This window comes from Tamaricihabitans halophyticus, from assembly GCF_004340875.1.
In the GTDB taxonomy this organism is placed as follows: domain Bacteria; phylum Actinomycetota; class Actinomycetes; order Mycobacteriales; family Pseudonocardiaceae; genus Tamaricihabitans; species Tamaricihabitans halophyticus.
Window position 1 is genome coordinate 1 of record NZ_SLXQ01000018.1, and the last position, 57671, is coordinate 57671.

Sequence of the window (57671 nt, forward strand, 5' to 3'; positions counted from 1 at the left end):
GGGCTAGTTGAGGTGGTGTGGGGTTCGGATGAGGATGTTTTAGCTGAGACTGGGTGGGCGCAGCTGGCGTTGTTTGCGTTGGAAGTGGCGTTGTTTCGGCTGGTGGAGTGGTTGGGTGTTCGGCCGAGTGTGTTGGTGGGTCATTCGGTTGGGGAGATCGCGGCTGCGCATGTGGCTGGTGTGGTGTCTCTCGATGATGCGTGCAGGTTGGTGGGTGCTCGTGCGCGGTTGATGCAGGCGTTGCCTGAGGGCGGTGCGATGGTCGCCGTACGCGCCGCTGAAGGCGAGTTGATGCTTTCGGAGGGTGTGTCGGTTGCTGCGGTGAACGGCCCGGACAGCCTTGTGCTGTCGGGTGTGGAGGAGGAAGTGTTTGCGGCGGTGGGGGAGCGCAAGTACACGCGACTCAAGGTGTCGCATGCGTTTCATTCGCCACTAATGGATCCGATGCTCGACGAGTTCCGGGAAGCCATCGCTGGCATCGAGTTCGGTGAGCCGACGATTCCGTTGGTGAAGGATGTTGGTTCGGTTGACTATTGGGTGAATCATGTGCGGGATACGGTGCGGTTCGCCGACGATATTGCTGCCACCGGGGCCGATAGGTTCCTCGAGATCGGACCAGACGGCACCCTCTCCGCACTGGTAGACGGAATCCCGACACTGCGCAAAGACCAAGACGAAGAAACCGCGTTCCTCACCGCCTTGGCCCGGCTGCATGTCACCGGCACCACAGTCGACTGGCAGCCACTGTTCGCAGGCACCGGAGCACAACGGGCCGACATCCCGACCTACGCCTTCGACCAGCAACGCTACTGGTTGTCACCCGGGCGCCGAACCGGTTCCGCCAGCGCATACGGACTGACCGACGCCGAACACCCCTTCCTAAGCGCGGCAGCGTCAATCGGTGACAACGACCAACTCCTGCTCACCGGACAACTGTCCACATCAGAACACGAATGGCTTGCCGAGCACCAGGTAGGGGGACAACAGCTGCTGCCCGGAGCCATATTCGTCGAGCTCGCCATACGAGCAGGCGACCAGGTAGGCGCCGGCAGCATCGAGGAACTTACCTTGCTGGCTCCGCTGCCAACCACGGAGGAAACAGACCTACAGGTAGTGGTGGCAGCGCGAGACGACTCGGGACGCCGCGAGTTCGGCGTGTTCGCGGGACCGCCCGAGCAGCGAACCCGCCATGCCGAAGGGCTGCTGGCTGCCGGCATTGGCCAGCCACCGGCGCACAACTGGCAAACCGGCGCGGCGCCCGTCGACCTGACCGGTTGGTACGCCGACCGCGCCGAACACGGCTACGAGTACGGACCGCCTTTCCAAGGGCTACGGGCCGCCTGGCGAGACGGGGACGACGTACTCACCGAAGTGGAACTACCAGACGGCCTTGCCGCCGACGGCTATGGGATCCATCCCGCGCTACTTGACGCCGTCCTGCACGGAATGCATCTGCGCACCAGTGACCACGAGGACGATGCCCCACGGTTGCCGTTCACTTTGCGTGGAGTCTCCTTGCTGGCATCCGGGGCCACCAGGCTACGAGTACGGACCACACCCTGCGACGACGAAGCAGTACGGATCGTCGCGCACGATCCAACCGGTGCTCCGGTGCTGTGCATCGACGCGGTCGTCACCCGCCCGGTGCCCGCCGCCGCGCTTGCACGACAAGAGAACCTGTACCGACTGCGATGGGTGCACACCTCAGCAGCTGCCAGCACGACCAGCACAGACAGCTGGGCAGTAGTCGGCACGGACGGGCTCGGCCTACCCGAACAACGCCGCCACGCCGACCTGGTCAGCCTGCCCGGGAGCAGCCTCGCCGGGACGGTCTTCGCTTCGGTGACCAATGTGGAGTCCGCCCTCGAGCTGGTGCGCGACTGGCTGGGCTCTCCCGGAGCCCGACTGGTCATCGTCACCCGCGGCGGTGTCGCGGTAACGGAAAACGAGGTTCCGGACTTGGCGGTCGCGCCCGTATGGGGTTTGCTGCGGGCTGCGCTACTCGAGCATCCAGACCGGTTCGCGCTACTGGACCTCGGCACAGGTGAGGACCTTCCGGTATCGGCGGTACTCGAAGCCGTGGCCGCGGGCGAGACACAGCTGGCGGCCAGGGGCGAGCTGGTTGTCCCTCGGCTGATGCCTGCCGGTCCCGCCGCGCCATCCGCGCGCAGGCGAAAGCTCGACCCCGACGGCATCGTGCTGATCACCGGGGGAACGGGTGGGCTAGGCGCCCAGGTCGCCCGCCACCTGGTCACCAGCCATGGCATGCGACACCTCGTGCTCACCTCGCGTCGGGGGCCCGACGCCCCAGGCGCGGCAGAACTCGCCGCGGAACTCACCGAGGCAGGCGCTGCGGTTGAGGTGATCAGCTGCGATGTCGCCGACCGTGCGGCGTTGACAGACCTGCTTGCTGGGCTCGCTCGACCCTTGACCGCGGTGATTCACACTGCCGGAACCCTTGACGACGGCACCGTTTCCGGGTTGACACCGGAACGTATCCGCACCGTATGGCAGCCGAAGGCCGAAGCGGCCCGGCATCTGCACGAACTGACCGCCGAGCACGAGCTCGCCGCATTCGTGCTGTTCTCCTCAGTTGCCGGGACGATTGGCGGTGCGGGGCAAGGCAACTACGCCGCAGCGAACGCCTACCTCGATGCGTTGGCAATCCATCGTCGCGGCCAAGGGCTGCCAGCACATTCCCTGGCCTGGGGGCTCTGGGCGGACACGGGCATGATCGGGCACCTCGGCGACGACGATGTTTCCCGGCTTGGCCGTGACGGCATCGCCGGACTGTCCACCGAGGACGGTTTGGCGCTCTTGGACAGTGCACTCGCTCGCGACGAGGCGATACTGGTACCAGCCCGAATCGATCGCGCTCGACTGTCCGCGCGCCTCGCGCCAACCGTGTTGCGAAACCTCGTCAGAACCTCGGCCCGACGCGAGTCCGCCGCAACCGCCGAAGATTCCTGGCGTCACCGGCTCACCGGGTTGTCCGACGGTGAGCGGGAACAGGTGCTGCTCGCTCTGGTCCAACAGCACGTCGCGGCGGTGCTTGGTGATCCCGAGAAAGCGCACGACGGCCAACGTCGCACCCCGTTCGAGGAGCTCGGCTTCGATTCACTGACCGCGATCGAGCTGCGCAATCGGTTGGCAAGTGACGTCGGGCTGCGGCTACCTACCACCATCGTGTTTGACCAGCCCAACCCGGAACTACTCGCGCGGTTCCTGGACGCTGAGCTGATCGGCGGCCACGAAGCGATTACCGTGCGGGCCACGAAGGCAGAGGCCGACGATCCGATCGTCATCATCGGCATGAGCTGCCGCTTTCCCGGCGGGGTTAGCTCGCCAGACGAGCTATGGCAACTGGTGATCGATGGCAGAGACGCCACCTCGTCCTTCCCGGATGACCGTGGCTGGGATCTCGCTGCCCTTACCGGGGACGTCGAATCCGATGTGGCGGGAACCACCTACGTCACCCGTGGCGGTTTCCTGACCGATGCGGGCGATTTCGACCCGCAGCTGTTCGGCATGTCGCCCGGCGAGGCCTTGGTAACTGATCCGCAGCAACGGCTGCTCCTTGAGTCCAGCTGGGAAGCCCTCGAATCAGCGGGTATCCCACCCACCTCACTGCGCGGCAGTAATACCGGTGTGTTCGCCGGAATCATGTACCACGACTACGCCAGTGGCGACGCGGAAGTGCCCGACGAACTGGCCGGGTATCTCAGCACCGGCTCGGCCAGCAGTATCGCCTCGGGTCGAGTTGCCTACGTACTGGGCCTGGAGGGTCCGGCGGTCACCGTGGACACGGCCTGCTCGTCGTCCCTGGTGGCCATGCACTGGGCTATGCAGTCGCTGCGGGCGGGGGAATGCGACCTCGCACTAGCCGGCGGCGCCACCGTGATGTCCACGCCGAACGCATTCGTTGAGTTTTCGCGGCAGCGTGGTCTTGCGCCTGATGGTCGGTGTAAGCCGTTCGCGGATACCGCGGACGGCGTGGCTTGGGCCGAAGGCGTCGGTAGCGTGCTGCTCACCCGCCGTTCGGTGGCAGAACGGCAAGGCTATCCAGTACTGGCCACCGTCCGCGGTTCGGCGGTGAATTCGGATGGCGCATCCAACGGATTGACCGCACCAAATGGGCCGTCGCAGCAGCGCGTCATCCGGCAGGCACTGGCCAATGCTGGACTGGCCGGACGCGACGTGGATGTGGTGGAAGCACATGGCACCGGAACCAAACTCGGTGATCCGATTGAGGCGCAAGCATTGCTTGCCACTTACGGGCAGGACCGAGAAACGCCCCTGCTACTTGGATCCCTGAAATCCAATATCGGGCACACCCAGACCGCCGCCGGCGTCGGTGGCGTGATCAAGATGATTATGGCTATGCGTCACGGGATGGTGCCAGCGAGTCTGCATGCGGATTGTCCTTCGTCGCATGTGGATTGGTCGGGTGGTTTGGTTCGGTTGGTTGGTGAGGTTGTTGAGTGGCCGGATTGTGGTCGGGTGCGTCGTGCTGGGGTGTCGTCGTTTGGGTTGAGTGGGACGAATGCGCATGTGGTGTTGGAGGGTGCGCCGTCGGTTGTTGAGTCGGGTGTGTCTGGTGTGGATTCGTCTGGTTCTGGTGTGGGGGGTTGTCCGTGGGTGTTGTCGGGTCGGTCGTGGGGTGCGGTGGTTGGTCAGGCTGGTCGGTTGTTGGGGTTGTCGGGTGTGTCGGTGGGTGATGTTGGTTTTTCGTTGGGGGTGAGTCGGGCTGCGTTGGAGCATCGTGCGGTGGTGTTGGGGGATCATCGTGCGGGGTTGTCGGCGTTGGTTGAGGGTCGTGAGTCTGCTGGTGTGGTTCGTGGGGTGGCTGCTGGTGGGCGGACGGTGTTTGTGTTTCCTGGTCAGGGTTCGCAGTGGGTGGGGATGGCGGAGCGGTTGTTGGTGGAGTCGCCGGTTTTTGCTGGGCGGTTTGCTGAGTGTGCTGTTGCGCTTGAGCCGTTTGTTGATTGGGATCTTTATGGTCCGTGGGATTTTGATCGGGTGGATGTGGTGCAGCCGCTGTTGTGGGCGGTGATGGTGTCGCTTGCTGAGGTGTGGCGGCATTTTGGGGTTGTTCCGGATGCGGTGGTGGGGCATTCGCAGGGGGAGATTGCTGCGGCGTGTGTTGCTGGTGCGTTGAGTTTGGCTGATGGGGCGCGGGTTGTTGCGGTTCGGTCGGCGGTGATTCGGCGTGAGCTTGCTGGTCGTGGTGGTATGGCGTCGGTGGGGTTGTCGGTTGGTGAGGTTCGGTCGCTGATTGCGGATCGGTTTGTTGGTCGGTTGTCGGTGGCTGTGGTTAATGGTCCTGGGTCTGTTGTGGTCTCGGGTGATGTTGGTGCGTTGGGTGAGTTGCTTGAGGAGTGTGGTGCTGCGGGGGTTCGTGGTAAGTGGGTGGCGGTGGATTATGCGTCGCATAGTGTTCAGGTGGATGGGATTGCTGGGGAGCTTGTGGATGCGTTGGCTGGGGTTGAGCCGCGTGTTGGTGATGTTCCGTTGTATTCCACTGTGTATGCGGGGCGGATTGATACGTCGGTGATGGGTGCTGAGTATTGGGTGGCGAATTTGCGGGAGACCGTTCGGTTTGAGGAGACCGTTCGGGTGCTTGCGGATGATGGGCATCGGGTTTTTGTTGAGTCGAGTCCGCATCCGGTGTTGGTGAGTGGGTTGGCGGAGACCGTGGATGTTCCGGTTGTTGGCACGCTTCGCCATGGTGAGGGTGGTTTGGATCGGTTTGTTGCTTCGGTGGCTGAGGCGTGGACGGTGGGTGTCGACGTGGATTGGCGCGCCGTGTTCCCGGATGGGAAGCGTGTTTCGTTGCCGACTTATGCTTTCCAGCATCAACGGTACTGGCTACCAGCCACCACCGGCAGTAACACCACGAACGTGCACACCGCCGGTCTCACACCCACCAACCACCCCCTACTCAGCGCATCCGTACGACTCGGCGGTGGCGACCAAGTGGTACTCACCGGCAGGATCTCGCCGAGCGTTCACCGATGGCTGGATGATCACCTGGTATCGGATCAGGTGCTGCTACCCGGGGCGGCATTTGTGGAGCTTGCCGTACGTGCCGGTGACGAAGTCGGCGCCGCCACCATCGAAGAACTCACGTTACTCGCACCGTTGCCTATTACTGGGGAGACGGCGGTACAGGTCGTTGTCGCGGAACCGGACGAGGCTGGTCGCAGGGAGTTCGGTGTCTTCGCGGGCAAACCCGAAACTGGTCAGGATTGGGAACAGCATGCCGAGGGTGTGCTGGCCCAGCACGCGCCGCCGGCGCCGGAACCAATGTGGCCGGATACGGCGGAGGAGGTCGACCTCGACGGTTGGTACGGCAGCCGGGCCGCATATGGCTACGAATACGGACCTGCCTTCCAGGGACTGCATGCGGCTTGGCGCGCGGACGGCGAGTTGTATGCGGAGGTCCGGCTTCCCGAGGAGCTGTCCACCGATGGGTTCGGGATCCATCCCGCCCTGCTCGACGCCGTGCTACACGGGGCACAGCTACTCGCCGACCCGGATGGTTCAGCCGAAGGTGGAGCTCGACTTCCCTTCACCTGGCGAGGCGTATGGTTGGCTGCCGCCGGGGCAACCGTGGTGCGAGCGCGGATAACTCCGGGTGCCGACGGGTCCATACGGATCATGGCACACGATCCGAGTGGTTCGCCGGTTCTGGCGATCGATGCACTTGTTACCCGCCAGATGCCGGTCAGCGTATCCGGCGTGCACGAGCACCTGTACAGGCTACAATGGATGGTCGCGCCAGCGGTGGAGGCAACCGGTGGCTGGGCGGTTACCGGGGCCGATCCGCTCGGTGTGAGCCCATCCCATTATCGCGCGGATCTGACAGACTTGATCGACGAAGGTGTGCCGGATACCGTGTTCGCCACGGTGTCCGATCTGGACTCCGCGCTCGATCTGGTGCAGAGTTGGCTCGCCCTGGCCGACGCGCGATTGGTCGTGGTGACCCGCGGCGCGGTCCAGGCTTCCGGAGATGACCCACCAGACCTGGCTGTCGCGCCGGTATGGGGTCTGATTCGTGCCGCTCAGCTGGAACACCCCGGCCGGTTCGGGATCCTTGATCTGGCGCCGGAGGACGAACTGCCGGTATCGGCGGTACTGGACGCACTCGCCGCTGGCGAGACACAGCTGGCGGTACGTGATGGGGTGCATGCGCCACGCGTCGTGCCCGCAGGGCAACAGGTAGGCGGTTCGCGAGAATCGGCACGTTCCCTCGATCCGGAAGGCACCGTACTGATTACCGGTGGCACCGGTGCGCTCGGCGCGGCAGTGGCGCGACACCTCGTCCGTGCACACGGTATGCGGCATCTGGTGCTCACCTCCCGCCGTGGTATTTCCGCCCCCGGGGCTGAAGCACTGCGTACCGAACTCGTGGAGGGCGGTGCCTCAGTAGAGATAGTCGCCTGCGATGTCACCGCGCGAGATGCGGTGGCAGGACTAGTGGCAGGGCTCAGCCGCCCGCTGACGGCCGTCGTGCATACCGCGGGTGTGCTCGATGACGGCGTGCTAACCGCATTGACCAGTGAGCGGATGCAACGTGTGTTCGCGGCAAAGGCCGAAGCCGCCCGGCATCTACACGAGCTGACGATAGACGTCGACCTCGCCGCATTCGTGCTGTTCTCCTCCGTAGCGGGTGTTCTCGGCAGCGCTGGGCAGGGCAACTACGCCGCGGCAAATGCCTATCTGGACGCGCTCGCCGTTCACCGCAGGTCGATGGGCCTACCTGGCGTATCGCTCGCCTGGGGACTGTGGGCTGAACGCGGTGAGATGACCGGTCATCTCGGCGGCGGCGACATATCCCGGCTCGGCAAGGACGGCACCATCGCGATGGCCACCGAGGAGGGACTGGCCCTGTTCGATACCGCGCTGACGAGAGAAGAGGCACTGCTGGTGCCAGCGCGGATCGACCGAGCTGGCCTGTCCGCCGAGACCGCGCCAACCGTGCTGCGGCGGCTGGTACGCAGCCCGGCCAGGCGCGACGCGAAGTCGGGCACGCAGGCTTCCTGGCGCGACCGGCTCGGCGCGATGTCCGATCAGGAACGGGACCGGCAACTCGTGGCACTGATCAGGGACCATGTCGCTGCCGTGCTGGGGCGCGATGAGCTGCCTGGTGAAGACATGGTGGCCGCCGCTGCGACCCCGTTCAAGGAATTGGGCTTCGATTCACTGACCGCGATCGAGCTGCGTAACCGGCTGGCCACCGCGCTTGACCTGCGCCTGCCAGCCACGATCATCTTCGACTATCCGGCTCCGGATGCGCTCGCGAGCCACCTCAAGTCCGAACTGGGCGCTGGTTCGACGACGCTAGCGCGGCGAGGTGAGCGGATTCGCGACGATGATCCGGTGGTGATCGTGGGGATGAGCTGTCGCTATCCCGGCGGAGTGGACTCCCCAGAAGCGCTATGGCAGCTCGTGATGGAGAACCGCGAGGTGCTTGGCGACTTTCCGACCGACCGTGGCTGGGATCTCGGCGCCCTGTTTGCCGACCGCGAGTCTGATCGAAGCGGTACATCTTATGTGACCAAGGGCGGCTTCCTCGCCGAGGTAGGTGACTTTGACCCAGCGTTGTTCGGTATCTCGCCGGGCGAGGCGCTGGTGATGGACCCGCAGCAGCGGCTGCTACTGGAAACCTCGTGGGAAGCGCTCGAATCAGCCGGCGTCGATCCAACGTCCCTGCGCGGCAGTAGGACGGGTGTATTCGCCGGGGTGATGTACAACGATTACGGCAACCAGCGGGAGAGCGTGCCCCCTGAACTGGAGGCATACCTCAGTACGGCATGGGCGGGCAGTGTCGCCTCTGGCCGGATCAACTACGTGTTCGGGCTGGAGGGTCCGGCGGTCACCGTGGACACGGCCTGCTCGTCGTCCCTGGTGTCGCTACATCTGGCGGCCCAGTCGCTGCGGGCGGGGGAGTGTGACCTCGCGCTGGCCGGCGGTGTGGCGATCATGTCCACCCCGCAGGTGTTCGTTGAGTTTTCGCGGCAGCGTGGTCTTGCGCCTGATGGTCGGTGTAAGCCATTCGCGGATACCGCCGATGGCGTGGGTTGGTCCGAGGGGGTTGGCATGCTTGCCCTTGAACGACTCTCCGACGCCCAGCGCAATGGGCACCAGGTTCTCGCGGTGGTGCGTGGTTCGGCGGTGAATTCGGATGGCGCATCCAACGGATTGACCGCACCAAATGGGCCGTCGCAGCAGCGCGTCATCCGGCAGGCACTGGCCAATGCTGGACTGGCCGGACGCGACGTGGATGTGGTGGAAGCACATGGCACCGGAACCAAACTCGGTGATCCGATTGAGGCGCAAGCATTGCTTGCCACTTACGGGCAGGACCGAGAAACGCCCCTGCTACTTGGATCCCTGAAATCCAATATCGGGCACACCCAGACCGCCGCCGGCGTCGGTGGCGTGATCAAGATGATTATGGCTATGCGTCACGGGATGGTGCCAGCGAGTCTGCATGCGGATTGTCCTTCGTCGCATGTGGATTGGTCGGGTGGTTTGGTTCGGTTGGTTGGTGAGGTTGTTGAGTGGCCGGATTGTGGTCGGGTGCGTCGTGCTGGGGTGTCGTCGTTTGGGTTGAGTGGGACGAATGCGCATGTGGTGTTGGAGGGTGCGCCGTCGGTTGTTGAGTCGGGTGTGTCTGGTGTGGATTCGTCTGGTTCTGGTGTGGGGGGTTGTCCGTGGGTGTTGTCGGGTCGGTCGTGGGGTGCGGTGGTTGGTCAGGCTGGTCGGTTGTTGGGGTTGTCGGGTGTGTCGGTGGGTGATGTTGGTTTTTCGTTGGGGGTGAGTCGGGCTGCGTTGGAGCATCGTGCGGTGGTGTTGGGGGATCATCGTGCGGGGTTGTCGGCGTTGGTTGAGGGTCGTGAGTCTGCTGGTGTGGTTCGTGGGGTGGCTGCTGGTGGGCGGACGGTGTTTGTGTTTCCTGGTCAGGGTTCGCAGTGGGTGGGGATGGCGGAGCGGTTGTTGGTGGAGTCGCCGGTTTTTGCTGGGCGGTTTGCTGAGTGTGCTGTTGCGCTTGAGCCGTTTGTTGATTGGGATCTTTATGGTCCGTGGGATTTTGATCGGGTGGATGTGGTGCAGCCGCTGTTGTGGGCGGTGATGGTGTCGCTTGCTGAGGTGTGGCGGCATTTTGGGGTTGTTCCGGATGCGGTGGTGGGGCATTCGCAGGGGGAGATTGCTGCGGCGTGTGTTGCTGGTGCGTTGAGTTTGGCTGATGGGGCGCGGGTTGTTGCGGTTCGGTCGGCGGTGATTCGGCGTGAGCTTGCTGGTCGTGGTGGTATGGCGTCGGTGGGGTTGTCGGTTGGTGAGGTTCGGTCGCTGATTGCGGATCGGTTTGTTGGTCGGTTGTCGGTGGCTGTGGTTAATGGTCCTGGGTCTGTTGTGGTCTCGGGTGATGTTGGTGCGTTGGGTGAGTTGCTTGAGGAGTGTGGTGCTGCGGGGGTTCGTGGTAAGTGGGTGGCGGTGGATTATGCGTCGCATAGTGTTCAGGTGGATGGGATTGCTGGGGAGCTTGTGGATGCGTTGGCTGGGGTTGAGCCGCGTGTTGGTGATGTTCCGTTGTATTCCACTGTGTATGCGGGGCGGATTGATACGTCGGTGATGGGTGCTGAGTATTGGGTGGCGAATTTGCGGGAGACCGTTCGGTTTGAGGAGACCGTTCGGGTGCTTGCGGATGATGGGCATCGGGTTTTTGTTGAGTCGAGTCCGCATCCGGTGTTGGTGAGTGGGTTGGCGGAGACCGTGGATGTTCCGGTTGTTGGCACGCTTCGCCATGGTGAGGGTGGTTTGGATCGGTTTGTTGCTTCGGTGGCTGAGGCGTGGACGGTGGGTGTCGACGTGGATTGGCGCGCCGTGTTCCCGGATGGGAAGCGTGTTTCGTTGCCGACTTATGCTTTCCAGCATCAACGGTACTGGCTACCAGCCACCACCGGCAGTAACACCACGAACGTGCACACCGCCGGTCTCACACCCACCAACCACCCCCTACTCAGCGCGGCAGTCCCGGTAGCAGGCAGTGAGCAGCTGGTGATGACCGGACGCTTGTCTGTCCATAGCCATCCATGGCTAGCCGACCATGTGGTCGATGGTGACGTTCTGGTACCGGGTGCGGTGCTCGCCGATCTGGTGATACGTGCCGGCGATGAGGTCGGCGCCGCCACCATCGAAGAACTCACTCTACTGGTTCCGCTGGTGCTGGAGGCCGACATGGCCGTGCAGGTCGTCGTTGAGCCGCCAGCCGACGCGGGCCGTCGGGAGTTCAGCGTGCATGCCAGGCGAGTGGCAGAGCAGACCGAATGGGTACGACATGCCCAGGGTGTTCTTGGTGCCGAGGCTGTGGTCGAGCCCGAGATCGCATGGCTGGCTGATAGCGAGCTGGCCGAGGCGGCCCCGGTCGATCTGACCGGCTGGTACGAGGACTTGGCTGAGCGTGGCTACAACTATGGTCCGTCATTCCAGGGACTGCGAGCCGCCTGGCGTGCGGGTGACGAGGTATTTACCGAAGTCGAGTTGCCGGAAGTGCTGTCCTCGGACGGATTCGGTATCCATCCAGCCTTGCTCGACGCCGTGTTACATGGCTTGCTGCTCACCGGATCTGGTGAGGAGATACGGCTGGCGTTCTCCTGGACAGATTTCGCCTTGCTCGCTTCGGGCGCGCGCCAGGTCAGGGTTCGGATCACCCCAGAAGGCGAAGGCTCCGCCCGCGTCGTCGCGCAGGATCCGAGCGGTGCACCGGTATTGATCCTCGGTGGACTCGTCACCCAACCGGTTTCGGCGGCACCGCGGAAATCTGGACCGGACGGGCTGCACAGGGTGAGCTGGTCGCCGGCCGCCACCGGAGCGCCGACCGGAACCTGGGGCGTACTCGGCCCGGACACGCTCGGTACCGACCCGGCCTGCCACCACCATGACCTGGCGGCTCTGGTCGCCAACGGTGTGCCGGACACGGTATTCACCGTTGTGGACGACGCCTGGGCGGCCCTGGCCATAGTCCGGGACTGGCTCGCCGCCACCGAGACCAGGCTTGTCGCGGTTACCCGAGGCGCGGTGGCCGCCGCTGAGATCGACGAGCCGGATCTGGCCACGGCACCGGTATGGGGCCTGGTGCGGTCGGCGCAGACCGAGCACCCGGACCGATTCGCGCTCGTCGACCTCGACCGCGACGCGGATCTTCCGGTAGCCGCGGTCCTCGGTGCACTCGCCGCGGGTGAGTCCCAGCTGGCGGTGCGGGACGCGGTACTCGCGCCGAAACTCGCGCCGCTCGGTCCGCTGCCGGACTCCTCGACGGAGTCGCCCCGTCCGCTCGACCCGGACGGCACCGTGCTGATCACCGGTGGCACCGGTGCACTCGGCGCGGCGGTGGCCCGGCATCTGGTGAGCGCGCACGGTATGCGGAACCTCATGCTGATCAGTCGTCGTGGCCCCGATGCACCAGAGGCGAGTGGCCTGCGTACGGAGCTGATCGAGCTCGGCGCATCAGTCGAGGTACGAGCCTGCGACGGCGCTGACCGCAACGCATTGGCCGAGGTACTGGACGCGATCCCGCACACCCGACCGCTGACCGGAGTCGTGCACACCGCGGGCACGGTGGACGATGGCGTCGTCGAATCGCTGACCTCCGAGCGGTTGGACACGGTGTTTGCCGCGAAAGCCGAGATGGCCAGGCATCTGCACGAGCTGACCGCGGAACTGGATCTGGCCGCCTTTGTACTGTTCTCCTCGGTCGCCGGTACGTTCGGCGGCGCAGGACGGGCGAACTATGCCGCGGCTAACGCGTATCTGGACGCGCTCGCGGTACGCCGCCGGGCAGCGGGACTACCGGCGCAGGCACTCGCCTGGGGCCTGTGGACCGAGCCCGGTGGCATGGTTCGACATCTGGCGACCGGAGATGAGGACCGGATGGCCCGTGAGGGCATGGCAGGAATGTCCACGGAAGACGGACTGGCGCTGTTCGATGCCGCGCTCGGGCGTCCCGAACCGGCCATCGTGACGATACGGATCGACAAGTCCCGGCTGTCTCCGGCCAGCGTGCCCGCGCTCCTACGGCACCTGGTAAGGAACCCGGTGCGGCGGACGGCGGCCGGCTCGGCTCCAGAGGCCGGCTACCGGGAACGCCTTGCCCGGCTGTCCCGGGCGGACCAGGACCGGTCACTGATCTCGCTCGTGGAGGAACATGTCGCGGCCGTACTCGGGCACGGCGAGCCAGCTACCGTTGGCGGGGCACCGTTCAAGGCACTTGGGTTCGATTCGCTCACCGCGATCGAACTGCGTAACCGGATCTCCTCGGTAATCGGACTCAGACTGCCCACAACGGTGATCTTCGATTACCCGACACCGGCCGAACTAGCCGAATACCTGCGTACCCGGTTGGTGCCGGAAGTGGACCCGATGGACGAGCTGTTGGCGCAGCTCGACGGACTGGAAGCCGCGCTCGCGGCAATTCCGGACGACGCCGAACGGGCAACGGATGCGGTGAGTGCCCGGTTGCGCTCGCTTGCCGGCCGGGTCCAGGAACGGGCTGGCGCGCACGGTGACAGCACGGTTGCGGACCAGCTGCGGGATGCTTCCGATGACGATCTTTTCGAGTTCATGGACACCAACTTTGGCCACTAGGGGATCCGAACGGCGGTAGTGACGGCAGATGGCACCGGTCGAACGCGAAGAGCAGCTCGCGGAGTTTCGCGAACTGCTCGCGGATGGCATGGCGGGTCGGGGCCGGATCATGCTCGTCTCTGGTGGCATCGGTTCCGGTAAGACCGAGCTGTTGACCAGATGTACCGAACTGGCGCAGCAGCAGGGCGCCCGAGTGCTCAGTGCCACCGGCGGTTGGGCTGAGCAGAGCCTCGACATGGCTCTTGTGGAGCAACTGTTCCACAGTACGGACCTGCCGGCCGCACTGGCCGACCGAGCGCGGGGATCGGCGTACGGGGAGCAAGCGGGCGGTGGTCATGAACTGACCATTCAGCAGGCTGATGCGAAACTGATCCAGGAGACCTGTGCGGTCCTGCTCGCCCTGGCGAGGGAGCGGCCGCTGGTCGTGCTGATCGACGATCTGCAGTTTGCCGATCCGGCATCGCTACAGACGCTGCTGTACTTACATCGTCGACTCCGATCGGTGCGGATGGTGCTCGTTTTCGCGGAGGTCCTGCCAGCCAGGCCGGGGCATGCGGTGTTGCACGACGAATTGAATCGGCAGCCGGGTTTCCGGCATATCCGGCTGGCTTCGTTGACGAAGGCTGGGGTTGGCGAACTGCTTGCCGCGCGCCTGGGACGCACGGTCGCGCACCGGCTGACCGAACCATGTTACGCGCTCAGTGGCGGTAACCCGATGTTGGCGCATGCGATTGCCGACGATCACGGCAACGCCCGTGTTGGGCAGGATGCGGACCTTGTCGTGGGAAGCGGTTACGGACTCGCGGTACTGCGCTGCCTGCGTCGGGACGACGGTCGTACGTTGCTTCTGGCACGGGCAATCGCCGTACTTGACGAGCTGGCGAGCCCGGTGAGACTCGCCCGGCTGCTCGATACGGACCATGCGGAGGTGACGGGTCTGATCGCGGCCATGACCACGACCGGTCTGCTAGCAGACGGTCGGCTCCGGCATCACGCGGCGGTCGACGCGGTGCTGTCCACTCTGGATCCCGATGGGCTTACCGCGCTGCGCGGTCGGGCGGCACGGTTACTGCACGAGGAAGGCATCGGTGCGGCGGCCGTGGCCAGGTACCTGACCGGCGCGGTGACGGCGCCGGAGCCGTGGGCGATCCCGGTACTACGCGCCGCCGCGGATGAGGCATTGTCCCGGCATGACGGGCGGCACGCGGTGCAGTGTCTGGAACTTGCCGGTGCTGGACAGCTGGATGCTCGGGAGAGCGCGGCGGTGACCGCACAATTGGTGACGGCTCAGCGATTGGTTGATCCGGCGGCGGCCGCTCGGCACCTGCGGGCACTGCATCGCGCCTTCGAATCCGGGCTGCTTTCGCCCACCGAATCCGATGTGTTGCTGCGAGCGTTGGTGTGGCAGGGCAGGATGGACGAGGCGGCAAAGGTGTTCAGTGCGCTGCCGGATGGCCCGCGCCCGGCTATCCGCGACTGGTTGTTCTATGCCGCACCCCAGTTGCTGAGCGATAGGCCCGGCGGCCGCGCAGGGGTGCTTGAATCCGTGGCTACCAGCGAGCAGCCTGCCGTGACCGCGATCGACAGTGCCGAGCAAGTGCTGCAAAGCTGCCGGATCGGTGCGACTCCGCTGGAGGACGTACTCACCGCGGTGCACGCGCTCAAGCACGCCGATCGGGGTGATCGTGCCAGCTACTGGTGTGCCGAACTGCGTGCCGAGGCGGCGGCGGCCGGAGCGACGGTCTGGCAGGCCGTGTTATCGGATGCCGCGGCGAGTGTGGCGCTACGACGCGGTGACCTGTCCGAGGCGCGTCAGCTCGCCCATGCCGCACTTGACCTGATGCCGCGAGGTGGTTGGGGTGAAGGGGTTCTTGGTTCACCGCTGGCGCATGTGCTCACCGCGACCACTCGGCTCGGCAACCTTGACGAAGCTGCCGAACTGGTGCGCGATGGACCTTCGCCCGCGGTCCTGCGAACCGCACTCGGCGTGCGGTTCCAGCTGGCACGCGGTGAACTGCGGCTGGTCACCGGCCAGCTGCGCGCGGCTCTCGGTGATTTTCTTGCGGTGGGGGAGCAGGCGAGCACGTGGGCGGTGGATCTTCCGGTGTTGTTGCCGTGGCGCCAGGCCGCCGCGCAGGTCTATGTCCGGTTGCGGCGCGGCTCCCAAGCAACGGAACTCATCGCGGCGCAACTACGGCTCCCAGGTGGAGCGCGGACCCGTGGCGTCGCGCTCCGGGTACTCGCCTCGGTGCGCACGAAACAGGAAAAGCTTCCCCTGCTACTCGAAGCGGTTGATCTGCTGCGGGAACGCGGCGACTGGTTTGAGCTGGCATTGGCCTTCACCGAGTTGAGCCGCACCTACCGGATACTAGGCAGATCAGATCAGGCGAACATGGCCGCGCGCCGCGCCGAGCAACTGGCCTCGGCCTGCGAGGCGCGGATAGTCCATTGTGGATCCTCTATGGACGGTGCAAAGCCGATCGAGTCGAGCGAGGAGCCGGCCATGGCCGAAGCTGCCTCGCTGAGCGCGGCGGAACGGCGAGTGGCGAACCTTGCCGCGCTCGGGCACACCAACCGGGAAATTAGCCGGATGCTGCATGTCACGGTCAGCACCGTAGAACAGCATCTCACCCGCACCTACCGGAAGCTGAACATCAGCAAGCGTGCCGAATTGCCCATGCTGGGTGCCGTGTCCGGGCAGGTCTCGACCTCGGAGCTGGCATAGGCGTTACGGGCAAGACAATACTGCCTAGGTAAGGCCGTCGAGGTACGCGGAGAGTACGTCGAGTACCGCCTGCTGGTGATCCTGGAGATAGAAGTGCCCACCGGGAAACATCTTGAGCTCGAAGGTGTCAGTGGTGTGCGCGGCCCAGTCACGCGCTTCGTCGAGCGTGACTTTGGGATCATCCGCGCCGACGAGCGCGGTAATCGGGCAGCGGAGTTTCTCGCCGGGAACGTGGCGATAGGTCTCCGCCGCCCGATAGTCGGCGCGTAGCGCGGGCAGGATCATTCGTACGAGCTCATGGTCGCCGAGTACGGCGCCGTCTGTACCGGACAGTTGCCGCAGCTCCGTGAGTAGTCCGTCATCGGTGCGTTCATGTACACGTTCATCCCGCTCGGTGGTGGGACCGCGCCGGCCCGAAGCGAACAACCCGGCGACATCCAGGCCGTCGGCCTGCAACCGGCGGGCGGTTTCGAACGCGATCGTCGCGCCGAGGCTGTGTCCGAACAGCACCAGCGGCAGCTCGGTCCACTGCCGTAGCGCCGCGCTCGCGCCGTCCGCGAAACCAGCCACCGTCTCCAGACAGGGTTCGGACCTACGGTCCTGCCGGCCCGGATACTGGAGACAGATCACCTCGACCGAAGGTGCGAGCGCCCGGGACACCGGGAAGAAGTAGCTGGCGGAGCCACCCGCGTGCGGAAAGCAGACCAACCGTGTTCGCGGGTGTTCGGCCGGATGGAACCGACGTACCCATTCCGCGCTGTCCCTGGCGACCGTCATCGCGTTCTCCTTGACTCGTAACTCCGCGGCTATGTCCAGCGGAAGATCTTGGCGGTGATCGGGCCGAGAACCAACACGATCCCGGCCATCGTCACCAGATGCCACGGGTTCGCGCCATTACCCGTCCACGAGTCCTGCAGGGCCTGCACGCTTGGCGGGAAGTACCCGCCGAAGTTGACTACGAAGTCGGGCAGGAATGGCCGCGGGGCGTACACACCGGCGAAGAACAGTGTCGGAATGAACAACACGAAACCAGCCGCGGTAGCCGAACGACCGTTGGGCACAACCGCCGCCAACAGTAGCCCCATGGTGAACAGGGCGGAAAGTCCCAGAACGAAAGCAAGTATGAAGTCCACCGGATGGTTGGGCAGCGGGACGTCAAATCCGAACCTGCCGACCAGCATCAGCAGTACCACGGCGCCAACGGAAGCGGCGAGCTGAGTGAGCAACTGTGCGCCGATCAGCATGATCGGCGATACCGGTGTGGTGGACAGTCGTTTGAGTACACCCTTCTCGCGATAGGTCGCGATATAGGAAGGCATCGACTGCAGCGCAAGTACCGCGACGGTGATGACCACAAGCGACGGTCCGAAGTAGTCAATGAACCGGAGTCCGCCCCATTGCACGTCCGGGGTAACCATGCCTTCGATATTGCCGAAGACAATCATGAGCGCGGTCGGTAGCCCGAGCGCCATCGCCGAGTTGATGGGTTCCCGCAGGAACTGCTTGATCTCGATAAAAGTCATGCTACGCAGCGCGTTCACTGTGTTCTCCCAACTCGATCGAGCGGCCGGTGAGCGCGACGAAGGCGTCTTCGAGACTGGCCTGTTCAACTCGGAGGTCGTTCGCGACAATGTCGTGACTGGCCAGGCGAGCGCTGACCGACTGGAGCAGGTTGCCGGTGCCGGAAACCACGATCTGCGAACCCTGCTCGCTGACGTCAACGACATCGTCGAGATCAGTGAGCAACCGATGATCGAACGGGCCCGAAGGTCGGAACCGCAGTCGCTTGCCAGTGTCCACCTGCTCGATCAGGCCAGCAGGGCTGTCAACGGCGACAACCTTGCCCTGGTCGATGAGGGCGAGCCGGTCGCAGAGCCGCTCCGCTTCTTCCATGAAGTGGGTGACGAGCACGATGGTGACACCGGTGGAGCGAATGTCCTCGACGAGTTTCCACGTGTTGCGCCGAGCGCTCGGGTCGAGACCCGTGGTGAGCTCGTCCAGGATGGCGACCTTCGGCTGACCGATCAGTGCCAGCGCGATGGACAGTCGCTGCTGTTGGCCACCGGAGAGCTTGCTGAAGGGGGACTTGCGCTTCTCCAGCAGGCCGAGCCGTTCGAGCAGTGTGTCGCTGTCGGTTGGGTTTGGGTAGAACGAGGAGAACATCTTCATCGCCTCGTACACCCGCATCTTTTCCGGCAACTCGCTGTGCTGCAGCTGCATGCCGAGGAGTTTGCGCACCTCGCGGGTCTCGCGCTGAGGGTCGAGACCCATGATCGACACGCTACCGGCGTCAGGTTTGCGTAGTCCGGCAATGCATTCGACGGTGGTCGTCTTACCCGCGCCGTTCGGCCCGAGGATGCCGAAGATCTCGCCTTCCTTGACCGAGAGCGAGACGCCGTCGACCACGACGTTGTCTCCGTAGCGTTTCGCTAAGCCGTTGGCTTCGATGACTGTCATGTGGATCTCCCGTGCTGCTTGTTCCTGTGGATACCCCGAGAAAGCCTGATGTTTTCCCCAGTACCTATCGGGAAATGCTGTTTCGTCAGGCGCCGACGTCCGCTCATAAAGTGATATCACAATGCTAGAGGTATGACAGCCCCTGGGGCAACAGCTGGCGGTTGTCGCCTCAAGACTGGAGCAGCAGTGGGTTACGGGTTCGACTGACCCCGGCGTTTCCGGCTGGTTTCTGGTGTTCGCCCTGGTGTGGCACTGGACCGCGCTGATGGGTGTCGCTGAGCGACGGGAGCGGGAGCGGCGGATCGGCCAAGAAAATGGCCAAGAAGTGACGATTTGTGGTTAACTATCCACCATATGGGGGGTACTGAGGGCGGCTTTCACAGGGGGCTGATTACGCGGTGTCACCGACTGGTTCCGCCTCAGGGCTGGCGGCAAGCATGCCAGCGCATCCCCCGGCCGCGCTTCGAGCCTCGTCGGACAGTGATCGGGCGGCCACGTTCGACGCGGATCCGGCAGGCGCTGAGGTGATGAAAGTCACTTCGGCGGTCTCGCCCGGGCGAGGGGATTCAGCGGTTCCGGCGGCAAGTAAGGCCGGTAAGTTCATCGTGCTGGACGATTCGCAGCGGGCAGTGGTCGATGACGTGCTACTCACTGTCCGGGGTGGTGGTTCGCGCGCGCTGGTCATCGCCGGAGCACCCGGAACCGGGCGTAGTACGACGCTCCACGCCGCGGCGGATACCGGGCGGCGCCTGGGGATCACGGTGGCGCATGTCCGCGCGGAGTCCAGTGAGCAACGGCTTGGCCTTGCCGTCGTGGGACGCCTGTTCGACGTACTGCGGGGAGCGCTTCCCGCGGGTTGGCGTCCGGATGATTGGCACCGGCCAGCTGGCCTGGACCGGCTCGCCATCCTCTGCTCGGCGTTGACGTCAGCCGCGCGGCGTAACCCGCTCGCGCTGCTGATTGACGACGTGCACTGGGCCGACCCGGCTTCGGACATGCTGCTGCGAATGCTGTTACGCCGTCTTCGGCACGCACCACTGGCGCTGGTCGTGACGTCCACCGGAGCCTGGCCGGCTTCGTCGCTGAGTTCGCTGGACAAGGACGACACGCCGCCGGCCGAGGACGTGCTCCTGCGACTTGGGCCACTCAACGCCGCACAGGTTTCCGAGGCCTGCCAACGAATCTGCGGCAAAGCGGCTGACGCGGCGTTCTCCACTGGCGTACTTGACGTGACGGCCGGGAATCCGCGAGTGCTCACCGACACGCTTACGGATTTCGCGCGCGGCGGTGGGCAGCCGACCGGTGCGCAAGGCGAGGCTTTCGCGGACCTGGCGGCGGAGCATCGCGGTCGGCAGGTAGTCGCGCTACTGGACAGGTTGCCGCGCGGCATGATCGAGGTACTGCGATTGTTGGCGGTCGCCGATGGTGACGTCGAGTTTGACCGGCTCACCAACCTGGTTTCCACCGGCTGTCACGCTGCCGGGGCGCTCGCCGAACTCCGGGCGTATGGGCTGGTTGCGGAAACCGAGCCAGTACGGCCGGCCGACGCCGTGGTCCGCGACCGGGTCCTTGCCGGACTTTCAGTGCCTGCCCGGCGCGCGCTGCATGCGGCGGTTGCCGAAGTGGCGCACCGGATCGCGGCACGTGACGAGGTGGTGGCTCGGATTCTGCTCGGCGCGTACCGTCCGCCGGGCCCCTGGGCAATCGGCGTGCTACGGCGGGCAGCCGCGAGCGCGTTAGATGCCGGACGCCGCGAAGAGGCCGCCGCGTTCCTCGAATTCGTGCTGAGCGCACACCTCACCGTCGACCAGCATGCCGAGCTGCAACTCGAGTTCGCCGCCGCGGTGGTCGTCGACCGACCGGCAGCGAGCGACCGCGCGCTCGCCCAGGTCGGTGGTGTCCCAGGCGGTGCGCTGAGTACTCGACTGCGTGCCGTGGACCTGCTGCTTGCCAGGGGTGCGGCGACCGTCGCGCGCCGGGTGGCGAACGCCAGGCTGGCCAGTCTCGGCCCGGCGGAGGCGCAGACTCCAACGGGCGGGGCGCTGGTAAACGGGGACCAGCAGGAATCCACCAGCGCGGGGTGGGTCGATGCCGACAATGTCGAGCGTCGCGCGCTGATCGCGCTGCGCGTTCTCGCTGAGGAGGTACTACAGGCGCCTGCGGCTGGGGCGCGGTTGCCGAGTGAGCGGTCCGTTCCGGCTGACCATGACCTCGGTGACATCGCCGATCCTGTTGTCGCGGGCGTCGCGGGGTGCGCGCTCGCCTTCCAAGGTAAGCACCGGGAACGCGCCGGAGCTCTTGCCTCAGCCGCGCTCGTACCGGCGTTTGAGCAACAACCGCTGGGTACTCCCCGGCTCGCGGCCGCTACCGCGTTGTTGTTGACCGAGGACTTCGCTGCGGCGGAAGCCGGACTGCGGGAGCTCTACGCGCAAGCGCGCAGCCGTGGGCAACGATCGACGGCCGCCGGCGCGTGCCTCGGCTTGGCCAGCCGGTCCCTGCTGTTCGGACTGCTCGACGAGGCCACCGAGCGGCTTGCCGAAGCGCGGACGACGTTGCCGCCAGATGCCTGGCACCCGACCGTACGGCCGATGATGACAGCCCAGTCGGCGCTCGTGGATGTCATGCGGGGCGAACTGGATTCGGCCGGGCGGATCATTGCCGAGCTCGAGACCAGCTCTACCTGTTCGGCTGACGAAGATGGTTTCGCCTGGACCTATCTACGCTATGCGCGGGCAGCGTTAGCGCTGGCTACCGATAACCCCAGCGCCGCCGAGCGAGACCTGCGTGAGTGCGGTCGACGGCTTACCGCCTGCGGCTGGCGCAATCCGCTCCTGATCCGCTGGCGGCCGTTGCTGGCAAGCGCCTTGCACGGCATCGGCGCCGCGGAGGAGGAGATCCGGAGCCTGCTCGAAGCAGACCGTTCGGTTGCCGCTGCCTGGGGAACGGCGAGTGCGATCGGTTCGGCAGAGCTGTCCGCGGGTTTGGTACTTGACTCGCTCGGTGATCCCACCGCTGGCGAGCTGCTCGTGACGGCTGAGCGCACGTTGCGTGGAACACCGTTGCGGCTGCGCAGGGCCGAGGCGTTGGCCGCGCTGGGTGCACGCAACCTGCGTGCTGGCCGCGCGCATGCTGACGGTAACGAGGATTCCGCCCTGCTGCTTGCCGAGGCGCGGCGATTGGCCGACGAGGTTGGTGCGGTGCAGTTGCGCGACCAAGCCGACGCGGACCTGAGCGCGTTGATCCGTGGCCGTGGCCAGGTCAGGGCGCGATCCAGGTGCCGGCCAGTGCCCGCGCGGTGGGCGAAGCTGTCCGAAGCCGAAGGTCGAGTCGTTGAGCTGGCGGTATCCGGCCAGACCAATCCGGAAATCGCGAGCGCGCTGGCGGTGACCCGGCGCACCGTCGAAATGCACTTGTCCCGCGCATACCGCAAGCTGGGCATCGCGAGCCGGGATCAGCTGGCTGGACTGGTGCCAGCCGGCGCGAAAGGATGATCAGCGTGCTTGCGGACCGGGAGATCGAGCTGACGTTGCTTGATGAGCTGGCGCGCGCCGCCGGCAACCGGGATGGTTCGTTGGTCGTGGTGAGTGGTGCGATCGGGGTTGGTAAGACCGCTCTGCTCGCGGGGGTAGCGAGCCGCGCTCATCCCAGCGCCGTGGTGCTGGACGCAACTGGGTCCATTGTGGAGCGTCTCTTTCCGTTCGGCGTGATCCGGCAGCTCTGCGAGCCGGTGGTCGCCGGGCTCGATGACACCGAGCGAGCACAGGTCGACGAAGGGCTTACCGAGTTCGCCAGACCGTTGTTGTCCGGCGAGGATCTGTTCGGTGTGGCCGTCGACGCGCGGGCACCCGTGATGCAACAGGTCATGCACGGGGTTCGGCACCTGCTCAACGTCTATGGCGCGAACCGCCAGGTGCTGGTGTTCGTGGACGATGTGCAGTGGGCGGACCTGGAATCGCTGCGCTGTCTCGGGTATCTGGCCAGCCGGCTGGCTGGGACATCGGTGCTGATGGTTGTCACCCTCCGGGAAGGTAGCCCGGAAGGGGACAACCAGGGCGTTCGCGATCTGCTCGCGTGTGCTGGTCGAGTGTTGCGGTTGGGGCCGCTTTCGGCGACCGGGATCCGGTCGATGGTTCGTCAGCAGTTCGGTGTGTCCGGATCGGACCAGTTCGTCAACGTGTGTCACGAGGTTTCCGGTGGTAACCCGATGGTGCTGCGGGCAGTGCTTGACGAGCTGGCAGCGGTGCGGCGATGCCCAGTTGATGACTCGGCCGAATGGGTGCGGGATTGCCGGCCGGCGTTGCTGCGTGACCGGCTGGTAGCGCGCCTGCGGGCCCAGCCGGATTCCGCGCTGGAGTTTCTGCGCGCGCTGTCCTGCCTTGGGCCCGGTGCCGAGCCGGAAATCCTCGCCAGGCTCGCCGGGCTTGATGAGCTCGGCTACGCCGAAGTGGCTCGTGCTTTGTCGGATCAGGGCTTCTTGCTGACCGACCGTACCCCGGCGTTTGTCCACCCGGTCATGCGCGAAGCCGTGGACTGGTTGACCTCGCCGACGCAGGTGGAGCGGCTGCATACGGCGGCAGCCGCGTGGTTGCATGCGGCCGGCCATCCCGTGGAGCACGTGGCTGATCACCTGCTCGCGGTGCCGTCGCAGCAGGCGATGTGGGCCGTCGATGTGCTCAGGGAGGCGGCTGAGGGTGCCGTCCGCCGAGGCGATGTCGACGCCGCGACTCGCTATCTACGTCGTACGTTGCTGGATACCGCGCCGGACAGTGTCAGCCGAGCGGACCTATTGCTCGATCTCGCCGCGGTAGAACACACCGTGGACGTTTCGGCGGCAACCCGGCATGTGTTGGAGGCGGTATCGCTGTCCCGTGGCGTCGCGGGCCAAGCAGCCGCGTTGGTCCGGCTGTCCCCGGCGGCGCTGGGGCTGAGCTCACCGCCCGTGCTGAACACGCTGAATCAGGTGGCCGCAGCATTCGGCGAATCCGGTGGGTTGCCGGGTCCAGATCGGGAGCTGGCACTTCGCCTCGAGGCTCGAGTGCTAGCCGGCAGTCAAGAAATCGATTCTGCGGTGCGGCGGTTACGGGGGGCCGATCACGACGAGCTGCTGGAGAGTCCGGGCGGCAGGGAGTTGCTTGGGGTCACCCTGGAGCTGGCCGCCGTATCGGCCGCGATCCCCGCGGCCGAGGTGCGCCGCCTCGGGCACCGGCTACTTGACCGGGAACCGGCGACCTCGGGGCCGCACGGCATCGCGTCAATGGTGCTCTGTGCACTGTCCCTGGCGGAGAGCAGTGCGCCGGTCGAATCATGGTTGGACGCCGCTGTTGGTCACGGGGATCCGGTGGCGCGAGCAGCCGCGGATGCCAGCCGGACGCTGCTACGGGCCGGTGCCGGCCGTGTTGATGACGATATAGAGCTCGTCGCCGAGCGCCTGGTCACCGCAGACGGGTGGTTCTCCGCGATGTCGGTTGCCGGCATGCTGCGTACCGTAATTGCCCTTGAGTTGTATGGCCGCGGGCGGGTGCGGCGAGAGACCGAGACCGACGTGGCGCATCCGTTGACCGCGCGGATCGCGCAACTGTGTACGGATCGCGCCGAGCATCCGATTGTCGCCGCGCTGCTGCGCGCGGTCGCCGCCTCCCGAGCGTGTGGTGCGGGCGAACCGCGGCAGGCGCTGGAACATGTGCTCGACTGTGGGCGCCAGCTTGACCGGGCAGGTTGGTGCAATCCGGCGTTGGTTCCGTGGCGCAGTGGTGCCGCGCTGCTGCTGCACCAGCTCGGCGAGACAGACGAGGCGCTGGAGCTGGTCAGTACGGAGCACGAACTCGCGGTGGGGTGGGGCAGTGCCGCTTCGGTGGGCCGCGCCCTTGCGGTGCGCGGCGCGCTGACCTCTGGCACGGCCGGGGTGCGGCTACTGCGCGACGCCGTGGACGTGCTCGCTGAATCGTCGAACGAGCTGGAACGGGCCCGCGCCCATCTGGTGCTGGGCACCCGGCTTGCGGATGACGACCGCGGCGAAGCTGATATCCACCTCCGACTGGGGCGCGAGTTGCGTGAGGAGGACCCTGCCGACCGGCTCGTCGGATACGAGTTACGCGTGGTCATCGGTACCACCGGGACCGATGACCAAAGCCGAAAGCTGACCGCGGCGGAACGCCGAGTGGTCACCATGGTGGTCGACGGTCTCACCAACCAGGCGATCGCGGATGAACTCGGGGTCAGCCGTCGAGCCGTGGAGAAGCACCTCACGAACGTTTACACCAAGCTGGATGTGACCGGCAGGGCCGAGCTGAAAGCAACTCAGACAGCGGACGCCACTCGCTGACGGCTGGATCTAGGGAATTCCGCGCGAGGATTTGCGCAGACTCGAGCACAACTGTCGCCATGCCGTGCCGTGCGGTGCGGCGTGAGGAGGTTGTGCGGTGCGTGCTGCGGTAGCCGGGGCGAGCTGACGTGATGGACAACGAGCAGAAGCTTCGTGAATACCTCAAGCGTGCCTCTGCCGACCTTCGGCGAACCAAACAGCGCTTGGGGGAACTGGAGGCCGCGGCGCAGGAGCCGATCGCGATCGTCGGCATGGCCTGCCGCTATCCGGGCGGGGTCCGCTCACCAGAGGATCTCTGGGATCTGGTGCTGCGTGGTGGGCACGGCATCGGTCCGTTCCCCACCGATCGCGGTTGGGACGTGGACACCTCGCTGCCCGCGGCCGGTGGGTTCCTCGCCGATGCCGCCGAGTTCGACGCCGACTTCTTTGGCATCTCGCCGCGTGAGGCACTGGCGATGGAACCGCAACAGCGGGTACTCGCCGAGGTCGCCTGGGAGGCATTCGAGCGGGCTGGTCTGGACCCGCATGGGGTCCGCGGGAGCCAGACCGGGATGTTCATCGGATCGATGGGCCACCAGTACGCGGTGGGTCCCGACGATGATGTGGCCGGGCTGCAGCTGACCGGCGGTGCCAATTCGGTACTTTCCGGGCGCTTGGCCTATCTGTTCGGGACCTATGGTCCAGCGGTCACGATCGATACGGCCTGTTCGTCGTCCCTGGTCGCGCTCCACTTGGCGACCAAATCGCTGCGCGACGGGGAGTCCTCGCTGGCATTGGCAGGTGGGGTCACCATCATGTCCAGTCCGGTGTCCTTCACCGAGCTGGGGCGCCAGGGCGGCCTTGCCGTTGACGGCTTCTGCCGCTCGTTCGCCGATGGCGCGGATGGCACCGGCTGGTCCGAAGGGGTCGGCGTGCTGGTGCTTGAGCGGCTCTCCGATGCGCTGCGCAACGGCCACCAGGTCCATGCGGTCGTCCGTGGAACGGCGATCAACCAGGACGGCGCCTCCAATGGGCTCACCGCGCCCAATGGACCGTCGCAGCAGCGGGTCATCGAGGAAGCGCTGATCAACGCGCGTGTTTCGGCCGATCAGATCGACGCGGTCGAGGCACATGGTACGGGCACCGCCTTGGGCGATCCGGTTGAGGCACAGGCATTACTCGCCACCTACGGTCGCAGCAGACAACACCCGCTGCTGGTCGGCGCGGTGAAGTCAAACATCAGCCATACCCAGGCGGCGGCCGGCGTCGCCGGGGTGATCAAAACCGTGCTGGCGATGCGGCATGGCGTGTTACCTCGGATCCTGCATCTGGACACCCCGTCCAGGCATGTGGACTGGACGGTCGGCGATATCGCGCTACTGGCCGAGAACACGCCATGGCCGGAGACTGGTCAGCCGCGTCGGGCCGCGGTGTCCTCGTTCGGCATCAGCGGCACCAACGCGCATACCGTACTCGAGCAGGCACCCGAACCCGCGCGGGCCGAAGCGGAGTCCCCGGCTCCCGTCGTGGAAGCCGGCCCGGTGCCGGTGGTGCTTTCCGCGCGCACCGCGGAAGCACTTCGTGACCAGGCATCTCGACTGCTCGCCGCGCTCACCGAGCCGAGCTGGCCGTTCGAATCCAGCCAGCGTAACCTCGCTGACCTCGGCTTTTCCCTGGGCGCGACGCGAGCCGCGCTGGACCACCGGGCGGCGCTCGTCGCGAACGATCTGGCGACGGTACGTGGCGCGCTTGCTGGGCTCGCGGCCGGCGAGCCGCCGGCAGAGGTCGCCACCGCGACCGTGCGCGGCAGTGGCAAGCTCGCCGTGCTGTTCACCGGGCAGGGTAGTCAGCGGTTGGCGATGGGCCGCGAACTGTATGCCCGGTTCCCGGTGTTCGCTGAGACGTTTGACGAGGTGCTCGCCCACTTTCCGGGGCTTCGCGAGGTGGTCTGGGGACAGGACGCCGACGCGCTGAACGCCACCAGCCAGGCGCAGCCCGCGCTGTTTGCCATCGAGGTGGCGCTGTACCGCCTGGTCACCTCGCTCGGCGTGCGCCCAGATCTGCTGCTCGGGCATTCGGTCGGCGAGATCGCTGCCGCCCACGTGTCCGGAGTGCTCTCACTGGCTGACGCCTGCCGCCTGGTCGGCGCGCGCGGAGCCCTGATGCAGGCATTGCCCGCCGGCGGATCGATGGTCGCGCTGCAGGCAGGCGCGGACGAGGTGCGCGCCGTATTGCCGGAAGACGCAGCCGTGTCGATCGCGGCGATCAACGCGCCGGATTCCGTCGTGGTGTCCGGCGCGGTGGAGCCGGTGACCGAGATTGCCGATCACTTCAGCGAGCTGGGGCGCAAAACTCGCCGCCTGGCGGTGTCGCACGCGTTCCATTCGCCGCTGATGGAACCGATGCTGGCGGAGTTCCGCGCGGTCGTCGCCGAGCTCACGCTGTCCGCGCCGCTGATCCCGTTCATTTCCGACGTGACTGGTGTGCCGATCACGGTGGAACAGGCCACCTCGCCGGAGTACTGGGTTGAGCACGTGCGGGCCACGGTCCGGTTCGCGGACGGGGTCGACTGGCTGCGCGAGCACGGTGTCACCACCTTCCTCGAACTTGGTCCGGATGCCGTGCTCGCGGCCTCGGCCGCGAGCTGTCTGCCGGAGGATGTCGAGGCACCCATTCCCGCGCTGCGGGCAGGACAGGACGAGTCCACGGCGTTCGCCAAGGCGATCGCCGGTCTACAGCTGCACGGCGTAGCGCTCGACTGGTCGGCGTACTTCAGCGGCACCGGAGCGCAGCGCGTCGACCTGCCCACCTACGCGTTCCAACGCAAGCGGTTCTGGCCACGTTCGGCTCCGCTGATGGTGGCGGATCCCGCCGCCGTCGGACTGGGTGCGGCCACACGCCATCCGCTGCTCAGCGCCGCGGTGTCACTGGCCGGTTCCGCGGGTGTTCTGCTGACTGGCCGGTTGTCCACGCATACTCACCCATGGCTGGTCGATCACGAGGTCGACGGGCAGCGGATGCTGCCCGCGACCGCCTTTCTGGATCTAGCGATCCGCGCGGGAGACGAGGTCGGCTGCGACCGGGTCGCGGATCTGACTCTCACCACACCGCTCGTGCTCCCGGCGGACGGTGCGGTGCAGCTCCAGTTATGGATTGGTGCCGCGCAGGACGGCAGCCGCACGCTGACCGTGTACAGCCGCCCGGAAAGCACCGACGATCTCCCGTGGACCACGCATGCCACTGGGGTGCTGACGGCAGCGGAGACGGCTGTGCCGAGCGCGGCGGTACCGGAGCCTTCCGCCGCCGCGACGACGATAGACCTGGACGGTTTCTACGACGCACTCGACGGTTTCGGCTACGGGCCCACGTTTCGTGGGCTCACCGGGGTCTGGCGCGCGGGAGGTGACGTCCTCGCCGAAGTCGCGTTGCCAGACAACGTCGATGCGGAGGGCTTCGGCCTGCACCCCGCGTTGTTGGACGCCGTGCTGCACGCGATTCGGTTCGTGGACCTGCCGGAAGCAGCGGCGGGCGCACTGCCGTTCTCCTGGGACGGGGTGACGCTGCACGCCACCGGAGCCACCTCGGCGCGCGCGCTGATCAGTCCACTCGGTGTGGACACGGTCGCGGTCACGGTGGTGGACGCCGCAGGCGATCCGGTGCTGACCGTCAACTCGTTGACCGTGCGTCCGGTGGCCGGAGCATCGGTACCCGGGTCCGACACGCTGTACCGCGTCGAGGAATGGGAATCGCCCGCACCGGAACCCTTCGCCGGCTCGATCGTCGTCGTCGGTGACGACCCGTGGGATCTTGCGACCGCGCTCGACGCTTCACCGGTCACCGAGCCAGCAGGGGACATCACCGTGGTGCCCTTGGCTGGTACCGGCAACACGGTCAGCCGGATCCGCGAGTTGACCAACGGCGCACTGGAACTACTGCGCGCCCGAGCACCCGAGACGAAACTGGTCTTCGTTGGCCGCGGCGCCACCACCGGGGCCGACCCGGCGGCCGCGGCTGTATGGGGCCTCGCTCGCTCGGCGATGGCCGAGACGCCAGGCGGTGTGGCGCTACTCGACTTCCCCGAAGGACCGGTCGACGGAGGTCTTCTCCGCCGTGCACTGGCAACCGAGGAACCCGAGTTGGTGCTCCGCCCCGGGCGGCTGTATGCCCCCCGCCTGGTACGGGTACCGGCGATCGGGTCGGCGCCTTCCCCATTCACCGAGGCTGACCTGGTGCTGGTAACCGGCGGCACCGGGGGACTCGGTGCGCTGCTGGCCAGGCATCTCGTTACCGGCCACGGGGTCAGCCGATTGCTGCTGGTGAGTCGGCGGGGCCCGGACGCGCCCGGCGCGCCCGCGCTCGCCGAGGAGCTCGCGGGACTCGGCGCAGCGGTGAAGATTCTCGCCTGCGACGTCAGCGATCGGGCGGCGCTGGCCGAACTGCTTGCCGAACACCCGGTGACAGCCGTCGTGCATACCGCGGGTGTGCTCGATGATGGCGCGCTTGATTCGCTCACCCCGGACCGTTTCGACACGGTGCTGCGACCGAAGGCGGACGCCGCCTGGTATCTGCACGAGCTGACCCAGGACCGTGACCTGTCCGCGTTCGTACTCTTCTCCTCACTCGCCGGCACGTTCCCCACGCCCGGGCAGGGCAACTACGCCGCCGCCAACGCCACACTCGACGCGCTCGCGCGACATCGCGCCGAGCTTGGCCTACCGGCATTGTCGTTGGCGTGGGGAGCCTGGGCGGATGCGGGCATGACCGGCGACCTGGACAGGCTCGCCGGTGCCGGACTGCCCGCGCTGTCCGTCGCCGATGGACTCGCCCGGTTCGATGCCGCGCTGGCCGGTACCGACCCAGCCGTCGTGCCGGTCCAGCTTGACCTGGCCAGGCTGCGCGGACTGCCCGTCCCACCGCTGCTGACCGGGTTGATTCGGACCACCGCTCGCCGCGCCGCTCGTTCGGCCGCGGCGAGCGGCCTTGCGGACCGACTGATCCGGCTGTCCGATTCGAAACGTCATGCCGCCGTACTCGAACTTGTGCAGGCACAGGTCGCCGCGGTGCTCGGCCATGATGATCCCGCCACGATCGACCCGGACCGACCCTTTGCCGAACTCGGGTTCGACTCGATGACCTCGGTGGAACTACGGAACCGGCTAGGCGCGGCGACCGGGCTGCGGCTCCCAGCCACGGCAGTCTTCGACCACCCGTCGACGGACGCGCTCGCCGTGTACCTCCTCGACGAACTGTTCGCCGAACTGCCCAGCAGGACGGTCGATCCGACCGTTCGCGACACGACCGCCGACGATCCGATCGTCATCGTCGGGATGGCCTGCCGCTACCCGGGTGGGGTCAGCTCGCCGGAGGAACTGTGGCGACTGGTCACCGAAGGCGGCGATGTCATCACCGGATTCCCGACCGACCGGGGTTGGGACCTGGACGCGCTGTTCCACCCGGATCCGGACCACGCAGGCACGTCGTATGCGCGTGCTGGTGGGTTTTTGCGGGATCCGGGTGGTTTTGATGCTGCGTTTTTTGGGATGAGTCCGCGTGAGGCGGTGGCGACTGATGCGCAGCAGCGGTTGTTGTTGGAGGTGTCGTGGGAGGCGTTGGAGCGTTCCGGGGTTGATCCGGTGTCGTTGCGGGGTAGTCGAACGGGTGTGTTCGCCGGTGTCATGTACAACGACTACACGCAACTGCTCGGCGGGCAGGAATTCGAAGGCATCCAGGGCAGCGGTACCTCGATCAGTGTTGCCTCCGGCCGGGTTGCCTATCTCCTTGGCCTCGAGGGGCCGGCGGTAACGCTGGACACCGCTTGCTCGTCCTCGCTGGTCGCGATGCACTGGGCGATGCAGGCACTACGCTCCGGTGACTGTGACCTCGCCCTTGCCGGCGGGGTCACCGTGATGTCCACGCCCAATGCGTTCATCGAGTTCTCCCGGCAGCGTGGTCTCGCGCCGGACGGGCGGTGCAAGGCTTTCGGTGCCGGCGCGGACGGTGTGGGTTGGTCTGAGGGCGCTGGCATGCTGGCCCTGGCGCGCCTGTCGGACGCGGAGCGGGCGGGTTATCCGGTTCTTGCGGTTGTTCGTGGTTCGGCGGTGAATTCGGATGGTGCGTCGAATGGGTTGACGGCGCCGAATGGTCCTTCGCAGCAGCGGGTGATTCGGAGTGCGCTTGCTTCGGCTGGGTTGTCCACGTCGGATGTTGATGTGGTTGAGGCGCACGGTACTGGTACCACGTTGGGTGACCCGATCGAAGCGCAGGCGTTGCTGGCAACGTATGGCCAGGATCGGGAAAGCCCACTGTTGCTTGGTTCGGTGAAGTCCAATCTCGGGCACACCCAGGCCGCGGCTGGGGTTGCCGGAGTCATCAAGATGATTGCCGCGATGCGGCATGGCGTGGTTCCACCGACGTTGCACGCCGATGATCCTTCGTCGCATGTGGATTGGGAATCGGGCGCCATAGAACTGGCGACAGAGCAGCGCGCCTGGCCGGAAACGGGTCAACCCCGTCGCGCGGCGGTCTCCTCTTTCGGGTTCTCCGGCACCAATGCGCATATCGTGTTGGAACAGTCCGCGTCGACGGTGGTCTCGCACCCCAGCGAGGTGCCAGCCGAGCCGACCTCGGTCGTGCCATGGGTGGTGTCCGCGAAGTCCGCCCTGGCACTGGATGCGCAGCTGGCCCGGCTGCGCGCGGTACCGGAAGCGCCGGAAGATATCGGCGTAGCACTGCTCAACAGGTCGTCCTTCGCGCACCGTGCGGTGCTGCTGGACGGGGTCGAGGTAGCGCGTGATGAAGCGGGCAACCGGCCGCTCACCTTTCTGTTCGCCGGTCAAGGCGCGCAGCGGTTGGGGATGGGCCAGCAGCTGTATGCCCGGTTCCCGGTGTTCGCCGCGGCTTTCGACGACGTCGTCGATCGGTTCGACGGGCTACGGGAAATCGTCTGGGGCGACGATGCCGAGGCACTGAATCAGACCGGCTGGGCGCAGCCGGCCCTGTTCGCTTTCGAGGTCGCGCTCTTCCGGCTGATCGAATCCTTCGGCGTGGTTCCGGACAACCTGGTGGGACATTCGATCGGCGAGATCGCGGCCGCGCAGGTAGCCGGCGTGTTCTCGCTGGACGACGCGTGCCTGCTGGTTGGCGCGCGGGCACGGCTGATGCAAGCGTTGCCATCGGGCGGTGTGATGGCCTCGGTCGAGGCAGACGCGTCCGAGCTGACCCTGACCGATGGAGTGTCGGTCGCGGCGGTGAACGGCCCGCGTAATATCGTGCTTGCCGGAGTAGCCGACGAGGTCTTCGCCGCCATCGGCGAACGGAAGCACAAGCGACTACGGGTATCGCATGCGTTCCACTCGCCATTGATGGACCCGATGCTTGCCGAGTTCCGGGCCGCGATCGCGAACATCTCGTTCCACGAACCGGTCCTGCCCTTGGCCAAGGACGTCAGGACGGTCGACTACTGGGTCAACCACGTACGGGACACCGTGCGATTCGGCGACGAGGTGGCCGAGCTCGCCGGCACGGTGTTCCTGGAAATCGGACCGGATGGCACACTGTCCGCCCTGGTCGACGGAATCCCGTTGCAGCGCAAGGAACGCGACGAAGAGACCGCCTTGCTGACCGGCCTCGCCAGGCTGCACGTCACCGGCACGACCGTGCGCTGGGACCAGGCGCTCCCCGCGAACGCCCGCCAGGTCGAGCTGCCGACCTACCCGTTCCAACACCAACGTTACTGGCCACGGCGTGATCAGCCGGTCGTGGTCGATCCGGCCGAGACCGCGTTCTGGTCCGCGGTCGAGGCCCGCGACCTGGCTACGCTCAGCGAAACGCTTTCGCTCGATCCGGAAACCGTCGCGGCGATGGTCCCCGCGCTGTCCGACTGGCGCACTCGGCAGCGTGCGACGCCCGCCACCGGTGAACTCCGCTTTCGGGAGAGTTGGACCGAACTGGCCGTCCCCACCGTCGCGACAACCGGCCGGTGGCTTGTCGTCTTGCCGGAAACGGTCGCGGACACATCGGCGGGGTTGATCGACGAGGTGCTGGCCGCGCTACCAGAAGCTGGGACGATCACGGTTCCTCCTGACCGCGTTCGAATTGCCGCCGCACTGGTCGATGCCGTGGGTGCTGAGGGAGACCCGTACGACGGTGTGCTGAACCTGCTCACCGCTGGCCAACAACCAGTTCTCGGTACCGCGGCGCTGGTCCAGGCGCTACTGGACACGGAACTGGGTATTCCACTGTGGAGTATCACACGGCACGCGGTGGCGGCGGCCGACGGTGATCTGCCGGATGAGGAACACGCCGCGGTATGGGGCCTGGTTCGGGTGGCCGCGCTCGAAGCGCCACGGGCGATCGGTGGGCTGGTCGACATGCCCGGCGCGGGGTCGGCCACCGGCCTGCTCGCCAGGGCGCTCGCTACCGGCGCTGGCGAGGATCAGCTCGCTATCCGTAGTGGGTCGGTACTCGGCCGCCGGATCGTCACCGCGCCGGCGCCGACGGGCGAAGCCTGGCAGCCAACCGGCACCGTGCTGGTCACCGGCGGTACCGGCGCCCTCGGCGGGTGGGTCGCCCGCTGGCTCGCCGAGCACGGCGCCGAACATCTGGTGCTCGCGAGCAGAAGTGGCTCAGCCGCCCCCGGTATTGCCGCACTGACCGAAGAGCTACGCGAGCACGACACCAGGGTCACCGTCGCCACGGTGGACGTAACCGACCGGACCGCACTGGCAGAGCTGCTGGCTGAGCACCCGGTCAACGCCGTAGTACATGCCGCGGGCAGCAACGATGACGGCCTGCTCGCCGATCTTGACCGGGAGCGCATCGACGCGGCATTTCGGGCTAAAGTGGATGGTGCGCGCGCCATTGCCGAGCTCGCCACCGACCTCGATGCCCTGATCATGTTCGGCTCGCTTGCCGGCGCGGTGGGCAATCCCGGCCAGGCCAATTACGCGGCCGCCAATGCCGCGCTGGATGCCATCGCACAGCGCTGCCGCGCGGCGGGCATTCCCGCGACCTGTCTCAGTTGGGGCGCATGGGCGGGTGGTGGCATGGCCGCCGAGGAAACCGTGGCGGATCGCGCCAGGCGCAACGGAATACGGCCCATGGCCCCGGCGATCGCGTTGACCGCGATGGCACAGGCCGTCGCCGAACCCGCCCCGACCGTGCTGATAGCCGATCTCGAACTGGATCGTTGGCTCAAGGCGATGCTCGGCATCCGGCCGAGCCGGCTGCTTTCCGAGCTGCCCGGCGCGGCCGACGCGGTTCGCCCCGCTGACGGCGCGCTACGTGAGCGGCTGCTTGCCGCGCCCGAAGCGCAACGCTCCGGTCTGGTGTTGGAGCTCGTCAGAGGGAGCGCGGCCGGAGTACTTGGGCACGCCGGCCCGGCCGCGATCGGTGTGGACACCGCGTTTCGCGACCTCGGCTTCGATTCGCTCACCGGCGTTGAACTGCGCAATCTTCTCGCCGACGCGACCGGACTCGCGCTACCCGCGAGCCTGGTCTTCGACTATCCGAGCGCGCGCGAGCTCGGCGAACACCTCACCGAGCTGGTCCTCGGTACCGCGGTCGCGGAAACCGTCCGCGTTCGTGCGACCACCGACGAACCACTCGCCATCGTCGGGTTGGCCTGCCGGTTCCCCGGCGGCGATCGCGGCGATGTGACGACGCCGGACGAGTTCTGGCAGCTGCTCGTCGAAAGCGGGGATGGCATCGGTGGGTTCCCTACCGACCGGGGTTGGGATCTGGACGGCCTAGCCGGTGGCGGTACCGCGGGCAGCGCAACCCAGCAGGGTGGGTTTCTCACCGGCGCCGCAACCTTCGACGCCGAGTTTTTCGGAGTATCGCCCCGCGAGGCGACCGCGATGGACCCGCAGCAACGGCTGTTGCTGGAAACCACCTGGGAAGCCGTGGAGCGCGCCGGTCTGCGGCCGGGAACCCTGCGTGGTACACCGACCGGTGTCTTCATGGGTACCAATGGGCAGGACTACGCCAACCTGGTGACCGCGGCGGGAACGGACCTCGGTGGCCACGCCGCCACCGGCATCTCCGCGAGCGTGCTCTCCGGTCGCCTGTCCTATGTGCTCGGTCTGGAAGGGCCGGCGCTGACCGTCGACACCGCTTGCTCATCGTCCCTGGTCGCACTGCACCTTGCGGGGCAGGCGCTGCGGGCGGGTGAATGTGATCTCGCGCTTGTCGGCGGGGTCACCGTGATGGCAACGCCGAACAGCTTCATCGAGTTCTCCCGGCAGGGCGGGATGGCACCGGACGGCCGATGCAAGGCGTTCGCCGACGGCGCGGACGGCACCAACTGGGGCGAGGGCGCCGGCGTGCTCGTCGTCCAGCGCCTCTCGGACGCCCGGAGCGCGGGTCACGACGTACTCGCCGTGGTGCGTGGCTCGGCGGTCAACCAGGACGGCGCGTCGAACGGTCTCACCGCGCCGAACGGTCCCTCGCAGCAGCGGGTGATCCGCGCCGCGCTCGCCGCCGCCGGTCTGTCCGCCCAGGAGGTTGACGCCGTCGAGGCCCATGGGACCGGGACCAGTCTCGGTGACCCGATCGAGGCGCAGGCGGTACTCGCGACTTACGGCCAGGACCGCACGCACCCGGTCTACCTGGGCTCGGTGAAGTCCAATATCGGGCATACCCAGGCCGCGGCCGGGGTGGCGAGCGTGCTCAAGATGGTACTCGCACTACGTCATGCGCATCTCCCACCAAGCTTGCATGTGGACACGCCGAGTTCGCATGTGGACTGGACAACCGGATCCGTGCGGTTGCTCACCGAACCGGCCGCGTGGCCCGAGGTCGGTCGAACGCACCGCGCGGGAGTCTCGTCGTTTGGGGTCAGCGGGACCAACGCGCATGTCATCCTCGAAGCCGGCGATCCGCCTCCGACCGGCGAGACGATCGCATCGACGGGCGTACTGCCCTGGGTGTTCTCCGGGCGCAGTGCCGCCGCCATGGCCGAGAATGCCGCTCACCTCGCGACAAGCCGTGCGGTCGACCCGACCATCGGTGCGGCGGAGACCGCTGCCGCGTTGGCCGCGCGTTCCCTGTTCGAACATCGCGCGGTTGTCTTTGGCGCAGACCGTGAGGAGCTGCTTGCTGGCACCCGGTCGGTAGCGACCGGTACGGCGCATGCCCAGGTGTGCATGGGTGTCGCCGACGTAGCCGGTGGCACCGTGTTCGTCTTTCCGGGGCAGGGCGCGCAATGGGCGGGTATGGGCGCTCGACTGCTGGACGAGTCGCCGGTGTTCGCCGAGGGGATCGCGGAATGCGCCGAGGCACTCGCCCCGCATGTCGACTGGTCCCTCATCGACGTACTTCGGGGTACGGCACCGGCCGAGCTGTTCGACCGGGTCGATGTGGTGCAGCCGGCGTCCTGGGCGATGATGGTGGCGCTTGCCGAGCTGTGGCGCGCGCACGGCGTCCGGCCGGACGCGGTCATTGGCCATTCGCAGGGTGAAATCGCCGCCGCCGTCGTATCCGGTGCGTTGACCATCGACGATGGTGCACTCGTGGTGGCCTTGCGGAGCAAGGCGATTGCCGCGGAACTGGCCGGCCGTGGTGGGATGGTCTCGCTCGGCGTATCGGCCGAGGAAGCGAGCCAGCTAATGGCTGGCGAGGAAGGGACCGTATCGCTTGCCGCGGTGAATGGTCCGCGTTCAGTCGTGATCTCCGGCGACCCGGACGCGCTGACCCGGATTTCCGCTCGGGTCGCGGCGACCGGCGCGCGAGTGCGTACCGTGAACGTGGACTATGCCTCGCATTCAGCGCATGTCGAGGCGATCCACGAGATCCTGCTCGAGTCACTGAGTACGGTGCTTGCCCGCCGGCCGGAGGTGCCCTTCTGGTCCACGGTCACCAGTTCGTGGGTCGAGGACGCCGCGTTCGACGCCGAGTATTGGTATCGCAACCTGCGCGGCACGGTCGGTTTCCAAGAGGCGATCAACGCGCTCGGTGCGGCCGGCCACCGGTCGTTCATCGAAGTCAGTGCGCATCCCGTGGTATCGCTGGCGATCACCGACACGGTGGCCGAGTTTGCCGAGCCGACCGTGGTTGCCGGCACGCTGCGGCGTGACGAGGGAGATCTGCGCCGGTTCAGCACCTCGCTAGCCGAGGTGTTCGTGCGCGGCGGCACCGTGGACTGGACACCGCTGTTGCACGGCGCTCGACCGGCGGCGGTACCCACATACGCCTTCCAACGCGCCAGGTACTGGTTGGACCGGCCAGCTCAGCCAACCAACGGCGAGGCGGCGGATACCGAATTCTGGTCCGCGGTGGAAAGTCGTGACCTCGCCACGCTCACCGCCGGCTTGCATGTGGACACCGACTCGCTTGCCGCCGTGTTACCCGCATTGGCGAACTGGCGTAGCAAGCGAGCCCGCCAGTCGAAGGTGGACGGCTGGCGGTACCGAGTGGCGTGGCGGCCGATCACACTCCGAGCAACCACACCACAAGGGCATTGGCTCGTGCTGCATGTTGGCGCCGAACCTGCTGAGCTGCTCGCGGCGCTGCCCGAAGCCACGGCCGTGCGGATCGACGAGTCCTGTGTAGACCCAGAGGTGCTCGCGGATCGACTGGAGCACGCCGGGCTTGCCGAGTGTACGGGCGTGCTGTCCGCGCTCGGCTTCGCCGAGCGCCCCAGCGAGCGGTATCCGGCACTGAACCTTGGTCTCGCGTTGACCGTCGCACTGGTGAAAGTCCTCGGCGCTGGCCAGGCCACCGCCCCCGTCTGGTTCCTCACCCGTGGCGCGGTCAGCACCGGAGGCGCCGATCCGATCCGCAATCCCGAGCAGGCACAGGTGCACGGGGTTGCCTGGTCGGCGGCGCTCGAACACCCCAGGCAGGTGGGCGGCGTTCTCGATCTGCCCGTGGAACTCGACGAGGCAACGACCCGGCGGCTCGGCACCGTCCTCGCGGGCGGCACCGAGGATCAGCTCGCCATCCGGGCCTCCGGGGTATTTTCCAGGCGCGTCGTGCCAGCCAAGCCGGCCGCGCCGAGCGCTGACTGGGTTCCCACGGACACCGTGCTTGTCACCGGGGGGACCGGCGCTATCGGCCCGGATCTGGTGCGCTGGTTGCGCGCTGCTGGCGCCCGAGATGTCGTGCTCACCAGTCGTTCCGGCGAGATCGACCCGGCGGTGCTCGCTGACGGTGTGGACGTCGCCAGGTGCGATGTCACCGATCGCGCCGCGCTCGCCGAACTGCTTGCCGGCCTTTCCGCCGCCGGCCGTCCGGTTCGGACGGTGGTACACGCGGCCGCCGTGATCCGGCTCGGTTCGCTGGCTGAGATGACGCTTGACGAGTTCTCCTGGGTGGTGGACGCCAAGGTCGCCGGCGCACGATATCTCGATGAACTGCTCGGTGATGAGCTGGACAGCTTCGTTCTCTATTCCTCGATCACCGGTATGTGGGGCAGTGGTAACCACGCGGCCTACGGCGCGGCCAACGCCTACCTGCACGCCTTCGCCGCTCACCGCAGGGCAAAGGGCCGGCATGCGCTTTCGGTCCACTGGGGCAAATGGCCGGACGACGAGCGGATCGGCGACCGCGACCCGTACGGAGTGCTGCGCGCCGGGCTCGGCTACCTGGACCCCGAGCTGGCGATGACCGGGCTGGCCAGTGCGCTCGCCGAGGACGACACCGCGATCGCGATCACCGACGTGGACTGGGCACGCTATTACCCGGTGTTCACCGCGGCGCGGGACACCACGTTGTTCGATGAGATACCGGAGGTTCGCGCGGCCCGCGCGGCGGTGCCAGACGAAGTAGCGGGCAACGACTTCGCCAGCACGCTGCGTGCGCGGCCACTGGCCGAACAACGTCGCCTACTACTGGAACTGGTGCGTACCGAAGCGGCTGTCGTACTCGGCCACGCGTCCGGCGAGGCGTTGCCCGAACGGCGTGCCTTCCGTGAGGTCGGTTTCGACTCGGTATCAGCTGTTGACCTCCGCAACCGGGTCGCCAGGGCCACTGGCCTTGCACTGCCCGCGACGATGGTGTTCGACCACCCAACTCCGGTCGCGCTCGCGGCCTTCCTCGCCGGCGAGCTGGGTGCCGGCGGCGATGCCGCGATGCGCACGACCGCGCTCAGCCGCACTGACGACGAGCCGATCGCGATCGTGGGGATGGCCTGTCGCTACCCGGGTGGTGTCGACTCGCCAGAGGCGTTGTGGCGCCTTGTGCTGGACGGAACCGACGCGACTTCCGAGTTCCCTGCTGACCGGGGCTGGGACGCGGCGTCGGTGTACAACCCCGACCCGGATATGCCCGGCAGCACCTACACGGTGCGTGGTGGTTTTCTCCGCGATCCGGCGGGATTCGACGCGGACTTCTTCGGGATCAGCCCGCGCGAGGCGTTGGCCATGGACCCGCAACAGCGACTGCTGCTCGAGACCGCATGGGAGGCGATCGAACGCGCCGGTATCGCCCCGGAGTCGTTGCGCGGCAGCCGGACCGGGTCGTTCTTTGGTGCCAGCGACCAGGGCTATGGCGCGGCCGGTGGGATCGACGGCGCCGAGGCCTACCTGATGACCGGCGCCTCGGCGAGCGTGCTTTCCGGCAGGGTCGCCTACCTACTTGGCCTGGAAGGGCCGGCCGTGACCCTGGATACGGCCTGTTCGTCGTCACTGGTCGCGCTGCACCTTGCGGTGCGGTCGGTCCGTTCCGGGGAAACGGACCTCGCGCTTGCCGGTGGGGTAGCGGTGATGAGCTCGCTGCAGCCATTCGTCGGGTTCAGCAGGCAGCGGGCATTGTCTCCGGACGGACGCACCAAAGCCTTTGCCGAGGCCGCGGACGGGATGACGCTCGCCGAAGGCGCCGGCGTAGTACTCGTCGAGCGGTTGTCCGAGGCGCGGCGGCTCGGGCATCCAGTTCTTGCCGTGGTACGTGGCTCAGCGATCAACTCGGACGGCGCCTCGAACGGTCTCACCGCACCGAACGGTCCCTCGCAGCAGCGGGTCATCCGCGCCGCGCTCACTGGCGCCGGACTGTCCACACGGGAGGTCGACGCGGTCGAGGCACACGGCACCGCCACACCGCTCGGTGACCCGATCGAGGCGCAGGCGCTGCTGGCCACTTATGGCCAGGATCGCGACGCGGCACTGCTGCTCGGTTCGATCAAATCGAACCTCGGGCACACCCAGGCCGCGGCCGGTGTCGCCGGGATCATCAAGATGGTGCAGGCGCTACGGCACGGTACGCTACCCCGCACCCTGCATGTGGACACCCCGTCCTCGCACGTGGACTGGACGGCTGGCTCCGTCGAGCTACTTGTCGAGCAGCGGGACTGGCCGGCTGTGGAACGGCCGCGCCGGGCCGGAGTGTCCTCGTTCGGGATCAGCGGTACGAACGCGCATGTCATCCTGGAACAGGCGCCAGTGGAGGAGTCCGAGCCGAGCCACATGCGGCCCGCCGTGGTGCCGGTACTTCTTTCCGCTCGCGGCGAGCAGCCGCTGCGCGCCGCGGCCGACCGGCTGTTGGCCACTGTGGACGACCGGACATCCTTGGCGGATATCGGATTCTCCAGCGCTCTCGGCCGTTCCGGATTGGACTATGGTGCCGCCGTCGTCGCGGCGGACCACGAGGAACTGCGCCGTGGACTGACCGCCTTGCGCGATGGGCGACCGGGCACCGGGCTGGTACGTGGTGGCCCCGATCGCTCCGGCGGGCTGGCGATGTTGTGTACCGGGCAGGGCAGCCAGCGGATCGGGATGGGCCGCGAGCTGTATGACCTGTTCCCGGTGTTCGCCGACGCGCTCGACGAGGTGCTTGGCTACTTTGCCGGGTTAAGGGAAGTCGTCTGGGGCGAGGATCAGGCGGAGCTGGACCGGACCTGCTGGGCGCAGCCCGCGCTGTTCGCGGTCGAGGTCGCGCTGTTCCGGTTGCTCGAGAGCTGGGGCGTGGTGCCCGACTATCTCGCTGGGCATTCGATCGGTGAGATCGCCGCGGCGCATCTGGCAGGGGTGTTCGACCTGACCGACGCGGCGGCGTTGGTGACCGCGCGGGCCACGTTGATGCAGGCCCTTCCGGGTGGTGGAACGATGGTCGCGGTCCAGGCGACCGAAGCCGAGATCGCGCCACTGCTCACCGAGGGACTCGCGGTCGCCGCGGTCAACGGCCCTTCGGCCACGGTGGTCGCCGGGGTCGAGGCCGAGGTGCGCGAGCTACTGGCGAACCTGCCGGAGGACCGGCAGCGCAAACAACTACGCGTGAGCCACGCGTTCCATTCGCCACTGATGGAACCCATGCTCGCCGAGTTCGGTGCCGTGGCCTCGGCGATCAGCTATCGAGCGCCGGAGATCGCGCTGGTTTCCGGGCTGACCGGCAGGGTCGCCGGAGGCGAGGTGTGCACCCCGGAGTACTGGACCGAGCAGGTGCGCCATACCGTCCGTTTCGCTGATTGCGTCAGCACCCTGGCCGAACTCGGCACCGGGCAATATCTGGAACTGGGCCCGGACAGTGTGCTGACCGGGATGGCCGCCGAGTCGGTTCCCGAAGCCATGTTGGTACCGACACTGCGGGCGGACCGGCCAGAACCCGCGACCATTGCTACCGCGCTGGCCGAGCTGCACGTCCATGGCCGCGCGGTGGACTGGCGGGCGTACTTCGACGGCACTGGGGCGCGCCACGTCGACCTGCCAACCTACCCGTTTCAGCGTCAGCGGTTCTGGCCAGAACCACCCGCCTCGGCAGAGGTGGACGGTTGCCGGTATCGCGCGGTATGGCGGCCGGTTGTCCCACCCGCCGGTGAGCCGGTCGGAACCTGGCTGGTGCTTACCCCGGCAGCCGGTAGTCCATGGCGCGCCGCCCTACCGGACGCCGTGCATATCGACATCGACGCGCCGGAACGAGCCGTGCTCGCGGAACGGCTGAGCGTGGTCGGCGAGACCGTCGGCCCCATCGCCGGGGTGCTGTCCCTACTGGCCGTGACGACGGCGGAACCGGTGGGCGAGTTCGCGGTACCCGCCGGGCTGGCCGGTACGGCAGCGGTGGTGCAGGCGCTTGGGGACGCCGGGATCGACGCGCCGCTGTGGTGCGCGACCGCCGGCGCCGTCGGGGTGGATGGACCGCCGGTTGACCCGGCGGCGGCCACCGTATGGGGCATGATCCGGGTTGCGGCGCTGGAACACCCCGATCGCATTGCGGGCCTGGTCGACCTGCCGGCTGAACCGGACGAGTCGGCGTTCGTCCGGCTGCGGTCCGTGCTTGCCGGCCAGGAGGATCAGGTCGCGGTACGGGATACCGGCGTGCTGGCCCGACGGCTCATCCGCGGGAGCGGCACGCCAGTCCTCGACGATCCGGACAGCCGATACATCCCGAGAGGCACCGTGCTGATCACCGGGGGGACCGGTGGCCTTGGCCGGCATATCGCACGCTGGCTCGCCGGCCTCGGTGACGCGCATCTGCTGCTGGTTTCCCGGCGCGGCCCGGATGCGGAGGGTGCGACTGAGCTACTCGCCGAGCTGACCGAGACTGGCGGCACCGCGGAGATTGTCGCCTGCGATGTCGCGGACCGGACCGCGCTTGGCGCCGTGCTGGCCAGCGTGCCGGCCGAACGGCCACTGTCCGCCGTGTTCCACACCGCCGGCGTGGTAGCCGACGGCGTGCTGGACGGCCTGAGCACCGCTGACCTGTCGACCGTGCTGGGTGCCAAGGCGGGCGCCGCGGCGAACCTGGACGCGCTGACCGGGAGCCTCGACGCCTTCGTACTGTTCTCATCAACCGCGGGTTTTCTCGGCGCCGCGGGCCAGGCGAACTACGCGGCGGCGAATGCCTATCTGGACGCGCTCGCCGAGCACCGGGCCGGCCGTGGGCTTGCCGCGACCTCGATCGTCTGGGGTCCGTGGGCGCAGGGCGGGATGGCCGATGACGTGGAGGTCACGGCCAGGGTGCGGCGCGGCGGGTTCACCCCGCTGGCCACCGAACTGGCTCTGGGTGAACTGGCCACGGCCATCGCGCACGCCGATCCGGTCACCGTGGTGGCCGACGTCGACTGGGCCCGTTACGCCGGCGTGTACGGCGCGGTACGGCCGCTGCCGCTGCTCGACGAGCTGCCCGAGGTGCGCGCGATCCGGCCCGCGGCCACCGCTGAGCGCCCAGTCCCCGACACCCGGGATCTGCTCGAACTGGTGCGTGCCCAGGTCGCCGTCGTACTCGGGCACACCGAGGCAACCGCGGTAGACGTGGGCAAGCCATTCAGCGACCTGGGGTTCGACTCGCTGACCACGTTGGAACTGCGCAACGCACTGTCCGCGGCGACCGGACTGACCTTGCCGGCCTCGCTCGGCTACGACTACCCGAACACCCGAGTGCTCGCCGAGTTCCTTGCCGGCGAGCTGTCCGGCGCGGATTCCGCGGATTCCGTTGTAGCGACCGCCGCCGCCGATGAACCGATCGCGATCGTCGGGATGGGCTGCCGTTTTCCCGGGGGTGTCGCTTCCCCGGATGAGTTCTGGCAACTACTCGCGGGCGGTGGGGATGGGATCTCGCCGTTTCCCACCGACCGAGGCTGGGATCTGGCCCGGCTCGCGGCCGGCGCCTCGATCACCCAGGAAGGTGGATTCCTGGAAGGGATCGCGGAGTTCGACGCCGAGTTTTTCGGGATCAGTCCACGTGAGGCGCTGGCCATGGACCCGCAGCAGCGCCTGCTGCTGGAGACCGCGTGGGAGGCGATCGAACGTGCCGGCCTGGACGCGAACACGCTGCGCGGCAGTCGAGCCGGTGTGTTCGTCGGTACCAACGGGCAGGACTACGACAGTGTGGTGCGCGGCGCCGCAAGCGAAGTCCAGGGCTATATAGCCACCGGAACCACCGCCAGCGTGCTTTCCGGGCGACTTGCCTACACCCTTGGCCTCGAGGGGCCAGCCGTCACCGTGGACACCGCCTGCTCCTCTGCGCTCGTCGCGATGCACTGGGCGGTACGGGCACTGCGATCAGGCGAAACCTCGCTCGCGCTTGCCGGTGGCGTATCCATGATGGCCTCCCCGGATTCCTTTGTGGAATTCTCCACACAGGGCGGTCTGGCACCGGATGGGCGGTGTAAGGCGTTCGCGGCCGCGGCCGACGGCACCAGCTGGAGCGAGGGCGTTGGTGTGCTTGTGCTCGAGCGGTTGTCCGACGCCGTGGCCAACGGTCGGGATGTGCTCGCCGTGCTGCGTGGTACGGCGGTGAACTCCGATGGCGCCTCGAACGGGCTGACCGCCCCGAACGGTCCTTCGCAACAACGAGTGATCCGCGCTGCGCTCGCCGACGCTGGACTGTCCACAGGAGATATTGACGCGGTTGAGGCGCACGGCACGGGGACGACACTTGGCGACCCCATCGAGGCACATGCGCTGCTTGCTACCTACGGCAGGGATCGTGAACAGCCATTGCTCCTTGGTTCGGTGAAGTCGAACCTCGGGCACACCCAAGCGGCGGCCGGGGCCGCGGGGCTGATCAAGATGGTGCTGGCCATGCGGCGTGGCCTGCTACCAGCCACGTTGCACGTGGATGCGCCCTCGTCGCATGTGGACTGGTCGAGCGGCTCGATCGAGGTACTCACCGAGTCGCACCCCTGGCCCGAGACCGGCCGACCCATGCGTGCCGGAGTTTCCGCATTCGGTGTGAGCGGTACCAATGCGCACGTCGTCCTCGAGCAGGCGCCGCCCACGGTACTCGCGCCCGAGCCGAGCAGGGAAGCGCCGGCTGTGCTGCCCTGGTTGGTATCCGGGCGTAGCCGAGCCGCGCTGGCCGCACAGGTCGAGCGGATCACCGTGGCCGGCGCCGAACTGAACCCGGTTGATGTCGCCTACACGCTGTGCACCGCGCGCGCTGATCTGCCGCACCGCGCGGTACTGCTCGCCGGCGCGGACGGCATCACCGAAGTGGCCAGTGGCGTAGTGGCCGATGAGCCTGGCGGGTTGGTGTTCCTGTTCGCAGGGCAGGGCGCGCAGCGATTGGGCATGGGGCGGGAGCTGTATGACCGCTATCCGGCGTTCGCCACGGCGTTCGACGACGTGCTCGCCCGATTCGACGGTCTGCGCGAGGTCGTGTGGGGCGCCGACGCGGCTGCGTTGAACCGTACCGAGTGGACGCAGCCGGCGCTGTTCGCGCTCGAGGTGGCGCTGTACCGGTTGGTCAGCTCGTTCGGCATGACCCCGGACGCACTCGTTGGCCATTCCATCGGGGAGATCGCCGCCGCGCATGTCGCGGGCGTGCTGACGCTGGACGATGCCTGCGTGCTGGTGGGGGCGCGGGCTCGGTTGATGCAGGCCTTGCCTTCCGGTGGCGTGATGGTTGCGGTGCGAGCGACCGAGGACGCGGTGTCGCTGACCGAGGGCGTGTCGGTGGCCGCGGTGAACGGACCGGAGAACATCGTGCTCGCGGGCGTCGAGGACGAAGTGTTTGCCGCCGTGGGCGAGCGGGACTACCAGCGGTTGCCGGTATCGCACGCGTTCCATTCCCCACTGATGGACCCGATGCTGGACGAGTTCCGTGCCGCTATCGCGGGGTTGACCTTCCACGAGCCCGAGATCGCGATGCGTAAACCGGTCACGGACCGGGAATACTGGGTTCGGCACGTCCGCGACACCGTGCGATTCGCCGATGACGTGGGTGCGTATCCGGGGGCGATCTTCGTGGAGTTGGGTCCGGACGGCACGCTCTCCGCACTGGCCGACGGAATCCCGTTACTCCGTAAGACTCGCGATGAGGAAGTAGCGCTGCTTTCTGGACTGGGCGCGGCGCATACCGCGGGCGTCGAGCTCGACTGGGCAGAGCTGTTCGCCGGCACCGGAGCCCGGCTGGTTGACCTGCCGACCTATCCGTTCCAGCGCAAGCGGTACTGGCCGGAGAACACTATGGCAACGCTGCCGGCGGATGCTGAGTTCTGGTCGGCGGTCGACCGAGGCGACACCGAAGCGCTGGCCGAATGGCGCCGCCGCAACGGGCACGCCACGGTGGACGACTGGCGTTACCGCGCTGACTGGCATCCGGTGCATCTCAGGTCGACGCCGGCCGGTGGTCGGTGGCTGGTCCTCACGACACCCGAGCAGCCAGACACCGACCGGATCGCCGCGGCACTCGGCGCCGAGGTTGTCACGGTGGCTGATCCGGACGCCGATGCCAAGGACCTCGTCGTCGACCTGGTGCTGGCTTCAAGCGCACTCGGCGAACTCGCCGGTGTGGTGTCGTTGCTCGCGCTGGACCGCTCGGTGCCGCCGCGGCTGGCCTGGCCGGAAGAACTGTCGACCGCGCTCGTCGCGGCCGGGGTGAACACCCGGCTGTGGTGCCTCACCCGCGGCGCGGTGAGCGCGGGTGGGGAAGCGGTGACCGCCCCTGGCCAGGCCGCGATCTGGGGTGTTGGTCGCATCACCGCGCTGGAACAGCCCCGGCGCTGGGGCGGTCTGATCGATCTGCCGAACGGCGAGTTGGCCACGAACGACCTCGCCACGGCACTCGCGGACGGCAGTGAGGATCAGGTGGCCCTACGCGATACCGGTGTACTCGGCCGCAGGTTGGTCCGGGCACACGCCGGGACGGCGTGGCAGCCAGCCGGCACCGTACTGGTGGTTGGTGCGGCCGGTCCGATGGCGGTCCGCACCGCGCATTGGTTGCTGGACAACGGGGCCGAACACGTGGTGCTCGCCGCCAGCGAGCCGATTGCCAGTAACGGCGAACGCACGACCATCGTGGACTGCGCACCCACTGACGCCGCGACGCTGCGCGCCGTGGTCGACGGGATCCCTGCTGATCGGCCGTTGCGCGCGGTGCTACTCGCCGACCCAGAGATCACCGACCCGTTCGGGCCGGGCGATTTGGTCAGCGGCGTACTTGCCGCCGCTACCTCGACCGTCGATGCGGTGGCCGGCCAGCAGGTGGAGCGCGTGCTGTTGTTCGGTTCGCTTGCCGGGTTCTGCGGGTTGCGCGGCCAGTCCGCGGCAGCCGCGGCTAGCGCGGCCCTGGACGCTTTCGCTCAGGCATGGCACGATCCCGCCCGGCCAATCACCGCCATTGCCTGGGGTGCCTGGGCGGGTATCACTCCAACCGGCGCGGGTAATCACGAGGGCCACCTACGCCTTTCCGGTCTGCCCGCGATGGATCCGGAGCCGGCACTGGCCGCGTTGCCCGGCGCGACAGGGCCCTCGGTGGCGATCGCGGATATCGCCTGGGACCGGTTCGCGCGGGCATACACCGAGGTACGACCGAGCCAGGCCTTCGAAGCGATACCCGAGGCAGTCGCGGCATTGCGTGATGTCGAGACACCGGACGCGACACTGGGCGATCTGCGCGCGGAACTCGCGGTCTTGCCGGCGGCTGCGCGCGCCGACCGCGTGTTGAGGTTGGTGCGTGAGAAGGTCGCGCACGTTCTCGGACATTCCGGCCCGGAAGCAATCGAGCCGATCTGGCCTTTCCGCGAACTCGGCTTCGACTCGCTCACCTCGCTGGATCTGCGTCGACTGCTGAACACGGCGACCGGACTGCAGCTATCCGCCACGCTCGTATTCGATCATCCGAATCCGGCGATGCTTGCCGAGCATGTGCTCAGCGAACTGACCGGTGCTGGCGCAGAGGACGAATCGCCGGCGGGAACCGCGATCGCGGACGACACCGAGGATCCGGTGGTGATCGTGGGAATGGCCTGCCGCTTTCCGGGGGGCGTGGATTCACCGGAGGATCTTTGGCGACTGGTCGCGGAGGGTGTGGACGCCACTGGCGAGCTGCCGGCGGATCGTGGATGGGATTTGGCGGCGCTGCGCCATGGAGACGGGCAGGGACGAGGTGCGACCGTGGCTCGCCGTGGGGGTTTCCTGCCCGGAGCCGCCGAGTTCGATGCGGCCATGTTCGCTATTTCGCCGGCCGAGGCGATGGTGATGGACCCGCAGCAGCGCCAGGTCCTCGAGGTCACCTGGGAGGCCCTGGAACGCGCCGGAATCAACCCGCTTTCCGTGGAAGGCAAGGACATGGGCGTGTTCGTCGGCGGCGGCACGGGTGATTACCGGCCACCGATCGGTGATTCGGACGGCTACTGGCAGACCGCGCAGTCCGGCAGCTTGCTCTCCGGCAGGGTCGCCTATTTCTACGGCTTGCATGGCCCAACCGTTTCGGTGGACACCGCTTGTTCCTCCTCGCTGGTCGCGTTGCATCTGGCCGCACAGGCCGTGCGGTCAGGGGAATGCACCGCCGCGCTGGCGGGCGGTGTCACCGTGATGTCCACCCCGGCAACCTTCGTCGAGTTCGGTGGGCTGGGTGCATTGTCCGCGGATGGCAGGTGCAAGGCGTTCGCCGACTCCGCGGATGGCACCGGCTGGTCCGAGGGAGTGGGCATGTTGGTGGTGGAGCGGCTTTCCGCCGCCCGTGCGGCCGGTCACCGGGTGCTCGCCGTGGTGCGTGGTTCGGCGATCAACTCCGATGGCTTCTCCAACGGGCTGACCGCACCGAGCGGCCCGGCCCAGCGCAAGGTGATCCGCCGGGCACTGGCCGCGGCCGGGCTACGGCCAGCGGACGTGGACGCGGTGGAGGCGCACGGCACCGGCACGACCCTGGGTGACCCGATCGAGGCGGGAGCGCTACTCGCCACTTATGGCCGCGACCGGGACACGCCACTCCTGCTCGGTTCGGTGAAGTCGAATATCGGCCACAGCCAGTCGGCGGCCGGGGTGGCCGGCGTGATCAAGATGGTAGCCGCGATGCGATACGGCGTGCTGCCGAGCACCTTGCATATCGACCGACCGACCGAACACGTTGACTGGTCGTCGGGCGCGATCCGGTTGCTCACGGAGAACACGCCATGGCCGGAAGTCGACCGGGCGCGTCGCGCCGGAGTCTCCTCGTTTGGTGCGAGCGGCACCAACGCGCATGTGATTCTGGAGGCGGCACCCGCGAACCTGCCAGCGCCGGAGATCGGAAGCCCGGACGTGACTGGCCGATCGGCGAAACAACGGGTTGCGGGTGTAGTACCGGTGCTACTTTCGGGTGGCTCGGCGACGGCGCTGCGCGATCAGGCGAGCCGCCTGCTTGGCTGGATCACCGATCCCAACAGCGAATCGCGCGATGACACCGTGGTGAACATCGCCGCCGCGGCGGCCACCACCCGCGCTCCGTTGGAGCATCGCGCCGCGCTGCTCGCCACCGACCGCGCCGAGCTGATCGATGGCCTTGCCGCGCTGAGTGCCGATGGTAGGGCGACGAACCTCATGCGCGGGGAGGCACCGCGGACCCGCGCCGTAGCTTTTCTGTTTGCGGGTCAGGGTACGCAGCGGTTGGGGATGGGCCGGGAGCTGTCCGCGTGCTTCCCGGTGTTTGCCGCCGCGTTCGATGAAGTTGTCAGTAGGTTTGATGGTTTGCGTGGGGTGGTGTGGGGTTCGGATGAGTCGGAGTTAGCGAGGACTGGGTGGGCGCAGCTGGCGTTGTTTGCGTTTGAGGTTGCGTTGTTTCGGCTTGTGGAGTCGTTGGGTGTTCGGCCGAGTGTGTTGGTGGGTCATTCGGTTGGTGAGATCGCTGCTGCGCATGTGGCGGGTGTGTTGTCGCTGGATGATGCGTGCAGGTTGGTGGGTGCTCGTGCGCGGTTGATGCAGGCGTTGCCGGAGGGTGGTGCGATGGTCGCCGTACGCGCCACCGAGGGCGAGTTGATGCTCTCGGAGGGTGTGTCGGTTGCTGCGGTGAACGGCCCGGAGAGTCTTGTGTTGTCGGGTGTGGAGGACGAGGTTCTTGCGGTGGTGGGGGAGCGCAAGCACTCGCGGCTGAAGGTGTCGCATGCGTTTCATTCCCCGTTGATGGACCCGATGCTCGACGAATTCCGGGAGGCCATCGCCGGGATCGCCTTCCACGAACCGGTGATCGCGATGACCAAACCCGTGACGGACCCGGAGTACTGGGTCAACCACGTCCGGGAAACCGTCCGCTTCGCCGACGACCTTTCAGCGGTGCGGGCGGCCGGAGAGACGACTTTCCTGGAGATCGGCCCGGACGCCACACTCGCCGCAGTTGCCGAAGGAATCCCGCTGCAACGCAAAGACCAGAACGAGGAAGCCGCTCTGGTGAACGCACTCGCCAGGATCTACACGGGGGGCGTACCGGTCGACTGGTCGGCTTTTTTCGCCGACACCGGAGCGACCTTCGTCGACCTGCCCACCTACGCCTTCCAACACCGCCGCTACTGGCCCGAACCGGCACCAGAACCCAGCGGCGGCACGGCGACAAGCCTCCTGACCTCCGTGCCCGACACGGATCTCGCCGAGCTGGAAGCCACGCTCGATGTGGACCCCGTGGCACTCGCGCAAGTACTACCGGCGCTCACCGATTGGCGCCGCCGCCGCGCCGAAGAGGACACAGTGGACGGCTGGCGCTACCGTGCGCAATGGCGCGCGATAGCCTCGCCAGCCACGAGTGGGGCAGGCGGCAGGTGGCTGGTGATGGTGCCGGAAGACGGACCACCGGCGGAGTGGACGGACGCGGTACTCGAAGCGTTGGCCGGCGACCCGATTCGCGTCGAGCTCCCAGCAGTCGACCGGCAGGGCTCAGCCGAACGCATCCGAGCGGCGCTCGGCGAGTCCGCCGGTGAGCTGGTCGGAGTCCTCGCGCTTCCCGGTCGCGGCACCGCCCGTGACCACGCGGTCCAGGCCACCACCGTGCTGCACGCACTCGGCGACGCGGAGATCACGGCGCCGCTGTGGTACCTGACCAGGGGTGCGATGACCGTCGGCACCGAGCAACCCACCGATCCGCAACAAGCGGCCGTACACGGACTCGGGGTAGTGGCCGCACTGGAATACCCGGACCGTTGGGCCGGTCTCGTGGATCTACCGGCCACACTCGACCGCCGTACCGTCGCGGGGCTCGCCGCCGTGCTCGGCGGGACCGGCACGCGGCAGCCAGAGAACCACGTTGCCATCCGCTCGACCGCCGTCTACGCGCGTCGACTGGTCCCGGCGCCGGCCCCAGCCGATCGGGCTCAGTGGTCCCCACGCGGAACGGTGCTGGTCACCGGCGGCTCCGGCGCCCTCGCTCGCCATGTCGCGCGAGCGGTCGCGGCGGCGGGAGCAGAGCACATCGTGCTCGCCAGCCGGCGTGGGTCCGCGGCACCCGGCGCAGACGAACTGGCCAAGGAGCTAGCCGGGGTCCGAATCACCTTCGCCGCCTGCGATGTCGCAGATCGGTCGCAGCTCAGCGCACTACTCGCGGCACACCCACCCACAGCCGTGATACACACCGCGGGAGTACTCGACGATGGCGTACTCGAACGACTCACCCCAGACCGATTCGACGAGGTATTCCGGTCCAAAGTCGACTCCGCATTGCTGCTCGACGAGTTGACCGAGGATCTGGACGCGTTCGTGCTGTTCTCCTCAGCCACCGCGACCATGGGCAACCCCGGCCAAGCGAGCTACGCCGCGGCCAACGCGGTACTCGACGCGCTCGCGGAGCACCGCAGAGCACGAGGTCTGGCCGGGACCGCCATCGGCTGGGGAGCCTGGGACGGCGGCGGCATGGCCACCGATACCCGCGCGGCCGATGCCGCCCGACGTGCCGGAATCGCTTTCATGGAGCCAGAACTGGCTTGCCGGGCGCTGCTCGAACTCGCCGCCGAGCCGGCTGCGAGCACCCTGGTAGCCGCGATGGCCGCCGCCGGCCCCTCCGGCCAGGTACCGGCCCTGCTCCGCGATATGCCGGGCGCTGCGCACTCCGCGAACGACGAGGAGGCGCCAGACCCCGACGAGTTCCGCACCCGGCTATCCGCCAGTCCACGCGGCGAGCGCGCGGAGCTACTGCTGAACCTCGTACGGGAACGGGCCGCGGACGTTCTAGGCCAGCCAGACACCGCCGAGGTCGGCCCCGATCGCCCATTCCGCGAGCTCGGTTTTGACTCCCTGGCCACCGTCGAGCTGCGCAACCAACTCAACGCGGTCACCGGGCTTACCCTGCCGGCCACCCTGGTGTTCGACCATCCCACCCCGGCCGCGCTGGCCGCGCAGCTACTCGCCGAACTCGACGATGAGCCGGCTGAACCGGGCCAGGGAACCGCCGAGGACGACGAGACGGCGCTACGGGAACTGTTCGCCGCGGTTCCGCTGGCCCGGCTACGTGACCTCGGACTGCTAGACCCACTGCTAGCGCTTGCTCGTGGCGAGAATGACGCGGTGCGGGAGACCGTCGGCGTGGACGACATGTCCGTGGACGACCTGGTGCGGGCCGCACTGGACGGAGCTGAGGAATGAGCACATCGGACGGTAAGGTCGTCGAGGCGCTGCGCGCGGCCGTCAAGGAGTCGGACCGGCTACGCAAGCAGAATCGGCAGCTGGTCGCGGCCACCACCGAGCCGATCGCCATCGTCGGAATGAGCTGCCGGTACCCCGGTGATGTCCGTTCCCCCGAGGATCTGTGGCAGCTGGTCTCCACCGGGACGGACGCAATCGGTAGTTTCCCGACCGACCGCGGTTGGGACGTCGATGTGCTGCGCGACGCGGAAACCGACGAGCGCGGCATGGCGGTGAGCCAGCAGGGTGGGTTCATTTCCGGCCTCGCCGACTTCGACCCGGGATTCTTCGGTATCTCACCGCGCGAAGCGCTCACCATGGACCCCCAGCAGCGGTTGCTGTTGGAAACCTGTTGGGAGGCACTCGAACGAGCCAAAATGGACGCCAGCGGGCTGCGAGGTAGCCGGACCGGGGTGTTCATCGGCACCAACGGGCAGGACTACCAGTACCTGATGATGCGCTCGCTGGACGACGCCACCGGTGACGTCGGCACCGGTATCGCGGCGAGCGCCACCTCGGGCCGGATCGCCTACACCTTCGGGTTCGAGGGCCCCACGATGACCGTGGACACCGCATGTTCCTCCTCGCTGGTGGCCATGCATCTCGCGGCGCGGGCGTTGCGCGGCGGGGAATGCGAACTGGCACTGGCCGGTGGGGCGAACGTGATGTGCACACCCGGGCCGTTGCTCGAGTTCAGCAGGCAGGGCGGACTTGCCCGCGACGGCCGGTGTAAGGCGTTTTCCGACGCCGCCGATGGCACTGGCTGGTCCGAGGGTGTTGGTGTGCTGGTGCTCGCGAGGCTGTCCGATGCGCTGGCCAATGGCTATCCGGTGTTGGCCGTGTTGCGCGGCAGCGCGGTGAACTCGGACGGCGCCTCGAATGGCTTCAGTGCTCCCAATGGGCGAGCCCAGCAACGGGTGATCCGCGCGGCGCTTGCCGATGCGCGACTGAGTGCCCGAGATGTGGACGTCGTGGAGGCACACGGTACAGGCACCACACTCGGTGACCCGATCGAAGCCAGTGCGCTGCTCGCCACCTACGGCCAGGACCGGCACCACCCGTTGCTGCTCGGCTCGGTCAAATCCAACTTCGGACACGCCCAAGCCGCGGCTGGCGTTGCCGGCGTGATCAAAATGGTGCAGGCGATGCGGCACGGGGTGGTGCCGCCGACCCTGCACGCCACGCCACGCTCCTCCCATGTGGACTGGAACTCCGGTGCGGTGGAGCTGGCTACGCGCGCGGCGGCGTGGCCAGAGGCAGATCGGGTCCGCCGCGCGGCGGTGTCCTCCTTCGGAGTAAGCGGCACCAACGCGCACGTGATTCTGGAGCAACCCCCGGAGCCGACGGTTCCCGATGTCACGGAGTCGACGGTTGCCGAATCGAACGCTGCCTCCGGTAAGACCTGGCCAGTGGTGCTGTCCGGGCGCAGCGCGGAGGCCCTGGCTGGCCAGGTCGATGCGCTGGTCGACCGGCTCGCGGGTACGGACGTCTCGGTCGCCGAGCTGTCCCACGCGCTCACCACCACCCGAACCACGTTCGAGCACCGGCTCGGCTTTGTCGCCACCGATACCGAGGCGGTACTGACCGCGTTGACGGCCTGGCAGCGTAGTGGGGCCGCACCCGGTGTGGCGAGCGAGGAGGCGCCAGCCAGGGTACGGCTGGGCGTGCTGTTCTCCGGGCAGGGCTCGCAGCGACTCGGCATGGGACGCGAACTGGCCGAACGTTTTCCGGTGTTCGCCGACGCGCTCGACGCCGTACTCGCCAAACTGGACCCCCGGGTGCGCGAGGTCATGTGGGGTGCCGATCCGGCCGAACTGAACGAAACCGGCTGGACCCAGCCGGCGCTGTTCGCCGTCGAGGTCGCGCTCTACCGGCTCGTCGAATCGTTCGGCGTGGTCGCCGACCAGGTGACCGGTCACTCGGTTGGCGAGATCACCGCGGCACATATTGCCGGCGTGCTGTCCTTGGACGACGCCTGCACCCTGGTCTCGGCCCGCGCCCAACTGATGCAGGCCCTACCTCGGGGTGGCGCGATGGTCTCGGTCCGTGCGACCGAGGCAGAGGTCGCGCCGTTGCTCACCGAAGGTGTCTCGCTGGCCGCGGTGAACGGGCCGGAAGCCGTCGTCGTGGCAGGTGTCGCTGACGAGGTGGAGGCGGTGCTCGCGCGGCTGGGCGAGCGCCAGCACACCCGACTGCGGGTCTCGCACGCTTTCCACTCTCCACTGATGGCGCCCATGCTGGCCGAGCTCCGTGCCGTTGTGGCGAGCCTTTCCTTCCAGCAGCCGGAAATCTCGATGCCCGGTCCGGTCAACGATCCGGAGTACTGGGTCTCGCATGTCCGGGAGACAGTCCGGTTTGCCGACCGGATGGCCACGCTGGACGAGGCCGGCTGCAACGCCTTCCTCGAACTGGGGCCAGACAGCACCCTCACCGCGCTCACGACGTCCGGGATCGCCGTACCGGCGCTGCGCAGGGATCGGGGCGAGGAGTACGCGTTCGTCACGGCACTGACCCGGCTCCAGGTTGCTGGGGTAGCTGTGGACTGGGCGACGCTGTACCAGGGAACTGACACGAAACCCGCCGAACTACCGACCTACGCGTTCCGCCACGTGCGGTTCTGGCCGGAGATCACCGCGAGCGCCGGAGACGTATCCGGTGCTGGCCTGCGGCCAGCTGAGCATCCGTTACTCGGCGCGGCCGTCAGCGTGGCCGGCTCGGGTGAGTATGTCCTGACGAGCCGGTTGTCCCGCGCAACGGCGCCGTGGCTTGTCGACCACACGATCATTGGGCACGTCGTGGTGCCAAGTACGGCTCTCGTGGAACTGGCGCTCTACGCCGGTGAACACGTGGGGTGCGCCCAGCTGCGGCAGCTCACCATTCTGGTCCCCCTGGTGCTCGGCGAACACGATGTCCTGGATCTGCAGGTCTGGCTCTCCGCGCCGGACGACGACAACATCCGCTATCTGGGTTTGTACAGCCGACCGGTCGACTCGATAAATCCAGAGTGGACGCAGCATGCCACTGGCTCGATCAGTCCAGCTCCGGTGGCCGGTGAACCCTCGGCCGTCGAATGGCCGCCGGCGGAGGCAAGGCAGCTGGACAGCGAGGCGCTCTATGCGTACTTCGCGGACGCCGGATTCAGCTACGGGCCGTCGTTTCGCTGTGTGCGGACGGTGTGGCAGCGCGCCGCTGACGAGCTGTACGCCGAGGTTGTGCTGCCCGAGGCCGCGGGGGATCCGCACGCTTACGGACTACATCCCGCCCTCTTCGACGGATTGCTGCATGCCGGACTCCTGGCCTTGCCTGAGGACGCGCCCGGCCAGGTGCCGTACTCCTGGCAGGACGTCTCGCTGTTCGCCACCGGCGCCAGCTCACTGCGGGTGCGGTTGCGCGGCGCCGGCACCGATACGGTGTCGCTGTTCGCGGTGGACCCGGAAGGCCAGCCGGTACTATCGGTTGGCGCGCTGTCGTTGCGGGCGCCAACAGCGCTGGCCAGCGAGACCCGCGCCGGCGAGGCCTTCCTCCAGCTCGACTGGGTAATTCAACAAACCCAACAAACTTCCGCGAACCCGCAACCGAGCACGCTGCCGGTTGTCGGATCGCTGGCTGAGGTACCCGAGGATGTCCCCGGACTTGTGGTGTTGTCGCTACCCACCGAGCGCGAACCGGATGTGGCGACGCATCGTGCGCTCGAACTCGCCAAGGAGTGGCTGGCCACCGAGCGGTTCGCCGGTTCCTGCCTGATGTTGGTGACCCGCGGTGGGGTCGCGGTGGATCGGGAGCCAGTCGCGGATCCGGCCGCGGCGGCGTGTTGGGGTCTACTGAGGACCGCACAGAACGAGTATCGCGGCCGGTTCGCCCTGCTCGATCTCGATCCATCGGGCCAACCGGAAGGGGACGCGGAGGCCGAACTCGACGCCGTCGCTGATCCGGTTCTTGCCTTGCTCGCCGCCGGCGAACCACAGATCGCGGTGCGCGGCGGTCTGGCGAGGGTGGCGCGTCTTGCTCCGCTGAGTGGCACACTGCTGCCGCCAACCGCCGGTTCGTGGCGACTGGACGGCTCGGGGCACGGGAACAGCGCCGCATGGAAAACCGACCCACTGGAGCAGGACGCCGCGACTGACCAGATTCGGGGTAGTCTGGCCGCGCTCGCCCTCCTGCCATGTCCTGAGGTGGACAGGGAGCTGCGCGGCCGTGAGGTCCGCATCGCGATTGGTGCGGCCGGCCTGAACTTTCGGGACGTGCTCAGCGTGCTCGGCAAGTACCCAGGGGACAGCGGACTACTCGGCTCCGAGGCCGCCGGCACGGTACTGGACATCGGCCCGGACGTGGCTGGCTTGGCAGTCGGCGACCGGGTGACCGGCATGTTGTTCGGTGGCTTCGGTCCACGCGGAATCACCGACGAACGGCTGGTAACCAGGATTCCGGATGACTGGTCGGATGCCATCGCGGCGGCCGTACCGCTGGTCTTCCTCACCGCTTACTACGCGCTGGTCGATGTGGCCGGGCTCGGCCGCGGCGAGAAGATCCTCGTGCACGCGGGCGCTGGTGGTGTCGGGATGGCCGCGATCCAGCTCGCTCGGTATCTCGGCGCCGAGGTGTACGCCACCGCCAGCGAGTCGAAATGGCCCGCGCTACGCGAGCTTGGGCTCGACGATGAACACCTCGCATCCTCACGTGATCTCGCCTTCGCGGACAAGTTCGATTCGGTTGACGTGGTGCTGAACAGCCTTACCGGTGAGTTCGTCGACACCTCGCTCGGGCTACTCGGTGCCGGTGGCCGATTCGTTGAACTCGGCAAGGTCGACCTGCGTGATCCGGCGTCCGTACCGGCTGGCGTGCGGTATCAGGCATTCGATATCGGTTGGGTGGACGCTGACCGGATCCAACTGATGCTGCGGGCACTGAGTGACCTGTTCAGCCGAGGCGTCCTGACCCCACCACCACTGCGAACCTGGGATGTCCGGGATGCGGGCGCGGCCTTCCGGTACATGAGCCGCGCCGGGCACATCGGGAAACTGGTGCTCACCATGCCGCGGCAGCTTGATCCGACCGGAACGGTGCTGGTGACCGGCGGTACCGGCGGCCTCGGCGCGATACTGGCGCGGCATCTCGTGACCACGCATGGCGTACGAAACCTGGTGTTGACCAGCCGTCGTGGCCTGGTCGCGCCCGGCGCGGCTGAACTACGCGACGAGCTGACGGCCGCTGGCGCTACGGTGCGTGTCCTCGCTTGCGATATCTCGGAACGAGAACAGGTTGTCGAGCTGCTCGCCAACATCGAGCCGCGGCATCCGTTGACGGC

Annotated in this window: 9 protein-coding genes (1 of these 9 running past the window's edge); 6 read left to right on the top strand and 3 right to left on the bottom strand. The window is 67.3% G+C overall.

Annotated features, from left to right (window positions below; all coding sequences use genetic code 11):
* Nucleotides 1-13650 (top strand): type I polyketide synthase (locus EV191_RS30400; RefSeq protein WP_207894729.1); only part of this gene is annotated, 13650 nt, incomplete at its 5' end.
* A gap of 28 nt (nucleotides 13651-13678) precedes the next feature.
* Nucleotides 13679-16375, top strand: coding sequence for a helix-turn-helix transcriptional regulator (locus tag EV191_RS26150; protein WP_132880305.1), 2697 nt, complete (start codon nucleotides 13679-13681; stop codon nucleotides 16373-16375).
* Nucleotides 16376-16399: 24 nt separating this feature from the next.
* Here EV191_RS26150 and EV191_RS26155 read toward each other — a convergent pair whose 3' ends face one another.
* The 3 genes from EV191_RS26155 to EV191_RS26165 are packed head-to-tail and all read right to left on the bottom strand — an operon-like array spanning nucleotide 16400 to nucleotide 18832.
* Nucleotides 16400-17152: a thioesterase II family protein gene (locus EV191_RS26155; RefSeq protein ID WP_132880306.1), complete on the bottom strand. Its 753-nt coding sequence runs from the start codon at nucleotides 17150-17152 to the stop codon at nucleotides 16400-16402.
* A gap of 29 nt (nucleotides 17153-17181) precedes the next feature.
* The gene (locus tag EV191_RS26160) at nucleotides 17182-17916 is read right to left on the bottom strand and encodes an ABC transporter permease (RefSeq protein ID WP_132880308.1); all 735 of its coding nucleotides are present in this window, start codon (nucleotides 17914-17916) and stop codon (nucleotides 17182-17184) included.
* Complete coding sequence (locus EV191_RS26165) at nucleotides 17900-18832, bottom strand: ABC transporter ATP-binding protein (RefSeq protein ID WP_132880310.1); 933 nt, start codon at nucleotides 18830-18832, stop codon at nucleotides 17900-17902. The genes EV191_RS26160 and EV191_RS26165 overlap by 17 nt, the downstream gene beginning before the upstream one ends.
* A gap of 437 nt (nucleotides 18833-19269) precedes the next feature.
* On the opposite strand from EV191_RS26165, the gene EV191_RS26170 reads away from it, so the two are divergent.
* From EV191_RS26170 to EV191_RS30695, 4 genes are all read left to right on the top strand, one after another.
* Nucleotides 19270-22323 carry a helix-turn-helix transcriptional regulator gene (locus tag EV191_RS26170; protein WP_132880311.1) on the top strand — a complete coding sequence of 1018 codons (3054 nt, stop codon included), beginning with the start codon at nucleotides 19270-19272 and terminating at the stop codon, nucleotides 22321-22323.
* Between the two features lie 5 nt (nucleotides 22324-22328).
* Nucleotides 22329-25154 carry an ATP-binding protein gene (locus EV191_RS26175; protein ID WP_165913108.1) on the top strand — a complete coding sequence of 942 codons (2826 nt, stop codon included), beginning with the start codon at nucleotides 22329-22331 and terminating at the stop codon, nucleotides 25152-25154.
* A 131-nt stretch (nucleotides 25155-25285) separates the two neighbouring features.
* On the top strand, nucleotides 25286-52327 hold the full coding sequence (locus EV191_RS26180) for a type I polyketide synthase (protein ID WP_132880314.1): 27042 nt from the start codon (nucleotides 25286-25288) through the stop codon (nucleotides 52325-52327).
* Nucleotides 52324-57671: the beginning of a type I polyketide synthase gene (locus EV191_RS30695; protein WP_243659241.1), read on the top strand. It continues 10363 nt past the right edge of the window; 5348 of the gene's 15711 nt are visible here — the first part of the coding sequence; its start codon is at nucleotides 52324-52326; its stop codon lies off the right edge, out of view. The genes EV191_RS26180 and EV191_RS30695 overlap by 4 nt, the downstream gene beginning before the upstream one ends.

Excerpts from the sequence above, each read along its gene's own strand:
- EV191_RS26165 (WP_132880310.1), bottom strand. The coding sequence starts at position 18,832 with ATGACAGTCATCGAAGCCAACGGCTTAGCGAAACGCTACGGAGACAAC.
- EV191_RS26150 (WP_132880305.1), top strand. The coding sequence starts at position 13,679 with ATGGCACCGGTCGAACGCGAAGAGCAGCTCGCGGAGTTTCGCGAACTG.
- EV191_RS26180 (WP_132880314.1), top strand. The coding sequence starts at position 25,286 with ATGGACAACGAGCAGAAGCTTCGTGAATACCTCAAGCGTGCCTCTGCC.
- EV191_RS26170 (WP_132880311.1), top strand. The coding sequence starts at position 19,270 with ATGCCAGCGCATCCCCCGGCCGCGCTTCGAGCCTCGTCGGACAGTGAT.
- EV191_RS26155 (WP_132880306.1), bottom strand. The coding sequence starts at position 17,152 with ATGACGGTCGCCAGGGACAGCGCGGAATGGGTACGTCGGTTCCATCCG.